At 41.5% G+C, this 57,671-nt stretch carries 39 protein-coding genes and 1 tRNA gene (2 of these 40 cut by a window edge); 26 read left to right on the top strand and 14 right to left on the bottom strand.

The window, feature by feature from the left end:
• Both CK503_RS00505 and CK503_RS00500 read left to right on the top strand, forming a co-directional pair.
• Positions 1-2,194 carry the 3' portion of an efflux RND transporter permease subunit gene (locus tag CK503_RS00505; RefSeq protein ID WP_095604827.1) on the top strand. The gene continues 959 nt to the left of window position 1, outside the view, so only the last 2,194 of its 3,153 coding nucleotides appear in the window; its start codon lies beyond the left edge, outside the window; it ends in the stop codon at positions 2,192-2,194.
• Between the two features lie 32 nt (positions 2,195-2,226).
• Positions 2,227-3,669 carry an efflux transporter outer membrane subunit gene (locus tag CK503_RS00500; RefSeq protein WP_141239841.1) on the top strand — a complete coding sequence of 481 codons (1,443 nt, stop codon included), beginning with the start codon at positions 2,227-2,229 and terminating at the stop codon, positions 3,667-3,669.
• 133 nt (positions 3,670-3,802) lie between these two features.
• Here the strand turns inward: CK503_RS00500 and CK503_RS00495 are convergent, their stop codons facing one another.
• Positions 3,803-4,720 (bottom strand): c-type cytochrome, encoded by a 918-nt coding sequence (locus CK503_RS00495; protein WP_095604825.1) that lies wholly within the window; start codon positions 4,718-4,720, stop codon positions 3,803-3,805.
• Positions 4,721-5,007: 287 nt separating this feature from the next.
• On the opposite strand from CK503_RS00495, the gene CK503_RS00490 reads away from it, so the two are divergent.
• From CK503_RS00490 to CK503_RS00470, 5 genes are all read left to right on the top strand, one after another.
• Positions 5,008-5,082: transfer RNA gene (locus CK503_RS00490), tRNA-Val, on the top strand.
• Positions 5,083-5,159: 77 nt separating this feature from the next.
• Positions 5,160-5,624, top strand: a complete 465-nt coding sequence (gene nusB / locus CK503_RS00485) for a transcription antitermination factor NusB (protein ID WP_095604824.1) — start codon at positions 5,160-5,162, stop codon at positions 5,622-5,624.
• An 11-nt stretch (positions 5,625-5,635) separates the two neighbouring features.
• Positions 5,636-6,301, top strand: coding sequence for a metallophosphoesterase family protein (locus tag CK503_RS00480; protein WP_217988281.1), 666 nt, complete (start codon positions 5,636-5,638; stop codon positions 6,299-6,301).
• A 45-nt stretch (positions 6,302-6,346) separates the two neighbouring features.
• Positions 6,347-7,441, top strand: coding sequence for a redox-regulated ATPase YchF (gene ychF, locus CK503_RS00475; protein WP_095604822.1), 1,095 nt, complete (start codon positions 6,347-6,349; stop codon positions 7,439-7,441).
• 141 nt (positions 7,442-7,582) lie between these two features.
• Positions 7,583-10,456, top strand: a complete 2,874-nt coding sequence (locus CK503_RS00470; RefSeq protein WP_217988280.1) for a tetratricopeptide repeat protein — start codon at positions 7,583-7,585, stop codon at positions 10,454-10,456.
• Positions 10,457-10,461: 5 nt separating this feature from the next.
• Here CK503_RS00470 and CK503_RS00465 read toward each other — a convergent pair whose 3' ends face one another.
• The 4 genes from CK503_RS00465 to deoC form a co-directional block, all read right to left on the bottom strand.
• Positions 10,462-11,067, bottom strand: coding sequence for an SPOR domain-containing protein (locus tag CK503_RS00465; protein ID WP_095604820.1), 606 nt, complete (start codon positions 11,065-11,067; stop codon positions 10,462-10,464).
• Between the two features lie 4 nt (positions 11,068-11,071).
• The gene (locus CK503_RS00460) at positions 11,072-11,941 is read right to left on the bottom strand and encodes an aldehyde dehydrogenase family protein (protein ID WP_095604819.1); all 870 of its coding nucleotides are present in this window, start codon (positions 11,939-11,941) and stop codon (positions 11,072-11,074) included.
• Positions 11,942-11,998: 57 nt separating this feature from the next.
• Positions 11,999-13,519 carry an aldehyde dehydrogenase family protein gene (locus CK503_RS00455; RefSeq protein WP_095604818.1) on the bottom strand — a complete coding sequence of 507 codons (1,521 nt, stop codon included), beginning with the start codon at positions 13,517-13,519 and terminating at the stop codon, positions 11,999-12,001.
• 78 nt (positions 13,520-13,597) lie between these two features.
• Positions 13,598-14,497, bottom strand: a complete 900-nt coding sequence (gene deoC, locus CK503_RS00450; protein WP_176466168.1) for a deoxyribose-phosphate aldolase — start codon at positions 14,495-14,497, stop codon at positions 13,598-13,600.
• Positions 14,498-14,724: 227 nt separating this feature from the next.
• Between deoC and CK503_RS00445 the strand changes: the two genes are divergently transcribed.
• From CK503_RS00445 to nfo, 13 genes are all read left to right on the top strand, one after another.
• Positions 14,725-15,480 (top strand): hypothetical protein, encoded by a 756-nt coding sequence (locus CK503_RS00445; RefSeq protein ID WP_141239840.1) that lies wholly within the window; start codon positions 14,725-14,727, stop codon positions 15,478-15,480.
• 572 nt (positions 15,481-16,052) lie between these two features.
• The gene (locus tag CK503_RS00440; protein WP_095604815.1) at positions 16,053-17,441 is read left to right on the top strand and encodes a PAS domain-containing sensor histidine kinase; all 1,389 of its coding nucleotides are present in this window, start codon (positions 16,053-16,055) and stop codon (positions 17,439-17,441) included.
• 17 nt (positions 17,442-17,458) lie between these two features.
• A complete protein-coding gene (locus CK503_RS00435; protein WP_095604814.1) occupies positions 17,459-18,130 on the top strand; it encodes a response regulator in 672 nt (223 codons plus the stop codon).
• 207 nt (positions 18,131-18,337) lie between these two features.
• Positions 18,338-18,790: an Hsp20/alpha crystallin family protein gene (locus tag CK503_RS00430; RefSeq protein ID WP_095604813.1), complete on the top strand. Its 453-nt coding sequence runs from the start codon at positions 18,338-18,340 to the stop codon at positions 18,788-18,790.
• A gap of 321 nt (positions 18,791-19,111) precedes the next feature.
• A complete protein-coding gene (locus CK503_RS00425) occupies positions 19,112-19,867 on the top strand; it encodes a sensor histidine kinase (RefSeq protein ID WP_095604812.1) in 756 nt (251 codons plus the stop codon).
• 282 nt (positions 19,868-20,149) lie between these two features.
• Positions 20,150-20,476, top strand: a complete 327-nt coding sequence (locus CK503_RS00420; protein ID WP_095604811.1) for a DUF5335 family protein — start codon at positions 20,150-20,152, stop codon at positions 20,474-20,476.
• 90 nt (positions 20,477-20,566) lie between these two features.
• The gene (locus CK503_RS00415; protein WP_095604810.1) at positions 20,567-29,179 is read left to right on the top strand and encodes a GH36-type glycosyl hydrolase domain-containing protein; all 8,613 of its coding nucleotides are present in this window, start codon (positions 20,567-20,569) and stop codon (positions 29,177-29,179) included.
• A gap of 134 nt (positions 29,180-29,313) precedes the next feature.
• On the top strand, positions 29,314-30,450 hold the full coding sequence (locus tag CK503_RS00410; RefSeq protein ID WP_095604809.1) for a chemotaxis protein CheB: 1,137 nt from the start codon (positions 29,314-29,316) through the stop codon (positions 30,448-30,450).
• A gap of 43 nt (positions 30,451-30,493) precedes the next feature.
• Positions 30,494-33,172, top strand: coding sequence for a cation-translocating P-type ATPase (locus CK503_RS00405; protein WP_095604808.1), 2,679 nt, complete (start codon positions 30,494-30,496; stop codon positions 33,170-33,172).
• Between the two features lie 686 nt (positions 33,173-33,858).
• The gene (locus CK503_RS00400; protein ID WP_095604807.1) at positions 33,859-35,619 is read left to right on the top strand and encodes a response regulator; all 1,761 of its coding nucleotides are present in this window, start codon (positions 33,859-33,861) and stop codon (positions 35,617-35,619) included.
• 198 nt (positions 35,620-35,817) lie between these two features.
• Positions 35,818-39,273 (top strand): two-component regulator propeller domain-containing protein, encoded by a 3,456-nt coding sequence (locus CK503_RS00395; RefSeq protein WP_095604806.1) that lies wholly within the window; start codon positions 35,818-35,820, stop codon positions 39,271-39,273.
• 174 nt (positions 39,274-39,447) lie between these two features.
• Entirely contained in the window at positions 39,448-40,893 is a 1,446-nt protein-coding gene (locus tag CK503_RS00390) for an ATP-binding protein (RefSeq protein WP_095604805.1), read from the top strand.
• Positions 40,894-41,106: 213 nt separating this feature from the next.
• Positions 41,107-41,949 (top strand): deoxyribonuclease IV, encoded by an 843-nt coding sequence (gene nfo / locus CK503_RS00385; RefSeq protein WP_095604804.1) that lies wholly within the window; start codon positions 41,107-41,109, stop codon positions 41,947-41,949.
• On the opposite strand, the gene CK503_RS00380 is transcribed toward nfo, so the two are convergent.
• The 4 genes from CK503_RS00380 to CK503_RS00365 form a co-directional block, all read right to left on the bottom strand.
• Positions 41,946-42,692, bottom strand: coding sequence for a class I SAM-dependent methyltransferase (locus tag CK503_RS00380; protein ID WP_095604803.1), 747 nt, complete (start codon positions 42,690-42,692; stop codon positions 41,946-41,948). The genes nfo and CK503_RS00380 overlap by 4 nt on opposite strands.
• A gap of 1 nt (position 42,693) precedes the next feature.
• The gene (locus CK503_RS00375; protein ID WP_095604802.1) at positions 42,694-43,623 is read right to left on the bottom strand and encodes a DUF1684 domain-containing protein; all 930 of its coding nucleotides are present in this window, start codon (positions 43,621-43,623) and stop codon (positions 42,694-42,696) included.
• A gap of 89 nt (positions 43,624-43,712) precedes the next feature.
• A complete protein-coding gene (locus CK503_RS00370) occupies positions 43,713-44,324 on the bottom strand; it encodes a hypothetical protein (protein ID WP_095604801.1) in 612 nt (203 codons plus the stop codon).
• The gene (locus tag CK503_RS00365) at positions 44,324-45,349 is read right to left on the bottom strand and encodes a glycosyltransferase family 2 protein (protein ID WP_095604800.1); all 1,026 of its coding nucleotides are present in this window, start codon (positions 45,347-45,349) and stop codon (positions 44,324-44,326) included. Before CK503_RS00365 ends, CK503_RS00370 begins: the two co-directional genes overlap by 1 nt.
• A gap of 107 nt (positions 45,350-45,456) precedes the next feature.
• Here CK503_RS00365 and CK503_RS00360 point away from each other — a divergent pair, with 107 nt between their 5' ends.
• Positions 45,457-45,963, top strand: a complete 507-nt coding sequence (locus tag CK503_RS00360) for a metallophosphoesterase family protein (RefSeq protein ID WP_095604799.1) — start codon at positions 45,457-45,459, stop codon at positions 45,961-45,963.
• A gap of 2 nt (positions 45,964-45,965) precedes the next feature.
• Here CK503_RS00360 and CK503_RS00355 read toward each other — a convergent pair whose 3' ends face one another.
• Positions 45,966-47,441, bottom strand: a complete 1,476-nt coding sequence (locus CK503_RS00355) for a phytoene desaturase family protein (RefSeq protein ID WP_095604798.1) — start codon at positions 47,439-47,441, stop codon at positions 45,966-45,968.
• A gap of 180 nt (positions 47,442-47,621) precedes the next feature.
• Here CK503_RS00355 and CK503_RS00350 point away from each other — a divergent pair, with 180 nt between their 5' ends.
• Entirely contained in the window at positions 47,622-49,130 is a 1,509-nt protein-coding gene (locus CK503_RS00350; protein ID WP_095604797.1) for a S10 family peptidase, read from the top strand.
• A gap of 118 nt (positions 49,131-49,248) precedes the next feature.
• Here CK503_RS00350 and rlmD read toward each other — a convergent pair whose 3' ends face one another.
• The 4 genes from rlmD to CK503_RS00330 all read right to left on the bottom strand — a co-directional run bounded on the left by rlmD (position 49,249) and on the right by CK503_RS00330 (position 54,081).
• Positions 49,249-50,658, bottom strand: a complete 1,410-nt coding sequence (rlmD, locus tag CK503_RS00345; RefSeq protein WP_095604796.1) for a 23S rRNA (uracil(1939)-C(5))-methyltransferase RlmD — start codon at positions 50,656-50,658, stop codon at positions 49,249-49,251.
• A gap of 33 nt (positions 50,659-50,691) precedes the next feature.
• The gene (locus tag CK503_RS00340; protein WP_255233294.1) at positions 50,692-51,207 is read right to left on the bottom strand and encodes a cyclic nucleotide-binding domain-containing protein; all 516 of its coding nucleotides are present in this window, start codon (positions 51,205-51,207) and stop codon (positions 50,692-50,694) included.
• A 101-nt stretch (positions 51,208-51,308) separates the two neighbouring features.
• Entirely contained in the window at positions 51,309-53,660 is a 2,352-nt protein-coding gene (locus CK503_RS00335) for a BamA/TamA family outer membrane protein (protein WP_095604794.1), read from the bottom strand.
• 166 nt (positions 53,661-53,826) lie between these two features.
• Positions 53,827-54,081, bottom strand: coding sequence for a DUF2795 domain-containing protein (locus tag CK503_RS00330; RefSeq protein WP_095604793.1), 255 nt, complete (start codon positions 54,079-54,081; stop codon positions 53,827-53,829).
• 194 nt (positions 54,082-54,275) lie between these two features.
• Here CK503_RS00330 and CK503_RS00325 point away from each other — a divergent pair, with 194 nt between their 5' ends.
• The 4 genes in view from CK503_RS00325 to CK503_RS00310 are tightly spaced (at most 20 nt apart) and all read left to right on the top strand, a layout consistent with a single transcriptional unit that may run on beyond the window.
• Positions 54,276-54,500 carry a Sec-independent protein translocase subunit TatA/TatB gene (locus CK503_RS00325; RefSeq protein ID WP_095604792.1) on the top strand — a complete coding sequence of 75 codons (225 nt, stop codon included), beginning with the start codon at positions 54,276-54,278 and terminating at the stop codon, positions 54,498-54,500.
• Positions 54,501-54,520: 20 nt separating this feature from the next.
• Positions 54,521-56,053 carry an amidase family protein gene (locus CK503_RS00320; protein WP_095604791.1) on the top strand — a complete coding sequence of 511 codons (1,533 nt, stop codon included), beginning with the start codon at positions 54,521-54,523 and terminating at the stop codon, positions 56,051-56,053.
• Between the two features lie 15 nt (positions 56,054-56,068).
• Positions 56,069-56,839 (top strand): SDR family oxidoreductase, encoded by a 771-nt coding sequence (locus CK503_RS00315; RefSeq protein WP_095604790.1) that lies wholly within the window; start codon positions 56,069-56,071, stop codon positions 56,837-56,839.
• Positions 56,832-57,671: the 5' portion of a M28 family peptidase gene (locus CK503_RS00310; RefSeq protein ID WP_095604789.1), read on the top strand. 147 nt of this gene lie beyond the right edge of the window; 840 of the gene's 987 nt are visible here — the first part of the coding sequence; it begins with the start codon at positions 56,832-56,834; its stop codon lies off the right edge, out of view. Before CK503_RS00315 ends, CK503_RS00310 begins: the two co-directional genes overlap by 8 nt.

The raw sequence follows: 57,671 nt of genomic DNA, 5'->3' as shown, positions 1-57,671 counted from the left end.
TGAATACACCACTGTTTTTGATGCCAATAGTTTTCTTACGGCTTCAATCGACAAGCTGTTTATAACCTTTTTAGAGGCCTTTATCCTGGTATTTATTGTCGTGTTTGTGTTTTTACAGGATTGGCGCTCAACCTTGATACCGGCCATAGCAGTTCCTGTATCAATTATTGGTACGTTCTTTTTCCTCAATCTATTTGGATATAGCGTAAACCTATTAACACTTTTTGCGCTGGTGTTGGCCATTGGGATTGTGGTGGACGATGCCATCATTGTGGTAGAAATTATTCACGCCAAACTCGAGGAGGGTGCCGAATCGGGAATGCAGGCCGCCATTGAGGGAATGGATGAGATTGCCGGCGCCATTGTTTCAATTACCTTGGTGATGGCAGCTATTTTTGTTCCCGTAACCTTTATTACGGGTTCTACGGGTGTTTTCTTTCAACAATTTGGAATTACCCTGGCCACGGCCATTATCATATCCGCTGTTAATGCACTGACCCTGAGTCCGGCTTTATGCGCCTTGGTTCTTAAGCCCGAACAAAAACAGATCGGAGAAGACAAGTCATATATTGATCGTTTTGCCATCGCTTTCAATAGCGTCTTTGATGTAGGGAAATATCGATATCGGCAGGTACTTGGCTTTTTTACCCGCAATGCCTGGGCGGCTGTAGCTGTGGTAGTAGCAGCAATTGGGATCTTTGGAGTCCTGTTTCAAACAACGCCAACTGGTTTTGTTCCGGATGAAGACCAGGGAACATTTTTTGCGAATGTAAGTCTGCCACCATCGGCATCACTGGAACGAACCAAAGAGGTTATGGCCGAGGTCGATCAGATTATGGCGGATACTGAGGTCATCGACTCGAGGTTGGCAATTTCCGGATTTGGAATTATCAGTGGTTCCGGGAGTCAGTACGGTTTTATTGTTGGCAAGCTTAAGCATTGGGATGATCGCGAAAAGGATGTTAACGATGCCATTGCATTACTCCGGGAAAAAACTTCAGGCATAAATGAGGCTGATATTGCCTTTTTTGCTCCGCCGGTGATTTCAGGCTTTGGGAACACCAGTGGATTTACCGTTAATATTCAGGATCGGGCAAGTGGTTCGCTGGAGCAGTTGGATCAGGTAAGCCAAAATGTCCAACAGAAACTATTTCAGCGTCCGGAAATACAATATGCCAATTCATATTTCCAAACTGATTATCCGCAGTATATGGTAAATGTGGATGTTGCAAAGGCGCAGCGAGCTGGTTTTTCAGTGCAATCGATTATGAGTGTGATGCAGGCTTACTACGGTGGATTATATGTATCAAACTTTACTCGTTTTGGTAAGTTGTATCGCGTTTATGTGCAGGCGGATGCCGAAGCTCGGGGCTCGGAAGAAAGTTTACAGCAGATTTCGGTCCGCAATAAAAATGGAAAGATGGCGCCGTTAAACTCATTTGTGGATCTTGAGCGCGTATACGGTCCGCAAAATGTATCTCGATTTAATCTCTTTAATTCCGTAGAAGTAACCGGAGCTACCAATCCGGGTTATAGTTCGGGGGATGCTATCCAGGCAATCGAAGAAATTTTTGAGGAAGATATATCTGATGATTACAGCTACGCCTATTCCGGCTTGACGCGAGAAGAAAGTCAGTCGAGTGGACAAGAAATCGTCGTTTTTGGACTCTGCCTGCTGTTTGTCTACTTCTTGTTGAGTGCCCAATACGAAAGTTACCTGATTCCCTGGGCGGTCATTTTACCGCTGCCGATTGGTTTAATGGGATCATTTATCTTTGCCAATATTTTTGGCGTGGCCAATAATATTTATTTACAGATATCGGCCATTATGTTAATGGGATTGTTGGCCAAGAACGCTATTCTGGTGGTAGAGTTTGGTTTGCAACGTCGTCGCGAAGAAGGGTTGAGTATTGTAAAAGCTGCCATTGACGGGGCTGAGGCACGACTTCGTCCCATTTTGATGACTTCTTTTGCCTTTATCGCCGGACTGCTTCCACTGGCATTAGCAACAGGAATTAATGCCAACGCTAATCAATCCATTGGTATTGGTACAGCGGGTGGAATGTTTATCGGAACCTTCATTGGCTTGCTGGTGATTCCAGTACTGTTCATCATCTTTCAGAAACTTCAGGAGAAAATTTCAGGTCCACCGGAAGTTGTTAAAGAGCGCAGAGAAAAAATTCTAAAGCCGTGATCAAAGCAATAAAAAATTATTTAACTGAATCTATGTTTTTTCGTCATTATTCAATAGTGATAGCTGCGCTGGCAATTACGGTTTCGCTGTCGTCGTGTATAGCCACAAAATCGTATGAGCAGCCCGAAATGCAAACCGAAGAACTGTATCCCTTTGAACAGGTAGAAATGGATAGTACTACGCTGGCTGATATGCCGTGGAAGGAAGTTTTTAAAGACCCTGAACTGCATAACCTCATAGAAGAAGCACTGGAAAATAACCTGCAACTTCAGAGTGCAATTCAGCAAATTCGTGTTGCAGAGGCCGACTTTTTTCAAGGCCGGATGAGCATGTTGCCTTCGTTGTCACTGGGAGCAGATGCCTCTTATAATGAGCAATCCGATAATGCCAGCAGCTTGGGTGGTATTGGTGGCGGATCTATTCCAGCCAGTGAGCGCTATTCGGTATCGATGAGTTCAAGCTGGGAGCTTGACGTTTGGGGAAAATTGACAAGTGCCAAACAGGCAAGTTTTGCAGCCTTATTGCAGGCAGAAGCGACTCGTAGGGCCGTACAAACGAGATTGATTGCCCAAGTGGCAAATTCCTATTACCGATTGCTGGCTCTTGATAAACAACTTGAAATTACCAAAGAAACGGTCCAAAATCGCCGGCAGGATGTGGAAGCTATTAGAAGTTTGAAAGAAAGTGGATTGGTAACAGGAGTATCACTACAGCAGAGTATTGCCAATCGGTATGCGGCCGAAGTGACCATCCCGGAATTGCGTCAACAGATTACTGAACAAGAACACGGCCTTAGTATTTTGCTTGGTCGGTCACCCGGGAGTATTGATCGAAGCAGCTTGGAAGAGCAGTCACCAATAGATTCACTTGCAACTGGAGTACCGGCGCAATTACTGAGAAACCGTCCCGATATTATTGCTGCCGAGCATTCGTTTCGTTCTGCTTTTGAACTGACAAATAATGCACGTGCACAATTTTATCCTTCGTTTCGACTCACGGCCGAAGGTGGATACCAGAGTCTGCAAACGGATGACCTTTTTCAACCGGGTTCGGTGTTTTACAATTTGATTGCGGGTGTTACGCAGCCAATTTTTAACAGGGGACAGAATAAAGCCCAACTAAAACGAAGTAAGGCACGACAAGAACAGGCAAAACTGGAACTTCGCAGCACAATCATAAATGCCAGCAGCGAAGTATCAAATGCGTTAAGCTCGTTTAATAACGCGGAAGAGAAGAGAGAGTTGAGTCGTAAACAACTTGAAGCACTACAAAATGCTGTAGAATATTCTCGGGAGCTATTGCAATACGGAGAAGCAAATTACACCGAAGTGTTGACGGCCCAACAGAACTATCTGTCGGCTCAGTTATCCGACATCAACAACAAGCTTCAGCAATTAACAGCCGGGGTAGATCTCTATCGTGCTCTGGGCGGTGGATGGAATAAATCCACCATCCAACAAAGTGAAGAAAATTAAACCCAAAGTGTTTTTTTTATCTTATAACCTAAAGCACAATAGTCTAACCAACTATTGTGAATCCCTAACGAGAGTCGCACTGTGAAAGGTGCGGCTTTCCTTTTTGAACCATTTAAATGAAATAAATTTTCAGCTATTCACCTAATAGTTCTTTGGGCTGCCATGGTGTATTGCGATTGCTGTAGGTATTAGCAATTTCAATAACATCATCCTGTGTAATTTTAGCGTTGTCGCCTTCACTTTTTTCTCTCAGATAATTTACAATAGCTGCTATTTCGGCAATACTCAAACGTGCTTTAAAAGCAGGCATATGTCCCTCATATCTTTTTCTATTAACTTCAATGGAACCTTGCAAGCCATCTCTGATAATTCGCACAGGGATCGATTTTTTACCGGTCACCCATTTTGTATTCACAAGGGGAGGAAAGGTATTGCCTATGCCTTGAGCATCTTGGCCGTGACATGAGGCACAATTTGTGGTATATAAATTAGCTCCATTTAATAAGTTGGGATCGGCTTCTTCGTTTTTTGGTTGATTATTTTCTCCATCAGATTCAGGAACCATTCCGGAAATTTCTTTGAACCGTTCTGCTAACTGTTTGTGTTTTTCGGCCAGGTCGCTGTGTCCCATATCTTGATGCATAAGACCAATCTGCTGATGCATTCCCATCATCTGATTGTACCATTCACCGCTCATTTTATTTTGTATCTGCATCCGCATTTTGCTCCCCATCATTCCTCTTTCATCATCTTGATGCATAGACTGCTGTTTTTGAATGTTCATCATGTGACGATGATTTTTCTCCATCTCCCGGTGCATTCTTCTCATTTGAGAATAGAGCGTATCCATCTCATTCGGCAGGGAGGCGGAATCCTGTTTATATGTTTTTAGCATTGTTTTATGGGATTCCTGTAATGAGTCAAAGGTAGATTGCATTTGTTGCTGGTGGGATTGACTCATATGTGAAGAATCGCCCATGTGGCAAGCAGAAGTAAAAAAGATCAACACAATTACAGTTGTTAAAAGGCCTAATTCATTCTTTACAGTCATATAAATGTATCTATGTTAAGCAGAAGATTGATTGTAACTATGTAACATACATTTTTTTATCTAAGAGTTTGAATCATTTACCATTGCCTCGAATTCAGTGAGATTAATTATGACCAACTTCTTTTTCAGGCTTGTATACTTGATAGTGATATTTTGAATTAGTTTTAATTCGAATGTATTCTGATGCAAAGAAAGCAGTGCATTTTATCAATAAATAAGGGTTGTCATGAAAGGTAAAAGATGCGTATATTTAGCGCTCTTGAATTGATGTAATGCCCATTAATTTTGGGTGCTTAGCTCAGTTGGTTTAGAGCGCTACCCCGACACGGTAGAGGTCACTGGTTCGAATCCAGTAGCACCCACATACAGCTAAAGCCTGTTGCCCAATAGGGTATGACAGGCTTTTTCATTTTGACGGATAAAACGGTGACAGCAAGAAATGGCACAACGCAGAGAAGGACGAGAAGTAGTTTTACAGGCCCTTTACGCCAATGAAATTGGCAAAGGAAAGTGGGAGGATATCATTAACTCGGTGATAAAGCCGAAGCTATCGAATGATTCCGATATTTTTAAATTTGCCGAGCGACTGTTTCTAAAAATTGTTAATAACCAAGATGAGATAGATGATATTATCCAAGCGCATTTGAATAATTGGCGATTGGGCCGGCTCAATGCAATCGATCGATTGTTGCTGCGTATAGCTATTGCTGAATTTCTATATTACGAGCAGATTCCCACTAAGGTATCTATTAACGAGGCTATTGAGATCGCTAAAAAGTACTCAACGAAGAAGTCAGGAAACTTTATCAACGGCATTTTAGATTCTGCTCGTGAACAACTCAATAATGATGACCGGATAAATAAAAAGGGACGTGGACTTATTGAATCCTCTTTTAAATCATAGGATCTATTATCTTGAGTGAGCAGAAATATATAGCGATTGGTGATATCCACGGCTGTTTCCAGTCTATGAAAGCACTCCTGGAAAAAATAAAGCCCTATTACGATCGAAAATTTATTTTTGTTGGGGATTATATCGATCGGGGACCCGGATCTAAACAAGTCGTAGATTACCTATTGGATTTTAAAGAAAAGGTTGATTGTGTTTTCTTGCGGGGCAATCATGAGCAGATGTTATTGGATGCTTTTCACAACCATAAAAAAGAAATGTGGTTAATGAATGGAGGCAGGACAACCATAGCATCGTATGGGTCTGAAGGGGAAGAGGTTAAATTACCTGACAGCCACAAAGAATTCTACGAAAATACGCGTCTGTACTACGATACGGAAGACTACTTTTTTGTCCATGCCGGATTGTCGCCTGCAAAGACAATTGCAGCGAGTATAGAAGATGAAAATGAAGTTCAGGAATTTTTGTGGGAGCGCTCCCATCTAAATGCTTTTGAAACTCCATGGGAAAAAACGGTGGTATTTGGACATACCCCCAGCTCCAAACCAATCCAGAAAGAGAATATGATTGGAATAGATACCGGCTGTGTTTTTGATAGAATGGGATATGGACAACTTACCGCGGTAAAGCTGCCCGAAGAAGAATTCATACAACAAACTGCTATCGACTAAGCAATTACTAACTAATTGATTAACATTTTTAATTTATTGTAATACATGAGTTTACGATGTGGAATTGTAGGACTTCCAAATGTAGGAAAGTCCACTTTGTTTAATGCGTTAAGTGATGCCGGTGCCGATGCTGCAAATTTTCCGTTTTGTACTATTGATCCCAATATTGGAGTCGTTCCCGTACCGGATGAACGACTGGATACGCTGTATGATATAGTGGGATCAGAAGAAAAAATACCAACCAGCGTTGAATTTGTAGATATCGCCGGATTGGTAAAAGGGGCATCGGAAGGCAAGGGTAAGGGAAATGCTTTTCTATCGCACATTCGAGAAGTTGATCTTATTGTGCATGTGGTTCGCTGTTTTGATGATGAGAATGTTGTCCATGTAGAGGGGGATGTAAACCCTAAACGCGATATTCACATTATCGAGGATGAACTCATCCTGAAGGATCTTGAAACGGTTGAAAAGCGATATGAGAAACTGAAGAAAGAGGCAAAGAGCGGTGAAAAAGAAACTCTTCAAAAGCTGGAAATTGTCGAACGGTTAAAGGAGCATCTTGAACTGGGGAATGCCGCTCGTGCATTCGACGCTGATGAAGAAGAGCGCAAAGCTTACCAAGAGTTATTTTTGCTTTCTGACAAGCCGGTACTTTACGCTTGTAACGTTTCTGAAGAAGACCTTGATGATGGCAACGAATGGGTGGAAGAGGTTAAAGAAATTGCTTCCCGTTTTGATGATGAGGTTGTTACTTTTTGTGCAAAAATTGAGGAAGAAATTGCCGAGCTCGATGAAGAGGAACGCGCAATGTTTCTTGAGGAACTTGGGGTAGAAAGTGCTGGGCTGGAGCGTTTAATTCGAGCCGCTTACAAAGAGTTGGGGCTGATTACATACTTCACGACAGGACCGAAAGAGACGCGAGCCTGGACCGTTCGCAAAGGAGCTAAAGCTCCGGAAGCAGCGGGCGTAATCCACAGTGATTTTGAGCGCGGATTTATTCGTGCCGAAACGGTAAGCTATGATAAATATAAAGAGCTGGGATCTGAAAAGGCTGTTAAAAATGCCGGAGAAATGCGTCAGGAGGGAAAAGACTATATCGTCCAGGATGGAGATGTAATGCTTTTCCGTTTTAATGTTTAAATAATATCCTAATCATTTACGCCCTTTTACAGCACATTATTTGCTTTCTGATGGTGTCTTTATTTTAATATTGTTCTATTAATATTTGAATGAAAGACATCAAAAATGGTACTGCAATATTTTCAGAAGCTGTTACTTTATGTGATAATAATCACATTTGTTATTGGATGTGCTGACAAGCCCAAACCATATGCCGATAATGTAGATGCCGCCCGTGAGTTATTGGGTCAGCAGCGAGATAAGGCGTTGGAGCAGGTAAAGCAAGAGGTTACTTCTCAAAACATTGAAAAGCTAATATCGCTTGGCCTATGGGATGAAGCTGATACATACCTCTCTGAAATAGATCAGCCCAAAGTTCCGTTACAGCTTGCGGAAGCTCGACTGCTGATCAAGAAGCACCAGTATGCTAAGGCCGAGCAGCTTGTATCATCCGTTCTACAAGACCAACCGGACAATAGGGAGGCAATGTTATTGCAGGCCAGACTTGATATTCAGGCATGGCGGCTGGATCAAGCAGAACAAAAAGCTGAAGATTTGTTGGATTCTGATACTGAGGATCCCAAAGCCGAATTAATCCTTGGAAGGATTGCACTGCTGAATCGCAATTATGACCAAGTGTTGGAACGGGCGCAAAAGATACAGCGATGGGATTCCAATTTTGCCGGTGGATATTGGCTTGAATCAGAGGCACATTTCTGGTCTCAAAATCCTGAGCAGGCAGAAGCACCCCTGCAGAAGGCATTATCTATTGCTCCTTTTGATGCCGATGCTCGCTTTAGCTATGGATACGCGATTTGGCGCAGGGTTGATGCGACCCAACTCGATGATATGGCTGCACAATGTAATTTGGCTTTGGAAGTCAATCCGCTGCATTACCTTACGCACTGGCATTTTGGCAATGGACATACGAATCTCACCTATGCCGATTATGCCCATCCTACCGACAGTACCGTTCAAAGTTTATTGGAGAAAAGTGAAGATCTTATCGCCGAAGATCAGATAGAAGAAGCAATAGAAGAAACTCGTTCTGTTGGAAACGAATATCCTGCATCCATTTTGCCGGCTATGGCACGCGGATCAATTTATTATATGGCTTATGATATGGACCGTGATGCTCGCTTGGATTCCGCTCAAGCTATATTTGAAACGGTTTTAGAAGAAAAACAAAATTATGGTCCGGCTCATAATGGTTTGGCGGCTGTAATTAAACAGCGACAATTTGAACAACTGGACGAATTTGAATCGTTAGAGGATTCCATAGCTCAAACGCCGGTCCCGACCTCAGGATCTGTTTTTTATGATGTGTTTCCGGATGCGCAATACTACCCCGGTGATCGGGTAACAAAAATGATTGCCCAGCAAATTGGACCGAGTAAAGCTTATCTGCCCATGATTAATAAGTTTGGGTCCGATTTTGCGATTCCACCATTACATATAGATTTGGCCGAGGCTATGGATAATAACTACTTCCGATATGGTACAACCTTTGATAATCGCCAGTGGATGGATATTCGCGGTGTTGGAAGTGGAGCTACAGGTATTGAGTATCTCGAGCGGGGTGCCCATCTGGAGCGCAATGTGCTGGCGCATGAGTATGCCCATTTGTATCACGGACGAATTCTAACGGATCACGAAGACCGACGCATTCGTTCCTTGTATCACGATGCGATGAAAAATAATCATACGCTCGACTATTATGCGGCAAACAATGAGAGCGAATATTTTGCGCAGGGATATGCGGGATTTCTATCCGAGGAGAAGGTACATCCCTTAAATCACAAATCGATGAATACCCGTGAATATATCCGATCTAAAGATCCTCATTTGTATGCGTTTTTAGATTCTCTGTTGAGTAAACAGAAAGCGTATCTGTCGGGTGATGAGAAGGTCTTCGATGATAACTGGGCGCAAACCCATTTGGCTCTGGCAAAAAATTCGTCAGATGTTGCTACCGCCAAGGCTCATCTCGATACTGCGCTTTCGTACAGTTCTGATTATATACCTGTAATTTTGGAATATGCTGAAGTTGAGGCTAATGAAAAGAACTATGAAGAAGCTGATCAACGAGTTTCTAAAGCCAAAAAACTCAATCCCAACTATGCACCCGTTTATGTAACGGAAGCCGAAGTTTTACATCACAAAAGCTTAAACGGAGAATTATCTTATAATAAGTCAATTGATCGGCAGGCTATATTATTTGATAAAGCGGAAAGGTTGGAAGGTGATTTGGCAGAACAAGCTCAATTAAATCGTATTCAGCGGAATCGCTTTCGTCAGTATGGACACATTGGTAAGGCGCTGGGGGTTGCAAAGCAATATGCTGAGGATGGGCCAACGATTTCAACCTATCTGCGTGATCGTGTAGAAGAAGCCGAAGCTGATTACTATGCAATGCGAAGCAATATTGGCTATTCTGCTGAGGCTGTTGATTTCTATGAGTCGCTGGTGGATCAGAACCCGCAAAATTTTGAGTATCGCCTGAGATATAGTGATGCCTTAATTATTGCTAAACAGCTGGATAAAGCGGTGTCTGTGATTGCAGAAGGGCAGCGTATTTTGGCTTCAGCAGATAATGAAAGGGATGATTATAAACTGAGAAGGGCTCAAATTTCTATTCTTAATGGAGCTGAAAATCAGGCCGAAGGAATATTGGATGAAGTAGAAATAAATAGTGTTGAAGTTGAAGATCAGTTGCTGAAAGCACAGCTTTTGGTTGAATTAGATAGGATGGAGGATGCGAAGGAGATTCTCAATTCCATTGAAACAACGTTACCTGCAGAACAGGCCTCATTGCACTTTACAAAGGCAATATTGGCGAAAGGAATGGGTAATGTTGACGAGGCCGAAGAAAGATTTAAAACTGCGTTGTCAAAAGATCCTTATCATCTGAAGGCAAGAATTGAATTGCTTTCTATATTAAATGAACAGGGGAAAGAGGCAGAGAAATCAGAATGGGTTGAGGATGCTGAGCAACTTGTTGTTCCACTGGGCCCTGATTTTAATCGAGAAATCTAAAAGGATCATTGGTCTGTTCCGTTGCTAAGCGTATCTTTCTTCAAAGGTTCAGGCTTTTTGATCTCAAAACTTGCGGTATCGGCAGGAACATCCGAAGGTTCTATTCGATCATGAACAACCCATGCATCCGGATAGCGCTTTTTAATTAGGCGGGAAAACTTATTGGCTTGTTCTCTGATTTGGAAGTCGCCTACATGTACTTTGAATTGGGGTTGTCGGAATGACACATATGCATCTGCTTTATAACCCTTTATGGTGGAATCGGCCCACATTCGGAATGAATTGGCAACTGAATCAGCCCGTTCAACATTACGGGTGGAGAGAATCTGCACGCGGAACCCATCATACGGATTTCTATTGATCTGCTCTCCCGCTGAATCAGCTTTCAGATAAATATCGGGGATATCCTGTTTTTGGGTAAGATATACATCGCTCAAGCTACTCCGGGTTTGATCAAGTAGCCTTATAAATTCAGATAACGGCTCATTACGGTCAGTAGTTGTAGGATCTTCTTGTTCCGAAGATGTTTGCTTGGTTGTTTTACAACCGATGATTCCTACCACCAGCAACCCAATAATAGTGAGTAAAATGTAGCGAAAAGAATTGTTCATAAGATTAAAGTCCAACCGGATGCCAGGTTGTTTTTGTTTCTTGAAAGTCAGTGATGTAATAGGGGGATTGCGCTTTTTCTGACAACCAATCCTCAACAGGTTTACGTCGTACCCGCTTAAGGTTTAAAGTAGCATTCTCATCAATTTGTTTCCTCTGCTCCTGATCAATGTCCGGATCGGTATAAAAGAAAGCATTTACATCTTTGTGTGTAGTCATGTGTTCTAAAAGTTCATCTCTGAACCCAGTCAAAATATTGACCACTCCATCAGGAACATCAGAAGAGTTGAGTACTTCCGCAAAACTGATAGCACTTAACGGATATTTTTCGGATGCCAGAATGATGCAGGTATTGCCGCCTACGATAACAGGGGCCATCACAGATACAAGCCCCAGCAGGGGTCGGTCTTCAGGCGCCCATATATTAACTACGCCCATCGGTTCGGGCATAGAAAAGTTAAAATGAGAGCTTGCAACAGGGTTTATCGTTCCAAAAACCTGCTGGTATTTATCCGACCAGCCGGCATAGTAGATAAGACGATCGATAGAGGCTTCAACTTCAGCCTTTGCTTTTTTTGTTTTATAACCGATCGTTTCGAGCTCTTCGATAAATTGGGCTTTGCGTGTTTCAAGCATTTCGGCAATGCGATATAAAATTTGTCCGCGGTTATATGCACTCCGGTTGTTCCAGTCTGGCTGGGCCTCCCGAGCTTCAACAACAGCATCTCTTACATCTTTACGAGAACATTGACAGGCATTGGCTAAAATATTTTCATTGGCGTCGTACACCTTGTAATAGCGTCCGGATTCTGTCCGTGGAAAATTGCCACCGACATATGTTTTATAGGTTTTCAAAACTTCAATTCTATCTGACATAGTATTCTATTTTAAAATCGTTGTCATTTCGAGCGTAATGCGAGAAAATCTGTTTGTTTATTGTAGTTTCACATATGGATACAACCCATGTAGTCCACCTTCACGACCTTCACCGCTTTCTTTGTAACCGCCGAACGGTGAGGTGGGATCAAATTTGTTATAGGTATTCGACCAAACCACACCATTACGAATCTTACTGCCTGTTTTAAATATCTTGGATCCTTTATCGGTCCATACACCACCGGCCAGGCCGTAAGGGGTGTTATTGGCCTTTTCGATTCCTTCCTCAGCCGTTCGGAATGTTTGAACTGTTAACACCGGACCAAAAATTTCTTCCTGCACAATGCGATTGGACTGTCCAACATTGGTAAAGATCGTAGGGCGGCAGAAATAGCCTGTTTCAGGAATTTGGCAGGAGCTTTGATACATATTGGCTCCTTCATTAACGCCAACTTCAAGATATTCATTAATTTTGTTGTACTGCTGCTCCGAATTAATAGCCCCTATATCCGTATTTTTATCCAGCGGATCACCAACGATTAGCGTTTCCATGCGATCTCGCAGTTTTTGGATAACCGTATCAGCAACACCTTCTTGCACAAAAAGGCGCGAACCGGCACAGCACACATGACCCTGATTAAAGAAAATGGCGTTTATGACGCCTTCAACGGCTTGATCCAGGGGAGCATCCTCAAAAATGATGTTCGGCCCCTTGCCGCCAAGCTCAAGCGTATAGCGTTTGTCTGTTCCGGCCAGCGATTTTTTAATAATTTTTCCAACCTCGGTAGATCCGGTAAAAGCAATTTTGTCGATATCGTCGTGATTGACAATTGCAGAACCTGTTTGTCCCGCACCTGTTACAATATTAACTACACCATCGGGCAGGCCGGCATCCTTACATAGCTCGGCGAATTTCAGGGCAGTCAGCGATGTTGTTTCTGCCGGCTTAAGGACAACCGTATTTCCGGTCGCCAGGGCAGGAGCAACTTTCCAGGCCAGCATCAGCAAAGGGAAATTCCAGGGGATAATCTGTCCCGCTACGCCGAGTGGTTCGGCTTTCTTGCCGGGAAAAGCATAATCAAGTTTGTCGGCCCATCCTGCGTAATAAAAGAAATGCGCTGCCGCCAGAGGTACATCCACATCACGGGACTCCCGAATCGGCTTACCACCGTCCATACTTTCGAGCACGGAAAATTCACGAGCTCGTTCCTGTATAAGGCGTGCTATTCGAAATATGTATTTACCGCGTTCTTTAGCCTCCAGGGTTGACCAGCTTTTATCGAAAGCTTTTCGCGCTGCTTTAACTGCTTTGTCGATATCCTGCTGAGTGGCCTCTGCAAAAGAAGTGAGTTTTTTTTCCGTTGCGGGATTTAGGGAATCAAAATAACGACCCTTTTCAGGAGCAATAAACTCCCCACCAATAAATAGATCGTACTGATCCTCATATTCCACATGATCGGCATTTTGAGGAGCATCATCATATTCCCAAAAACCGTCAAAATCCAGCTTTGAACTTGGTGATGAGGGTTTATACGGTTTTTCTTCAACGGTTTCAGCTTTTTTTGAATCTTCAGACATGGCGATAAAATCTATAAAAGGTTAATTGGTCATTTCGACTTTCAGCAATACAATAAAGCCTCGAGATGACAATCTTAATTAATCATTTGAAAAGTAATCAGCGCCTTGGTAAACACCTGTTTGCTGTTTTACAATTTGCATTAGCAGATCATTGGTCAGCGAGCTGGCACCAAAGCGAAAATATTCGGGGGACAGCCAGTCGGTGCCCAACGTTTCTTTAACAAGTACCAAATACTGAATGGCTTGTTTAGCTTTGCGTATGCCGCCTGCCGGCTTCATGCCCACCATTCGTCCGGTTTCATAAAAGTAATCGCGTATAGCCTCCAGCATCACTAATGTAACCGGCTGGGTAGCGGCAGGTTTTACCTTTCCGGTTGATGTTTTAATAAAGTCTGCACCCGCGTGCATAGCTAAGTCACTGGCCTTGCGGACGTTTTCATAGGTTTGCAGTTCACCGGTCTCTAATATCACCTTGAGGTGGGCATCGCCGCAGGCTTCTTTAACAGCTACAATTTCATCATATACATAGCTGTAATTCCCTTTTAAAAATTCGCCGCGCGATATTACCATATCCACCTCATCGGCGCCGTCTTCGACAACTTGTTTCGTTTCTTTGAGTTTAGCGTCGAGGGTACTCATTCCGCTGGGGAAAGCCGTGGCTACACTTGCAACATTGATATCAGTGCCACGCAGTGCTTTTTTTGCTACAGGTACCATATTGGGATAGACGCAAATGGCAGCCACAGTTGGCAGGTTTGGAAGTGCCACATGAGGTTCTTTAGCCTTTTGACAGAGCTGTATAACCTTTCCGGGCGTATCCATACCCTCGAGCGTGGTGAGATCGATCATGCTGAGCGCCAACTTAAGGGCTTGTACCTTTGATTCCTTTTTGATACTTCTGGAGTTGAGTCGTGCTACTCGTTCTTCAACACCTACTTCATCGATAGGCACCGTTTTTGTGATTTCAGAAATCTTCAAAATAAAATTGTTCTTTGTTAATACTTTAGAGCGTCAAACGTAGGATGTAAAAGTACTTTCATATCCTTTTGAAGGTAAGAATAGATTGCAATTCCCCCAAAATATAAGAACCAATTACTCGATAAAATGATTGGCTGCGGGTACGCAGATTGTAGTGTTTTCCCTTATACCATGAGGGGTCAGTATTTTGTATTTTATATGTCTTAAACCTATAAGAAGAGGGTTCCGTGGATAAGATAGAGAGCTATGAGAAAGTGTTAATCAATATTTCGCCCAGAAAATGGCCTTCATTTCTAATGAAGAATGCTTTTGTATCAGGCAATGAAATTAATATTGAACTTGCAGAAGAATTTGCTCGGGTTGGTACGGTGATGGATTTTAAGCGCTTTATTCGTATAGACTACACTGATGCACCAGAGGGATCAGAAAAGTCTTTTTTGACCTATTGTGGCATTTTGGGTTTAGGAAAGTATCTATCAAAATACTACGATAAAGGTTTACTTATTCAGCTGCGAGAACGGGCAAATGACCCAAGGCTACCTATTCGGCAGGCAGTAGTCAAAGCACTGCAATATATCGGACGTCAGAAGTCTCACCGACTGGTTGATTATATAGCCGATTGGAAGAACGGGACTCCTTTGGAACAACGTGCGTGTATAGCTGCAGTTTGTTCTCCGGAACTGCTTAAAGATCGGAAGTCTATTCTGGAAGCATTAGAACTGTTGGAATGGGTTACGGTTACATTTGTGGGAGATGTGGATTGGAATAAGGATTATGAGGTTTTGCAGGAAGAGGTCGCTCAATGCTGGGCCATTGTAGTTGTTGCAAACCCTGAGAAGGGGAAACAGGTGATGGAGCGCTGGATGAAAGAAGATCATCTATTAGTTGATGTTATGATGAAAAAAAGTCTCTTGAATAATTCCATGCAGGTTTTGGAGGGGGAATGGGTAAATAAATGGCTTCAGAATCTAACGACTCAATAGGGTGATATATATGCTGATAACAGCATATAAAAGGTTGATAACCATAATGTTAGAGGCTTAGGAAGAATTATTTGTTTAAAATGTAAGAGAGATGCTTTGAAGTATACGCCGAGAGGGAGATGGGATAATACTCATCTCCCTTTTTTGTAGTATTGCTTTTTTATAGCTGTCAGGGCTATGCACGGTATATTTTTTTGATCTATTAAAAGAGAACCAACACTTGTCATAATATTATTGGTATATAGTTGAGATAGGCTAACTCGTGAACATTCTCATATATTTCTACAAAACACCTTGTAGTGGTATACCGGAAAAAAATGCGCGAAATGTCCTGTAGGGGATTATAAACCGAAGTATCCAATTATTATGTAGGGCATTTACCTACACCATGTAGGGGAAGTTGAATGTTATTTCTTTTTGTGAATGATTTATAACTTAATTGACTAACTTTCGGTTTAGTCTGGGGCCATTTTAGGTTAGAATTTATCTATTTCCTGTTCTTGACCGAATAGTGACTTTTGACTTACTTAGATTAAGAGTATCAGTAGAAAGAGAGTAAAAAAAGGAAAAAAGTGAAGCATGATCAAAAAACAGAGGTTCCCAATTCCGGGGAAATACTCGAAGAGATAAATCAGTGTGTGATTAGTACCGATCTGAATGGAATCGTAGACTATTGGAATAGTGCGTGTGAGCAAATATTTGGCTATTCAAATGCAGAAATGATTAATAAGTCGCTGCAGAAGATATATCCCTCTGTAGCAACTGAACGTTATGATCAACATATCCGACAATTGAGAACGGGGCAAGAGGTGAAGGGACAGTGGAAAAGCATTACCAAGGGAGGAGATATTATCTGGATTGATGTACATGCTAAACCACTGATGGATGAAGGGGGGGACCCGCAGGCAATAATTGCATCAGCACATGATATTGGAGAATTGAAGCGAGTGGAAAGGGAGTTGGAAGAAAATAAAGCTCGGGCACAGGCCATCTTGGAAACAACAGTAGATGGAATTTTTACTACTGATATCGAAGGTCAGATATTGAATTTTAATCATTCTGCTTCTCGAATGTTTGGATACAGCGAAGATGAAATAACTGGCAAAAGTGTAAATATTCTCATTCCCAGGTTCCACGATAATGATGATTTCGTGAATTGGTATTCCGAAACAAGTGAGAAACGTGTTATCGGATACCGCAGAGAGTTGATAGGTCGGCACAAAAATGGTTCAACATTTCCTCTGGAACTGTCGGTAAGTGAAATTGAGTGGCAGGGAAACCGGATATTTACAGGGGTAGTAAATAATATTAGTGATCGGCGCCGTCTTGAGCGGGAAATATTACGTATTTCGGAGGAGGAACGTAGAAACTTGGGCCATGATCTACATGATGGGCTCGGACAAATGTTGACAGGTATTCACCTGATCAGTAAAAATTTAGCTCAGAAGTTAAAGTCCAATGGATTTCCCTGTTCCGATGAAGTGAAGGAAATATCCGACCTGATAAAGGAAGCCGATGAGTATGCAAAAGCGTTGGCCCATGGATTAGTGCAAGTTAACTTTGTAGAAGAGGGGCTTGATACCGTATTAAATCAGTTGGCCCGTCAGGTGGAAAAGCTTTTTAATATAAACTGCTCAGTAGATTTTAAGGACGATATAAAATTACATAATAATATGCAGGGCATGCATTTATACAGAATAGCTCAAGAATCTATTAGTAACGCAGTTAAGCATGGCAAAGCCAATAACATCAACATTGAGATAAAAACTGAGAATGGTTTTTTAAAACTTTTGATAAGAGATGATGGTATCGGGTTTTCTGAGTCTCAAAAACAAACAAAGAAAGCCGGAATGGGCATAAATATTATGGGATATCGAGCCAATATCTTATCGGGCCGTATAGAAATTTTTGAAACTGAAGAAGAAACAAAAGTCCTTTGCACCATTCCTTTTAATAAGTGACAAAAAGGTAAACTCTTATGTCAAGCAAATTTAAGAAAAGTATTGTTTTGGTTGATGATCATCCTTTGATGCGCAAGGGACTTGCACTAACCATTGATTCTGATCCGGCTTATGAGGTAATCGCGCAGCTTGACCGTGGCGAAGAACTTATACAACGGCTTGATGAACTCAGTCCCGATCTGATAATTGTAGATGTTTCGCTGCCGGGTATGGGGGGACTTGAATTAGTAAAGCATATTAAATCACAGAAAGATAACCAGAAGATATTGGTCGTCTCCCGACATGATGAATCGCTCTATGCCGAACGGGTTATCCGGGCTGGTGCAAATGGATATGTAATGAAGCTGGAAGCGAGTGAAGTTTTGCTTAAAGCTGTTAGAAAAGTGTTAAAGGGAGGTATCTACGTGAGCGAAGAAGTGAGTGAACGGTTATTATTGGGAATGGCGCGGGGTCAAAAAGAAGTGATGGAATCACCCATTGAAAAACTGAGTGATCGTGAACTCGAGGTTTTTGAATTAACCGGTAAAGGAAATAGCACCCGAGATATCGCCGAAAAACTTCATCTCTCCGTTAAGACGGTAGAATCATATCGTGCCCGTATTAAGACCAAACTGAACCTGGAGAATGCCACTGAATTGATGGTTCATGCTGTTAAATGGGTAGAAAATGAGCATTCTGGCACTCGTTAGAATGTGGTTGGAGGGGGTAATTAATTGTTCACCAAATAGCTAAATTTGATCAGTTGTTGCGTAGGGATTATACCTATCACAAGATTTCTTTTATGCTTACAACTCTACTATAGAACCTATTGCACATCTATTATCTTGCATGTTTTATATTCAATTTCACTGGGCTTTTTATTCCCAAATAAAACAATATTAAAGAAAAGAGTTATTATGAAACAATTAACCAGATATCAGCCAACGACTGTTCCGGTAAGCAATCTGCGTAGAGAAATGGATCGTATTTTTAATGAGCTTATTCCCTATAGCTGGCGGCTTGATGAAACTGAAACAGGAATGACAGCATGGACTCCCACTACCGATATGTTTGAAACGGATGGAGAATATATCGTTGAAGTTGAATTGCCGGGACTTAGCAAAAAGAACCTAAATATCAGCTGTCAGGATAATGTGTTATCTATTGAAGGAGAGCGAAAGCAAGAGCATAAAGAAGAACGCCCCGGCTATTTACGGAGTGAGCGTTCATTTGGGGCTTTTAAGCGATCAATAATTTTGCCAACCTCAATTTTAGAAGATAAAGTTAAAGCGGTGTTTAAAGAGGGGATTTTGAGAGTGACCGTTCCAAAAGCTGAAAAAAGCAAGCGAAAATCAGTACCCATTGAATAATCATATACTGTAAATGGATTTATTTCAGGGGCTGCGTTAAAGCGTAGCCCCTGTTTTATATTTATATAGTTGCCGGAACATATTCTGTTTAGAGGTGATTTATATAATGAACAGTGACTATAATTTCTCTATTATCTTAAAAATATCATCACATGTTTTTTTTGAAGTTCTATGGCCAGGTTTAACTTAAAGCTTATCAAACATTTCAATCCCCTTATTGGTATTGTAAGATAAATTATTACATTACTTAGCTATTCTAACCTAATAGAAGGGTACTATTATGGTTGTATTAAATATGATTGCATCAAAAAGGGAGTAGTTATGGTTATATCAAAAGAGAGCAATAATGAATATAATGATCTTGATAAGCTAAAAGAGAAGAATAAAAAGCTAAAGGAAAAGCTAAAAATACAAGAAGAGAAAAATAGAAAATATAAAAAAGCACTGGCAAATAAGAGTCTTATAGAACGCTGGAAGATCGGGACCTATCTTCATGATGATCTGGCTCAGCAGTTGGCCTCTGCAAAAATTTCTGTTTGTATTCTCAGGGATGAGCTCTCAAAAGAAAACTTATCAGAAATCTGCAATGAAATAATCAATATAATTGATGAGAGTCTCCGAGAGGTTCGGGATTTATCGCATGATATCATTCCCTTGGATGTAGAAAAGGAAGGCGTCGAAAAGGCTTTAAACCATTTAAAAAGACAGGTTGAAAATCAGCATAATATCAAGTGTAGATTACAGACTGATGAAATCCTTCACAAGATAAATAGCAGAAAAGTAGCAACCAATCTTTACCATATTACCCAAGAAGCAATTAAAAATGCCATTAATCATGGAAAGGCTAATAATATTAAAATTGTTCTTATTGAACATGAGCAACAGTTATATTTACACGTAAAAGATGACGGCAGTGGATTAGATTCGAAGAATGGCAGTGGTGGTATGGGAATAACGATTATGAAGCATCGGGCAGAAGTAATAGGTGGTTCCCTGCGGATCAAAGATGCTAAAGAAGATGGTTACAGCACTTGCGTAACTTGTACCCTCCCTTTGGAATCTCTTGAAGATCAATAATATCAAGAAGAGAGGTTGATATTTACTTTGGAAGAACTTCGATTTTATTATTGACAAGCATTTTATCTGGCTTTTCGAATTTGGCTTATGCATTTCTTAAAACACAAGTTCAACCCTTTTGCTAATCCAACCGTAACAGAGATTAAATTATAAGCAAGCGACCAGTCCTTTGTAGTGAAAAAACTGACAGTGAAGTGGGGTATTACCTGTAGGTAATAATCGTCGTTTTTTTATACCTATCTATAATTCAATTCTTTGAACACATTAGTACAGAGGGGCGTTATGGAATCCAAGAAAATAAGCAAGCAAGAGTGGCAAAAGTATTTCGACTCTTTTTCTATTAGATATCTGAAAGATGAACAGCCGGAGTATATTGAGATTCAAGTGCTTTCAGAGGATATAGGAGTACAAAATGAAATTACATGGACGCCTTTAAAGGGCATCGCTTATGACCCCAAAAGTGATATTCTTGAAATACAGATTGATAAATTGGATCACCTTATCTCGCATCCCCAAGAGATATACGTAAATGAAGAGGATAACGGCTGGCTTACCGGAATGATGGTGATTCGCCGTGACGGGGAGAAAAGTATCATCGATATTCGTTAACGGAGAATTGCAACCGGGAACAGTTATTAAAAGTGTGAACAAGACCACATGTATTTTAGTATAGACTGTCTGTATTAATTACCCCCGCCTATGGCTACAGAAACACAGGTCCATTTTAATAAGCAATATCTGAAAGAAGAGATACGTCAACTCGCTGAATTGCAACAGATTACGCGTGATACTGGCCCCATACAATCTATTGGTGAAACATTACTGACGGCCAAAAAGACCCTCACTAAAACCTATAAAGTATTGGCGCGGGCGGCAAAGCTCAATCAGGAATTGAGTTCGGCAGGGGAATGGTTGATTGACAACTTTTATATTATCCAGGAGCAGATTGTACAGCTGCAGGCGGATTTACCTAAGTCGTATTACGAAAAATTGCCTCGATTGACTCAAGGCGAATTTAAAGGGTATCCAAGAACATATGAGATTATACAGCTGCTGGCATCAATTAGTGATAATATCATTGATCAGAAGAATACCACCATTGCTATTCGGGCTTACCAGGAAGTAGATATTCTAAATCTGGCCGAGATGTGGTCGGTACCGCTTATGAATAGGTTAACTTTGATAGTGCGGTTGGCCGAGCGAAGTAAAAAGCTTCTCCGAGATCGCAAAATTCAGGATGACATTGATGCAGTGTTAAGCGATCAAATATCGGATAATATCGAGGAACCTGGATTTTTGTTACGTAAATTATCCGAAATTGTTGATGAGCAGCCTGACTCCATACGCTATTTAGTGATTTTAGCCCAGCGTCTGCAGTCGCGCGGTATGTTTACCGAAAATGAACGCCGCTGGTTCGATTATAAACTTTCACGCTGGGAAACTAATCTTGAGGAGCAGCTCCGGGGCCGAATCCAGCAGACCTCTCGGCTGCACTTAAGTATTCAAAATGCCATATCATCTTTACGCGAAGTTTCAGAAACCGACTGGTCCGTTTTTGTAGAGAGCTGTTCTATTGTCGAACGTATCCTACGACTTGATCCCGCCGACATATATCCTCGCATGGATTTTAGCACGCGCGATCGGTACCGTAAAATAGTAGAAAAGATCAGCTCCCACTCAACTTTCAGCGAACAGAAGGTGGCTGAACGAGCGCTGATGATGGCTGAAAGTGCTGCCCAGAACGGTACGAAACAGCGAAGTAAAAAAATGCATATCGGCTACTATCTTATTGATGATGGTTATGCCGATTTGTGTCAAAAACTCTCCTATCAAAAACCTATTGATGAACGCTTGCGCCAGCTGGCAGAAGAGTATCCCGCAATTTATTACTCCTTCATCGGGATCCATTTTATTGTTTTACTTGGCACTATTGGACTTGTCACCAATTTGTTGGCTCGCGAAATCTGGATGATTATTCTCACGTTGGTTATATCCTGGCTGCCAGCTTTCGATTTATCCATTGTTTCTGCCAATCGATTGTTGTCTTTTCTAATTCCGCCCCGCATTTTGCCAAAACTTGAATTCAAAGAAGATATTCCCGATCAGTATCGAACTGTAGTAATTGTGCCAACCATGTTTTCATCACCTGCTGATGTGGAAGCGCAGTTTGAGCTACTCGAAATTCGTGCCTTGGCTAATGCCAACGAATCACTCCAGTTTGCTATTATTTCGGATTTTCTTGATGCCAAATCTGAGACAAGAGAGAAGGATGAAGCCATTTTAAAAACCGCACGTCAGCAGATTAATCGATTGAACCTGCAGTATCATAGTAAATATGGTCATAAGTTCCTGTTTTTCCACCGAAAGCGTTTATGGAATGATTCAGAGCAGAAGTGGATGGGCTGGGAACGTAAGCGCGGTAAAATCGAAGAATTTAATCGACTTATAAAAAATAAGGATGCCCAAACGAGCTTCATCGAAAAACCGAAAGACTTTTTAATATCAACACAAAAATTCCCGGTTAAATATGTAATTACGCTCGATGCCGATACGAAGCTGCCTCCGGGTAGTGCTCAAATGCTGATTGGTACTGCTGCCCACCCACTTAATCGAGCAGAAATAGATCCCGATAAAAAGATTGTAACTAAGGGATACGGAATATTTCAGCCTCGTATTTCCATCCCGCCCAAATCGGCCAACAAAACCATGTTTACTAAAATATACTCTGGCAATGTTGGCCTTGATCCCTATACCACTGCTGTCTCTGATATCTATCAAGATGTTTTTGGTGAAGGGGTTTTTACCGGCAAGGGGCTTTACGATCTGGATGTTTTTGAAGAGGTACTTGGCGATCGTTTTCCGGAGAATCGCATCTTATCGCATGACTTGTTGGAGAGTACATATCTGCGAGCGGCTTTATTGACTGATATTGAACTTTTTGATGACTATCCCACAACCTATTTAAGTTTTTCAAAGCGGCTACACCGGTGGATCCGGGGCGATTGGCAAATTTTATTTTGGTTGTTTGGAAGGGTGCCCAAAGGGGATAATAAAAAGGAACACAACCCGATAAACAGTATATCAAGATGGAAAATATTTGATAATCTGCGCCGATCCCTAAATCCTGTGGCATTGTTACTTTTTTTATTAGCCGGATGGATTTTTCTGCCCGGTTCTGCGTTGATATGGACCGCCGCCGTTTTTGGCATTGTGGCCTTTCCTATTTACTCCAGTTTCTCAACCGATATTTTTCGCCGTCCACAACGGGTAGGATGGCGCCTGTATCTGGATACCGTTCGTGTTGATATTAAGGTAAATACCATTCAGGCGGTAACAAGCTTTTTAAACCTCCCACATCAGGCTTTTATTTCGCTGGATGCCATTTTAAGAACACTTTATCGTCTGTTTAAAACTCAAAACCATTTATTGGAATGGACTACCGCCACACAGGTTGAGAAAGAACATGCTGATGGATCACAATGGGATTATTGGCTAAAGATGACCCCGAATATTATATGGGGAGGGCTTTGTTTAGCATTGGTAAGTATATTCAGCACCTCCGTTTTATTTATTGCCGTTCCTATATGTTTGGGTTGGTTTTTGGCGCCCTATGTGACGTACTTTTTGAGTCGTCCCCTTAAAACTGAAAAGCGAGTATTATCATCCAAACAGTACCAAGAGTTACGGCAATATGCTCGCAGAACATGGCATTTCTTTGAGCAATATGTTAATGAAGAACACTCTTGGCTGCCTCCCGATAACGTGCAGGAAGAACCCTACATCGGGGCGGTTGGACGTACATCCCCGACAAATATGGGGCTTGCACTTACAGCGGTCTATTCGGCTTTTGAGATGGGTTATCTAACACTAACCGAAATGGTTAACCTTCTTGATAAAATGCTTACCTCAATGGGGGAGCTCGATCGGTATCGCGGACATTTCTATAACTGGTACAGTACGAGATTAGGAGACGTATTGAATCCCAAATATGTATCCACCGTTGATTCGGGAAATTTGGCGGCAGCACTGTTGGTCGTTGAACAGGCATTGCATCAACTTGATAAACGGACTTGGCCAAATCCAGCGTTTTGGGTCGGTTTACACGATACTATACAGGTTTTGCAGGATCTGTTTTCTGAGCTTAAGCAAAGTGGCAATTACAAAGGAGTTGCAGATGAAGTGATTGCTATTACAAAGAGAATGAACGACGAAATTCCCGATAGTGCTCCCGAATCCATCGAAACTTGGAAGGAGAGCTTGATAGCGTTACGTGAGGATGCTAAAAAGCTTGATCAACTTTCAGCCGGCATCTTAGAATATTCATTGGAAGATCTGCTTAATCATGAATGGAGCGATTGGCTTCAACGTCCGTTGATTCAGATCGAGGGCCAACTGGATGAAATCGAGAAGTTCGGGGCCGTAAATAGCAAAGCATCAATTAACAAAGACACGCTTAATACCAGTGTGTATGCTAATCTCCTTTTAAGGGCTTCCAAATTGAGCCGTACTTGTCGGGAGATGGTGGAAGAGATGGACTTTTCGCTGGTGTATGATTCCGACCGTGAGTTATTTAGTATTGGTTATAATGTAGATCGGGCCCATCAGGATAATAGTTATTATGATCTGTTGGCCAGTGAGGCCCGTCTGGCATCGTTTATTGCGATAGCAAAGGGCGAAGTACCACCCAAACACTGGTTTCGGCTAAGTCGAAGACTGACAAGTATTGAACGCAACGAAATTCTGCTTTCCTGGGGCGGTACCATGTTTGAATATTTGATGCCGCTGCTGTTTATGTCCCAATTTGAAAATACGCTGCTCAGTAACACCTACGAAAATGTGGTTCTTTGGCAGCGGAATTATGGTTCTTTGCGGAATAAGCCCTGGGGATTTTCGGAAAGCGGATATAACGTGCGTAACTTGGAATTGCATTACCAATACCGCGCATTTGGTGTGCCGGGGCTTGGGTTACGCCGGGGATTGGCTGAGGATTATGTGGTGGCACCTTACGCTGGCATGCTCGCGCTGATGGTGGATCCTAAACAAGCGCTTAAAAACCTTCGAAAATTGCGAGATGAGGGCGTTTATGGGGCAAATGGTTTTTATGAAGCTTTGGACTATACGCCTCGTCACCTTTCTGGGGATGATAACAATGCCGTAGTGAAAATGTATATGGCTCATCACCAGGGTATGAGTCTATTGGCTCTCTTAAATGTATTGGATAATAACCGCGTGCAACAATTATTCCATGATCACCCCTTGGTTCGTTCCTGTGAGCTGCTTTTACAAGAACGAATTCCACGAGGAATTCCCATTAAGGAGCCACGTCCTATTGATGTGGAGCTTGAACCGGCCGAAGAGGAGCGCGCTAAAAATGTAGTGGATCATGCCAGTATAGAGGATCTGGATAATACTCCGCCCCGAACACATGTTCTTTCCAATGGAGGTTATTCGACGTTGATAACCCATTCGGGAACGGGCTACTCTTATACCAATGATGTCATGCTTACCCGATGGCAACCGGATGTAGTAACCGATCACTATGGCATGTTTTTCTATATTCGAGATTTGGAAAGTGGTAATTACTGGTCGGCCGGGCATCAACCGGTTAAACGCCAGGCTGACCGATATGATACATGGTTTCATGCAGGGAAAGTGCAGATTGCTCGTGTAGATGACTGGATTGAAACATTTTTGGAGGTCTGTGTTTCGCCCGAAGACAACATAGAGCTGCGAAAAATAACGTTGACAAACTATTCGGAACGTAAACGCCAGATTGAAATTACCAGTTACGCTGAAGTCGTTTTAAATACCCAACAGGCCGACCGGGCCCATCCAGCATTTTCAAATTTATTTGTTCAAACAGAATACCTGCAAGAACATCATTCAATATTGGCAAAACGACGTCCGCGAGCAGAAGATGAGGATCCCATTTGGCTGGTACATACTATCGCCAGTGAAGATGCGGACAGTTTTTCCGAGGAGCTTCAGATTGAAACAGATCGTGGTCAATTTATTGGGCGAAACCGCTCCATGCAGAATCCTCGGGTTTTGGATAAAGGAGAAAGACTCAGCGGCTCGGTTGGTAATGTGAAAGATCCTATTGTGAGTATTCGAAGGGTAATAACACTTGATCCAGGGGAGAAAAAGAATATTACCTTTGGATTAGGAAGGGTTGCCAACCGTGATGAAGCGGTGGCTATGGGGGATCAATATGATAATATCTACGCTACGGATCGTGTTTTTGAACTTGCTTCTATCTATGGCAATGTAGAGTTGGAACATGTAGGACTAAGCGGTGAACAAGCCCAGTATATTCAGCATCTCACGGGGTATCTTGTGTATAATTGCGAAGCCTTGCGAGCTAAGGAAAATACATTAACGCAAAACAGAAAAACACAGTCGGGTCTTTGGGCTCATGGAATTTCCGGTGATGCACCCATTTTAGTATATCATATTGATGATAAAAAGTTTATGCGGGAGGTAACACTACTACTAAAAGCTCATCATTTTTGGCGTCAACGTGGCTTGAAAGTTGATTTATTTTTTATGAACGATCATCCGCCATCGTATGTCAATGAACTCCAGGAATTAATCCAACAGCAGTTACAGCAAACCACTGAACGTCATACGCAGCAAGAAAAAGGTGGAGTTTTTATCCTCCGAAGTGATGAGTTGAGCCGAGAAGATAACATCCTTATTAATACCGTAGCTCATGTAGTCCTTACAGGAAAACTGCCCGATCTTACGCAGTTGAAAGAGCAGAATCAGATAGAAATAACTGAAAAATTTAAATCAATATACAAACCGGTTGAACATGTTGGGGCTGGGAATGAGTCCAGTGATATTGGTGATGGTTTATTGTTTTATAACAGTTACGGTGGTTTTTCTACCAACGGCCGTGAGTATATTATCACCCTCCGGACCGATCCGGATACCAAAGAGTTGCTCTTTCCACCGGCGCCGTGGATCAATGTTATAGCCAATCCGCATTTTGGTTTTTTGACAACCGAAAAGGGATCTGCATACACCTGGAGTAAAAATAGTCGAGAGAATAAGCTTACTCCTTGGTCTAATGATGCGGTGTTGGATCCATCCGGGGAGGCTATTTATATACGGGATGAAGACGAAAAACTATTTTGGTCGCCTATGCCACAGCCGGTACCGGGTAGTACTAATTATGAAGTCAGGCATGGGCACGGATATTCAACCTATCGAAGTACAACCATGAATATAGAGCAGGAGGTAAGTACGTGGGTGGACAAAGACGACCCAATTAAGTTTGTAAAACTTAGGCTATCAAATGAAGGGTTGATGGATAAAAAGTTGACGTTGTTAGAGTATAAAGATTTGGTTCTGGGGGTATTCAGAGAGCATGCGACCCGTGAGATTATAACCTCCATTGATGAAAAGATGCAAACCATCTTTGCGCGCAACCATTACAACAATGAATTTGCGGGACGAGTAGCATTCTCCGGCTTTACAACGGAGCATGATATCTACTCGGTTTCTTATTCCTCCGATCGACAAGCATTTATTGGACGTAATCGAAATTTACAAAATCCAAAAGCGGTTAGAAGGGATATGGCCTTAAATGGACGTTTTGGGATGAGGTTTGAATCATGTGCGGCCCATCAGTTTTCTCTGGAACTAAAATCGGGCGAAACTGCCGATATTTATTTTTATTTGGGAGAAGTACAGCATCATGAGGAGGGGGTAACGCTGATCAGCAAATATCAGGATATTGAAACTATAGAACAATCACTTAGGGAGGTCAAGACTTTTTGGCGCGAGAAACTCGGTGGCATCCAAGTTAAGACTCCGGAACCGGAATTAAACGTGTTAATGAATGGCTGGCTGCAATATCAGAATATAGCCTGCCGAATGTGGGGACGTACCGGTTTTTATCAAGCAGGTGGGGCATTTGGATTTCGGGATCAGCTGCAGGATGCTACGGCCGCTTGCTATTTGGATCCCAAGCTAACCCGCAAACAAATTCTATTGCATGCTGCTCATCAGTTTGAGGAGGGAGATGTACTGCATTGGTGGCATCCACCGACCGATCGGGGTATTCGATCAATCATTACCGATGATCTGCTTTGGCTGCCCTATACAACGGCTTTTTATATTAAAAATTCAGGCGACAATGCTATTTTGGATGAACAGGTTGCTTTTTTAAAGGCGCGTCAATTGTATGAAGGAGAGCATGAGGTTTACTTGCAGCCGGAGGTATCAGATCAACAGGGATCCTTATACGAGCACTGCTGTCGGGCTATTGACCGCTCGTTAACAAAGGGAGCACATGGGTTGCCTTTAATTGGTGGCGGGGACTGGAATGACGGCATGAATAAAGTAGGTGTTGATGGTAAGGGCGAAAGCATCTGGCTGGGATTTTTCCTTTACACTATCTTGAACGATTTTATTCCGATTGTTAAGACTTACAATGACAAGGAGAGACTGGATAGATACAGCACCTATAAAGAAGATCTGGAAAAACATCTCAATGAGGAGGGATGGGACGGAGAATGGTACCGGCGGGCTTATTATGATGACGGCACCCCACTGGGGTCATCCCAAAATGATGAGTGTCGCATAGATGCAATTGCCCAGGCATGGTCGGTTATTTCCGGAGCCGGAACACCTGCTAAAACAGAAAAAGCACTATTTGCTGCCGAACAGCATTTGGTATCGAAGCAGGATGGTATAATAAAATTACTGACACCGGCTTTTGACCAAACCGAGAAAAATCCCGGTTACATCAAAGGGTATATCCCGGGCATTCGCGAAAATGGAGGTCAATATACTCATGCCGCGTTGTGGTTGGTCAAAGCATTTGCAGAAGCAGGACAAGTCGAAAAGGCTATCTCATATATGAAGATGCTTTTGCCTGTCAATCATGCTTTAAATAATATAGATGTAGAGTGTTATCAAGTTGAGCCTTATGCTGTTGCGGCTGATATCTATGGAGAACATCCGTTAGTGGGAATGGGAGGTTGGACCTGGTATACCGGCTCGGCGGGATGGATGTATCGCGTGATACTGGAATCCATTTTAGGTATAACTTTTGTTGATGGAATTAACATTGAGATTAAGCCCACTGTTATTTCCTCGTGGAAAAAGTACGAGTGTTGGATTAGTAATAAAGGACATGATGTTGAGTTGCATATCGAAATATTGAATCCCAATAAATTATCCAAGGGAACAATTACTGCCTTGTTGAATGGGTCGCCGGTTTCTTCAAAAAATGACGTCGTGACATGTTCAATTCCGAATACTTCAGGAGATTATCATTTAAGCATCATTATAGAGGAATAGATATTTTTTTGGATTGTTTATATGGTGGAAATTCTTACAACTATTATATAGTAGTACGTACATCTATCCGCTAAACAATTTCATACATTTATTTCAAGGTATTTTAAAATGATTACCCCAGAAATAAAATTATTATGGATATCGTAAATGTATTAATCATCGATAAAAATATTCTTGTCAGAAGAGCAATAACAACCATTCTTGAACAGCGTGAAGAGTACCGTATGTTTTGGTTGAATGACGCGTTTGATACGGTAGAAACAGTTATTCGTAACGTAGCACCCGATATTGTTCTGTTGAGCATCGATGATATTGAGGGCGAAGGGTTAGATATATTGCAGAAAGTACAGACTTCATTCAGCAACTTGCCGGTAATTGTCATAAGTCCCCGCAACGAAGGTGGAGCAAAAGCGGCAATAACAGCGCTACGACTGGGGGCCATTGACTTTGTAACCAAACCGGAATCAAATAATCTGATTCTATTTGCAGAACGGCATCTTAAAAAACGATTGGAGCCTTTACTTAAGGCCGTTTACAAAATGAAAAAGCATCAGAATATAGATGATATGATGCTCGAGTCGTTAACCCAGCCGCAGAAAAGTTTTGGGGATTTTAGTGCCGAAGTTAAAGAGCCACAGCCAATTGAAGTTGCCGTAATAGGTGGATGTACCGGAGGAGTGCTGACACTATTTTCAATATTGAGTAAATTGCCCAAAGATTTGGCAATACCTTTGGTTATTGTTCAACATCTTCCACGGACGTATACTGAGTATTTGGCTACTTCTTTAGATTCAGTTTGCAAAATATCTGTCAAAGAAGTAGAGAACGGCGAACCCTTGGAGGCCGGTACTGCATATATTGCAACCGGTGGATATCAGTGTGAAATTTCCAAGTCTGCTTCAACTATTGAGGCTTCGATATGTCGCGGTCCCCGAGAAAATAATATGCGTCCATCTATTGATGTATTATTTCGTTCTGCAGCTAAAGTAAGTGGCAATAAGGTTCTTGGAGTATTGCTAAGCGGTTGTGGGAGTGATGGATTAAGTGGGGCTGAAGAAATTAAAAATCACTCCGGACAAGTTATCGTTCAGGATCCCCGGTCTTCTATTATTCCTGATCTTCCTTTGTCAACTATTTCAAAAGGAATAACAAAAACATATTGCACTCCGCAAGATATTACGAATCAATTAATTAAATATTCCAAGCTTGGTAGTGATATCGAATATATTAGCCGCGAAAAAGATGCAATAAATACCAAATATTTATTTTAGATTGTCCATAGATGCTTCATGCAAAATATGATTTTATTCATCTATGGACAGGCCGGTAGAAACCAATCCTTTCTTTGATAAACAACCTTGGGCGCTTGATATTGCAGATGTTCTTGGCGTCTTAGAGGTTGATTCGAAACACGGACTGTCATCAAAACAAGTTAGGCAGCGCCAACAAAAATTTGGCCCAAACCAGCTTCGCAAGCATAAGAAGCGGGGTATCGTAGAGATCCTCATCAATCAGCTTAAAAGTATCATCATTGTACTTTTGGCTACTGCAGCACTCTTTGCATTTTGGTTGGGAGAATATGTGGACGGCTGGGCTATTGTGGCCGTAATTGTAATTAATACCGTCATCGGATTTTTTACCGAACTGCGCGCCGTTCGTTCAATGGAAGCTCTTTTTAAACTGGGAAAAGTGAGCACAAGAGTCCGTCGTGCAGGCAAAATCATTGAAATTGATGCCGAAGAATTGGTGCCCGGAGACGTGGTTATAATCGAAGGCGGTGATATTATTACTGCTGATTTACGCATCATTAAACAATCCAAGCTGCAATCTGATGAGTCAGCGTTGACGGGAGAAAGTTTACCGGTCTCCAAACAGGGAGATGCGGTTGCAGAAGATACGGTATTGGCTGGACGGGATAATATGCTTTATAAAGGAACTGCCGTGACGCGCGGATCGGGAGAGGCCGTGGTTGTTTCAACGGGATTAGATACCGAACTGGGAGCGATTTCATCGCTGGTAGAAGAAGCGGACCAAGAGCAGACACCGCTCGAAGAACGACTCGATAAACTTGGCTATCGCTTAATTACAATAACGCTAATAATAGCTCTATTTGTGGTAGGATCAGGGATCTGGGCAGGGAAAGAGTTATTTCTGATGGTCGAAACAGGCATTGCGCTGGCGGTAGCGGCAATACCGGAAGGGTTGCCTATTGTAGCCACTATTGCCCTGGCGAAAGGGATTCGGTTAATGGCCAGAAAAAATGCACTGGTCAACCGACTCTCATCCGTTGAAACATTAGGGGCTACCGGTATTATTTGCACGGATAAAACCGGAACGTTGACAGAAAACAAAATGACAGTCACCGGCTTTTATTTGTCAGGGGATCGAGACATTTCTTTGTCTGAGCATAAGATGTCAGATAACAGTGATCTTAGATTGGCTCTGGAAGTCGGCGTTCTCTGTAATAACGCATCGCTGTATCATCAAGAAAAAGGCGGAACAGGCGATCCATTGGAAATTGCCTTATTAGAAGCGGCTAAAAAGGCTGGATTAGTTATTGACGAGCTCCCATCTAAATATCCGGAAATTCGAGAGGAAGCCTTTGACGCAGATGTAAAGATGATGGCTACCTGGAATAAAAAGAAGGACGGTGAGTATCGGGTTAGCGTTAAAGGGGCACCGGGGGCAGTATTGGATGTCTGCAGTTCAGTAATGGTAGATGGAGAAGTTCAACCGTTGCAAAAAAAGGACCGCGAACAATGGGAGGAACTGAACCTGGAGCTGGGACGAGAGGGGTTACGCATGCTGGCGTTTGCTGTTAAAACAGTGGATACGATCGAAGGGAATCCCTACGAAGAGTTAACACTGATAGGGCTTGTGGCACTGAGCGATCCACCCCGTAGTGACGTGAAACCTGCAATTTTTCGATGTCAGCAAGCAGGTATTCGAGTGGTTATGATAACAGGCGACCAAAAGGCAACTGCTGAATCAATTGCTGAATCCGTGGGTATTGATCTGAACAATCGGGAAGCCATACATGGTCGGGATTTACCGGATATTGCAGGATTGGAAATGGACAGCCCGGAGACAAATGAGATCTATCACACCTCGGTCTTTTCACGTGTAAGTCCCAGTCAAAAACTGGATCTTATCGAGCTCTTTCAAAAGAAAGGTCAGATTGTAGCGATGACGGGCGATGGGGTGAATGATGCTCCGGCTCTTAAAAAGGCTGATATTGGTATTGCTATGGGGCAGCGGGGAACTCAAGTAGCACAAGAGGCCTCGGATATGGTGCTATTGGATGATGCTTTTTCTACCATTGTGAGTGCAATAGAGCAGGGACGCGTAATTTTCAATAATATCCGGCGGTTCATTTACTACCTGATGTCGTGCAATGTAAGCGAGGTTATGGTGGTGGCTATGGCGACTATTATTGGCACTGCGTTACCCATCTTACCGCTGCAGATTCTCTTTTTGAATTTAGTTACCGATGTTTTTCCGGCCTTGGCACTGGGCGTTGGTGAAGGGGAAGCGGGAATTATGCAAAAGTCGCCACGCAGTCCCGAACAGCCTATCTTGGGCCGTAGCGAATGGATAGGAATAGCTGGTTATGCGTTTATTATTACGCTATCGGTTCTCGGCTCACTTTTTATTGGGATGGAGTACCTGCTTCTATCGGCTGATAAGGCCGTTACGTTGTCATTTTTAACACTTGCTTTTGCCCAGTTGTGGCATGTATTTAATATGCGAAGCAGTGATTCTGGGTTTTGGAATAACACCATAACAACAAATAACTATATCTGGGCCGCGCTGCTGCTATGTACCGGCTTACTGTTTGTAGCTGTTTATGTGCCGGTGATAAGTGATGTGTTAAAAGTTACGCCACCTACGGTAACCGGTTGGGGGGTGGTTTTTATCATGAGTGTAATTCCACTTCTGGTGGGACAACTGTGGAAGGGGTATGGACCGGATCTGGAAGTTCTGCAAAAATAAAAAAGCCAACAGTTTCCTTATTTCGTATTACCGAAGTAAGTATTGGGGTGTAATCTCAGCCTCGATTTCTCAAAGCACCCTCAACTGCTGGCTTCACCACCGGTATTGATATACCGATGAATATTAGACCGCCGCACACAACTTTGAAATACCAATTAAGGCCAATTTTCAAGAAGAAGTCCACGGTCATTATTTTAGACTTACCCTAATATTATGCCGAAGCATTCATAAGGTTGTGCAGTTTCAGAATGTCAAACTCTCTCACAGTTTTTCATCTATGAATAACATAATAGTTTATGGAATTTTTGTCTGTAGGAGAAAAGAGGAATAGCATGTAGCATTTTGTAGTACAGGATGAAACTATTCTCAGAAGCGTAGCATCAAAAGAGAGAAATGTATTAAAAAGTACTTGGTAGGTTTTTATGACGGTTCGTATTAGCTGTTAATTTTCATCTGATAACATAACTAATGTATTATGATTGGATGTTATCAGGCAGATCTGAGGAGGGTTTAATCATATCATGATCAAATAAACACTGATAATAACATTGGGTTTCTCTATCTAAACATATTTATTAAAAATTTTTAATAAATATTAATAGGCATATATTATATCAGTACGGAATAATCCAAAGCAGAGCGGCTAAATTTAGGTTAATATTACAGTAACAACGGGATGAGGTTTCATGGGATACAATCATATTTTACTTGTAGATGACAATGAATCTATCCATGAGGATATAGAATCAATTTTATCTAACTCTGTCAGTAAAGAAGATGAAGAACTAAAAGGGATAGAAGACGAGCTTTTCGGTAGTTCTCCAAATGAGCAGGAAAAAACTGACAATTTGGTTGATTACGAAATTGATCATGCCTATCAGGGGAAGGAAGCTGTTGAAATGGTGTCTGAAGCTTATGAGTTAGGAGATCCCTACGCTCTTATATTTATGGATGTTAGGATGCCTCCGGGTATAGACGGTATTCAAACGATAAAACAGATATGGGAAGATTATCCTTATACAGAGATAGTTATATGTACTGCTTATTCTGATTACTCGTGGGATAAAATCGTTTCCAATTTAGGCAATACCGATAAGCTATTGTTTATGAAGAAGCCTTTTGATGCTACGGCTTTGAAACAGATAGCATTAACGCTTACTACAAAATGGAAGTTACAGCAGGAAGCTATTTCTTATACCGAAAAGCTTGAGGAAGAGGTGGATGAGCGTACAAGTGAGTTGAATGAGTTAGTAGAAAAGTATAAGGAAATGAAAGATAAGGCTGAGAAAGCTTCAGCTGCTAAAAGTGTTTTTCTTGCTAATATGAGTCATGAAATACGCACCCCGATGAACGGCGTAATAGGGATGACTGATCTTTTGCTGGAAACTGATTTAAGTGAAGAGCAGAAAGAGCTGTCCCGAATGGCAAAAAGGAGTGGAGAGTCCTTATTAAGAGTTATTAACGATATCCTGAACTTCTCAAAGGTAGAAGCCGGAAAGATGGAAATCGAATATATTCCTTTTAATATTCGGAATCTTGTCAAAGAAGTTGTAGAAATGATCTCATTATCCTCTGATGAGAAAGGCTTGTCAATAAAATATTCCATTGATGATAATATTCCCAATAGGATGTCAGGAGATCCAACACGGTTGCGACAAGTACTCCTAAATTATGGTAGTAATGCCGTGAAATTTACTGAGGAGGGATATGTTTCATTTGAGGTGGATCTTTTAGAGTCAGATGGAGACAAACAACTTATCAAATTTACTGTAAGCGATACGGGAATCGGGATTCCTGAAGAAAAACAATCTCAAATATTCAGCTCTTTTTCTCAAGGGGATTCCTCAACAACCAGAAAATTTGGAGGAACTGGATTAGGATTGGCTATTTGCCGGCAGCTGGCAGACTTGATGGATGCGGAGGTCGGTTTAGAGAGTGAGGAAGGAAAGGGATCAAGTTTTTATTTTACGGTACCCTTAGAGAAAGTCGCCGCTGATAAAAGAACTGATTCTGATAGCCAAAGTGAGGAGAACCAGGTAGAGTCTATTGGGAAATCGCTAAGGATTCTTGTAGCCGAGGATAATAAAGTAAATCAAATGGTCACTACCAAGATGTTGGAAAAGGAAGGCTTTGTTATAGATATCGTTGAGACAGGAACTGAAGCCATAGAATACCTGGAGCAGAATGAGTACGATCTTATCCTAATGGATGTTCAGATGCCCGAAATGGATGGGTATGAGGCGACTAAAAAAATTAGAACAATGGAAAAGAGGACGAACAAGCATATTCCAGTTATAGCACTGACGGCCTCGGCGATGGAAAAAGATCGGGAACTATGTTTACAGGCGGGGATGGATGACTATATTGCAAAGCCAGTAGATAAACAGGATTTGATAAAAACAATAAAAAAAGTAATAGAAATGGATTTTAGTTTATTAAGTAAATAAAACGTTAATATCACAGATACATTTGTCACTTTTTAAGTGTGGAGTCATCCGTAAAAGTAACATTTGATTTATTTATGACAGATTCACTATACAGATTTCTTGCGATTTCATTGCATATACAAACAGGTACAGTAACCACTGGAAACAATGGTTTTTATCAATGAAATTATGTTCTACTACTAAATTTATAGCATATATATGAAGCGATTGAAGAAATATGTTTTGGTACTATTCTTAAAGGGAGTTCTTTTTTTTATAGCAGCACTGCCTGCTTTTTCTCAAGTTGATTCTTATCAGTTTGCCCATCTGGGACTCGAGGACGGATTATCCCAAGCAACTGTTAATTCGATTGTCCAGGATGATAAAGGTTTTTTGTGGTTTGGCACCGTCGGTGGATTGAATCGCTATGACGGCCGGCAGATGATTGTCTACCGAAGTGATTTGATTGATAATAATAGCCTTAGTGATAAACAGGTTACCGACATTTGTATAGATACAAATAGTGATCTTTGGATTAGCACGGTAAATGGGCTTTCCTTTTTCAATATAAGAACCGAGCAGTTCAGGCTTTTTTATGAAAAAGATGGACCGCAAAGTATTAGTGATAATTCTGTAAATGGCGTTCATTGTGATTCGGATGGCACGGTATGGCTTGCAACTGATCAGGGCCTAAATAAGTTGACAAACAAGCAAAAAGGAACATTTAAAAGTTTGGAAATTAGAGGTGAGCAACAAAATTTTCGGGAACTTTACAGGGACAAAAAAGGCATTTTGTGGGTCGGATCCTTTGGGGCTGGTCTGTATTATTTAGATCCGGAAGAAGAACAATTTGTCAGTAGCGAACTACCAATGTTGGATGAGAAAATAGTTACCTCAATTCATGAAGGTCACGGATACCTATGGGTTGGTACCGAAGCCGGTTTGTTTCGTATAAATGAAAACCGCACCAAGGTTATAATCTATCAAAATACGGTTGATGATCATGCTTCTCTTAGTAATGATTACGTAAATGATATTTATCAGGATAGTCAATCCAATTTATGGATAGGCACCCAAAATGGCCTGAATTTATACCAACCCGACCGGGATGAGTTTATCCGGCTGAAGGCGGATCCCAAAGACGATCAAAGCTTAAAGTCCAATCGCATTAATAGTATTTACGAAGACAGGCATAATACCTTATGGATAGGTACCCAGTCTAATGGAATAAGCAAATTTAGCTATCATCAGAAAGGTATTAAGCACTATTCTGCATATCCTGATGATGAAAACAGTATTAGTGACAACAATATTTGGGATTTCGTTGAGGATGAGAATGATAATATCTGGATAGGTACGGATGAGGGCTTAAATAGATTTGATCCGGATAATGAACAGTTTGATCATTTTTATCATGATCCCGATAACCCCAATTCGCTTAGCAACAATCGTATTTACAATATCGAAATTGATCGTCACAGAAATTTATGGATAAGCACCGCAGACGGACTTAACAAGTTTGATCCGCAAACAGAGCGCACAGAGCGTTATTTGTATGATCCTGATGATAAAAATTCTATCAGTTATAATATATTATGGGGAGTTGATATTGACTCCTCAGGCAATATCTGGATAGGGACCAGAGGACGTGGTCTTAATGTGCTTAATCCGGAAACCGAAACCTTTGTGCATTATAACCACGATCCTAATGATACGGAAAGTTTAGGAGCATCATACGTTTCTGATGTTTTCATCGACAGCAGGGGACAGATATGGGTGGGGACACAGAATGGACTAAACTTATATGAACCGGAGACAAAAACCTTCAAAAAATTTCCTCATACTTCTGAAAATCCTCACAGTCTTGACACAGGTATTGTTATAGATATTCAAGAGGATGCGAATGGAAGGCTTTGGGTTGGTACCATTATGGGTGCAAATGTATTGGATATAGAAAGTCATGAAGTATTGAAACATATATCCTTAAAAGATGGCCTTCCAGATGATATCATTTGGGGGATTACCGAAGATGAAAGGGGGAATATCTATATGGGTACTACCCTGGGTCTCGCAGTTTGGGATTCGGAAACGAAGACCTTTAATAATTTTGATAAAAGAGATGGATTGCAGGGCAATGAGTTTAACGCGGGGGCTGCTTTTACTTCTTCATCAGGAGAAATTTATATGGGCGGTACAAACGGATTTAATAAATTTTCGCCTTCAGATCTCACGGGTAATCCCAACCCACCACCGGTGGTAATAACTGATTTTCAGTTATATAATGAATCAGTTCCTATCAAGGATAGTATTGAAGAAGATGGAGAGCGTCGGAAACTTTTGGATAAATCCATTACTTATACCGATACCCTTACACTTTCTTATGCTGATAATGTGATTTCTTTTGAATTTGCAGCACTGAACTTTACCATCCCCGAAAAAAATCAATATGCATATAAACTGGAGGGGTTTGATGAAAAGTGGAACTATATCGGGAATCGGAATTTTGTTACGTATACCGAGTTGCCTCCTGGGGCTTACACCTTTCGTGTCAAAGCCTCAAACAACGATGGGGTTTGGAATGAAGAGGGAACTTCGTTGGCCCTTGTGATTACTCCGCCTTTTTGGCAAACAACATGGTTTTATCTGATCTCAGCATTATTTATCGTGGGATTAGTATTTACAGGCTACCGCTTGCGGGTACGAAGTATTAAAGAATATAGCAGAAGACTTGAAAAAGAGGTGGCCGATCGCACTGATGAGCTAAACAAGAAAAATAGGGATCTAAAAAGCACCTTGAAGGAGCTCGAAGAGACTAAAGACGAGCTTGTTGAAAAGGCGCATAAAGCTGGTATGGCCGATATAGCCTCTGGAGTGTTGCATAATGTCGGGAATATATTAAATAGTGTTAATACATCTGCTACAGTGATTAAGGATACCGTGAGGCAATCCAAAGTGGAAAGGCTCTCACAGGCTAATGAGTTATTAAGGGAGCATATTGATCGGGTTGAAGAGTTTATTGCGGAGAACCCAAAAGGCAAGCAGTTGCTTAATTATTATTTGAAGCTGGAAGAGCCGATTCAGAAGGAACAGCAAAAAATGCTTAAACAATCACAACGTCTTTCAGAAAAGGTTGATTTGATTAGTGAGGTTATAGCAGCTCAACAGAGTTATGCCGGGGCCAGTATTGAAGCGGATCAGGCATCTCTTGATGAAATGGTCAATGATGCATTGACTTTACAGTCCGGTTCTATCGAGCGCCATGGATTAACAATTAAGAAAGATTTGCAACCAATTGAAGCCATAACCGCTCATCGGACACAGCTGATTCATATTCTGGTTAATATTTTTAAAAATGCAAAAGAAGCTATGGTAGAAAATGAACCGGAGGAGAAAGTCATCCGTATTAAAACATGGCAGGAAGATAATAAAGTGCATTTGTCTATTTCCGATAATGGTCATGGGATAAAAAAGGAAAATATTGATAAAATTTTTACCCAGGGCTTTACGACTAAGAATGAGGGACATGGCTTCGGTCTTCACAGTTGTGCCAATTATATGCAAAGTATGGGTGGAAAAATAAAAGTAGAGAGCAATGGGAAAGGGAGGGGGGCTACATTTATATTAGTTTTCCCAAGTAGTACAAATGGTAATAATTCCTATAATGAAAAATCCTGAAGGGCATTTAAGTAAGTACAAAACAATTACAGTTAGGTAGAAATCTTTGAAACACTGTCACTAATCTATATGCTTGGCATAGAGGATTATTTTTTTTGCCTGTGTAGGAGTTAGATCTTTTGAGTAGATACCCAACGGACCATAGCACTCTCCTTTAATCTTTTATTTTATGGTATGCTATTTAGTTTCAAAGAAATAAAATTAGGCAAAGCTCATCGATTGGCCCGTTCCAACTATGTGCCCCGCATAATCGGTTTTATATTTTCTTTCCTGGTTATTTTATTGCTCGTTTTTGAACGAGGATGGTCGTATTGGTACTTCGCTTTCATGATTCCGTATTTTTTGGTTTATCCCCATTTCGTTTTACTGGCATCAAAATTAGCCCCAGATAAAAAAAGCATCGAAATTGGGGCAATGATGTTTGATGTATTTATCCTTGGGGTCTGGATGGCTAATATTCATTTTTTTATGTGGATGGCATTCGCCTTTTTGGCTTCTACAGTTCTGAATCACACTATGGTGGGAGGGTATCGACAACTGTTAAAAGCCTTGCCGTTATTTATTGCTGGTGCGGTAATTGGTGGTTTTATGACAAATTTCAGGTTAGAGTTGGAAGCTCCCCATTATATAGAGTTCATGGCAATGGCAGCTCTGGTAATATATATTGTCGGTGCTGCAGGAATTTTCTACAAGCAGGCTCGTCGATTGGCAGAAATAAGGGTGGAATTGGAAGATAAAAACCAAGAGCTAAACGATACGATCCAAAAACTTCATCACACCCAAGATGAGTTAGTTGAGAAGGCCCATAAGGCAGGAATGGCAGAGTTGGCAACAGGAATATTGCATAATGTAGGTAATGTCTTGAATAGCGTAAATATATCCACGGATATTCTTAGGGAGACCGTTTTGAATTCCAAGCTGGAAAAGTTTAAAAGTGCAAATAAACTGCTAAAAGAACATGAAGACAACCTTGAGGAATTCATCTTAAATAATCCAAAGGGTAAAAGTCTGCTCAAATATTATTTAAAGCTGGAAGAATCTTTGGACAAGGAGTATAACACGTTGAAAGAACAGACATCACGATTGGTAGATAAAGTGCAGCTGATTAAAGAAGTGATTGATTCACAGCAAAGCTATGCCAAAGTGGGATTGATTAATGAAGAGATGCGTCTTGAAGACATTGTCAATGATACCTTAAAGATGCAGTCAGGAAGTATAGAACGTCACGGTCTCCATATAGAAAAAGATTTTAATGATACGGAAAGTGTAAGCGTTCAGAAGAGTAAAGTCATCCATATTTTGATAAATCTGTTCAAGAATGCTAAAGAATCCATGGAGGAATTCCCATCCGAAAAGAAAAAAATTACTATTAGCACGTGGCAGGATACAGAAAAAGTTTTTCTTTCTGTGTCGGATACGGGAGAAGGTATACCTGATAATGAGATAAATAAAGTATTTAACCACGGATTTACGACCAAAGAAAAGGGGCATGGATACGGATTGCATACATGCGCTAACTATATGACTGAAATGGGAGGTAACATAAGCGTAGTAAGTGAGGGTAAGGGAGAAGGTGCTACTTTTATATTAGCTTTTCCGAAAGGGATAGAAGATAGTTAATGCATGTATGAGCAAAATTTCTGGAACTACATTTTTATCAACGGCGGCTATTGAACGAAATCTTTTATGGTTATGGGATTGATATTAGCAATAAAGCAGTAGTTTATTATCAAATTCACAGTACTTTTAAAGTCTGAGGGTTGCTCTTTAAGGAATCTTTCTTTTCCTTCGCCTATTCTGTAATAACAAACTCAAGCAACAATTCAATTGGTTATGAAATTTGTAGGAGCCCATGTAAGTGCTGCGGGAGGCGTTGAAAATACCCCAAAACGAGCTCATGAAATAGGTGCTAAGGCCTTTGCCTTATTTACCAAGAATCAACGTCGATGGGAGGGGACGCCGCTTACAGGAGAAAATATTGAGGGTTTTAAAGCCGAATGTGAAAAGTATGGGTATTCCATGGACCAAGTGATACCCCATGACAGTTATTTGATTAACCTCGGTCACCCGGAACAAAAGAAGCTTGAGAAATCGCGCAAAGCATTTCTGGATGAAATGCAGCGCTGCGAGCAATTAGGAATCAAGCTTCTCAATTTTCATCCTGGGAATCACCTTAACAAAATTAATGTAGAAGAATGCCTGGATCGGAATGCCGAATCATTGAATTGGGCTTTGAATAAAACCGAAGGCGTAACGGCCGTTATTGAAAATACGGCGGGACAGGGCACCAGCGTGGGATATAAGTTTGAGTACCTGGCTCGAATTATTGATGGGGTTGAAGACAAAAGCAGGATTGGTGTTTGTATCGATACCTGTCATGCATTTGCGGCCGGATATGATCTATCCACAGAAGACGGATTTAAGGCTATGTGTGAAGCGTTTGAAAAAACGGTTGGATTCGAATATTTGAAAGGCATACACCTTAATGATTCCCAAAAAGAACTCGGCAGCCGCGTAGATCGCCACGATAATATTGGAGAAGGTAAAATTGGACTTAAGGGTTTTGAGCTGCTGATGAATGATGAACGCTTTGATGATATCCCGATGATACTTGAAACGCCCAATACCGAACGCTGGCCACAGGAGATTGAACTGCTGTATAGCTTGGTTGATTAATCTATCTTTCCCAATCGCATAAAAATCGGGAAAGTGGCTTCAAATTTTTTGGGGTTCGAAAGTGCTTTTTCGAGTTCATTGATCGTTTCATCAGCCGGATTGTACCCCTCTTCGGCTTTGATACGCTGAATGGCCGACCACGAATTGAAGTACCCTTCCAGCTGATCTAATGACCAAGTGTAATGTTTTTCAAAAGAGGGTGTGGGAATCTCATCAAAGGGAAAAGGGATGTTCTGATAGCGATTGTCTAAATACCTGCGATTTTCGTTAAAATATTTGCTGAATGCTGTTTCATACATTTCATCAATAATAGGATTAACCCTTTCGGATATGCGAACCATACCGTATCCGATAACAGCAAGAAGACCATTTTGGGCAGCAGTTCTGCGTACTTCATTATAAAACTGATCGAAGTTGAGCCAGTGAATGGCTTGTGCTATGGTGATGAGGTCGAAGGTATCATCGGGCAAACCGGAATGTTCAGCAGGTGTATTCAGGTAGGTGATATTTGCTTTCTCCGGGGCATAGCTGAGTTGCTCTTTGCTGATATCGTTGGCAAAAACCTGATCAAAATGATTAGACAAATAACCGGCTACCTGTCCCGATCCTGTAGCGCAGTCCCAAGCTATTCTTTGTTGATTGAGATGCTTAAAAATAAACTCATACATCTTATCTGGATAATCAGGGCGAAATTTCGCATATAGATCTGCTTGTTTGGAAAATCGTTTTTCTGATTTTGACATATTAATATGTTTGGGCGTCTTTAAACATTTTTTCTCCGGCCGGAATGGCTATGTCCAGTTTGTTTTGGGCTGGAGGTAATGGGCATGTTGCATATTCGGTAAACACGCAGGGTGGATTGTATGATTTGTTGAAGTCGATATAGGTAATGTTATCCTCATTGGGCGTTGGTATATAGATATAGCGCCCACCTCCGTACGTCGACTCCCCGTTGGTTTTATCCCCAAAAATGATGAAAAACTTATCGTCTTTATCGGGATGGTTAAGTGGGGCCAGACTGTACTTTTCACCGTTAATAGAAAATTGCAGCATACCGTAAAGGGTATCCTGCATGCCTTCGTTTAAGATATCGGGCACTGTTATTGGCTTTGGTTTTTTGAATGGTTTAAACTCGGCTTCGACTTTCCACTTCTTGTCAATTGAGAAGCGATCAATACCGTCAAAGGCTGCAAGATTCGGGTGTTGCTCATCAACCAGGCGGATGTAGTAATCCCCTCTGCGGTCAAGGAGATACCAAACGAATGAACCGTGTTTTAGTACGGTGCCGGATCTGGCATTGCCGGGTATCATGGTGATTTCTGAGATAGTATCCTGTTCATGGGTAACTACGACATCATCATCTACCTGCACGGTAATTGTCGTATCTTTTTTGATAATGGTTCCGATTGAAGGAGTAGCTTTTGGAGGAAATACAAAATCGTTGGTGGAATCGGAACCAAAACTGTGAGTACCATTTTCCAGTTCATAAAGCCCCGCCAGCTTTAGCCAGTCCTCGGGACCTAACAGGTTGTCTATTCGGACTTGATGCCACTTATTTACTTCTTTGGCATGTTCGGCCTCGGTTTGTTCCTGGTCAGAGTTACAACCGATGATTGCAATAGATAAAACTAAAATAGCAATGAAAGTTGCCAGTAAATGATGCCAATTAATCATAATTTTAAAATATAGTTTGCAAATAGAACTCAAATATAAAACAGAAAAAGGAGCATTAGCGTTTTATGGATACGGAATATTTGAGGCATTTAATTCAATGACAGGTCGAGATCTACCTGCTCATGTCTTTGATAAATCAGGGGTATGGCAAGTGCCATCAGGTAGCACAAAATACCAATCACAACAAAGGATATTCCGATAGTAAAATCGTATTCCAATACATTCATCCGGACTAACAAATTGTACCAGTCGTGCGATTCTTTTCCCAGTCCGCCGATAAGGGGCAGTTGCCGAGCACTTCCATCGGCAACGTAAGTGGCTACATCTAACCAGCTAAAACCAACCAGCAGATAAGAAAATTGCAGCCCAATGTATTTTCTATTGATCCAGCAGTAGCCGAGAATTACCAGTGGCAACAGAATTTGAAAAAGAGAGCCTCCCAGAATGGTGAGAAAGCGAAAGCCAAGCAGCCCAAAGAATGTGTGTCCTGCCTCGTGGACGATTAGCAGAAAAGTATCGACAAACAGGTAAACAATATCGAGGGGAAAAGGGTAGTTATAGTTTACTGCAAAGAAAATGTTGTAATTAATGGCCCAGTAAACCTGATGCAGAGAGTAGAATATGAGTGGGAGCATTAAGAGGGAAGCCCACCACTTTTTCAAAAAAGTAATCGTTTGTTCTTTGATCTGTTTGGACTTCATTACCGGCTAAAAATTTCGCTGAATTTCTTTTTACCCCTTATAAAATATTCCCAAACGATTGATTTGTTAAGCATTACGGGCGGATTGTCTTGAACCTTGCGTTGCTGTTGCAAATAATAACGCTTTTGGTAGGTGTTGTGAAATCCTTTCCAAAAGTCGAGGTGAGCCCTGAAAATAGCTTTGAAAGATTGGGTGTCTCCATCTTTAAGTGTTTTAAAAGCTGCCGCAATATCGAGGAGGTACCGCCCAAGAAATTGCCAGGCAATGGAATGGATGCTGCTGTTTTTCCAGATCATCCTGAGATTATTGCGATAATTGTAGTAGAGCTTTCGAGGTGAGTCCATGGGTAGTGATCCGCCGCCGAGGTGATAAACGGTACTTTCAGGACAGTAACGAACGCGATATCCCATATTCCAAAGGCGCCAGCAGAGATCGATTTCCTCCATGTGAAACACAAAGTCTTCATCGAAAGGACCAAACTCCTCAAATAGCTCCTTGCGTATAGCCAAAGCAGCACCGCTGGCCCAGAAGATATCAGATTCATAATTGTATTGCCCCTGATCTTTTTCCAGCGTATCGAAAATACGTCCCCGGCAAAATGGATATCCGAACCGATCTGAAAATCCGCCCGCCGCCCCGGCGTACTCGAAATATTCGGGGTCCTTGTCCCAAAGCATTTTGGGCTGTACTGCGGCAATACTATCATCTTCTTGGAAAGATGTAGCGAGTCCATCAAGCCAATCCGGCTCTACCCGCACATCGTTATTCAGGAAAATGAGGATGTCTCCCTCGGCATGAGATACAGCCCTGTTATTCCCACCGCAGTATCCATAATTTCGGTCGAATTCGGCAATTTTTACGTCGGGATAATTCTCTCTTATCCATTGCTTTGATCCATCGGTAGAGGCGTTATCGGCCAGAATAATTTCGTAATGGGGATAGTCGGTAGCAGTTACACTCGGGAAATAGGTTTTAAGATGATGTAGTGCATTCCATGAGACAATTATAATGCTAAAATAGGGCATATTTGATTTTTAATGACCAAGAAATTGTTTTTCTTAATGTTTTCCTGCAATCATAAAAAGGCAAGAAAAAACGTTATCACGGAGCTGAAGATGATAAAGAATCGACTATGATCAAAGTTGGATTAATTTCGGACACCCATTCGTATCTCGATCCACAGGTGTTGGAGTATTTTGAGGATCGGGATGAAATTTGGCATGCGGGTGATTTTGGTACTATTGAAATCGCTGATACTCTGAGTGATATTGCTCCGCTAATTGGTGTTTACGGCAATATCGATGGGCAGAATATTCGTCAGGAGTACCCACTACATCAGCGATTTTCCCGCGACGGTATTGATTTTTGGATGACCCATATCGGCGGTACATTGGGACGGTACTGTATTCCGATTCGAGAAGAGATGGAAAAAAATCCCCCGGATGTTTTTATTTGCGGACACTCACATATCCTTAAAATAGGTCGCGACCAGGAAAAGGATAAGATGCTTTTTATTAACCCCGGTGCTGCCGGACGTTATGGATTCCAGGTGTATCGAACCTGCGTTCGTTTTGCTATTGATAAGGGGAAGATCCAGGATGTGGAAGTGATTAATCTGGGTCAAAAGGGAGAAGGGTAGCTCTACTCTTCAAAACGACTGATCAATTCTACGGCATGAAAAGCCGAAAGGGTTACCAGTGGTATCCCACCGCCGGGATGTGTACTTCCCCCCACCAGGTATAAGCCCTTTATCGACCGACTTTTATTCTTGGGACGCATAAAAGCGGCCAGCTTGCTGTTTGACGAGGTGCCGTAAATACTGCCCTTGTTGCTGCGATATTTTTGATAGAAGTCTTTGGGCGTAATCATATTCGAATATTGGATATGATTACGCAGGTCGGTTAATCCGTGTTCCTGTAACTTTCGAATGATCTGTTCTTTGCACCAGTTTTTTTCGTTTGCCCAATCAACATTATCATTCAGATAAGGTGCATTTACCAAAATAAAGAGGTTCGAACCACCTTCAGGAGCGTGCTCGGGATTTGTATGCGAGGTATTCGCTACATAGATAGTGGGGTCTTCGGGCATTACTTTATCCTCAAAAATTTGTCTAAACTCATGTTCATAATCCTCAGAGAAGAAAATATTATGATGCGATAGCGTATTATAGGTTTTGTCAATACCCAGCATAAGCACGAAGCCAGAGCAAGAAGGCTCTACATTGGTAACTTTTTTTCGTTTCAGTATGGAAATATCTTTTCTGCCTACCAGGTCGAGATAGGTCGCGGAGGCATCCGAATTAGATACCACGATATCAGCTGTGTAGAAGTTGCCAGAAATATCAGTGGTTCCAGTAATTCGATTATCTGTAGTATTGATTTTTGTTATCTCTGTATCATATTGAATGTTTACACCTTTACTTTCTGCAAGTGAAGTGAGGGCTTTAATAAGCGAGTACATGCCTCCATCGAGGTAATATCCGCCAAGGGAAAGCTCAACGTAAGGGATAATATTAAGGGTAGCCGGGGCTTGATAAGGGGAAGAACCGTTGTAAGTTGCAAATCGTTTAAAAAATTGCTGTAATTCTTCCGATTCAAATTGTTTGTCAATACGTTCGGCTACCGTTCGAAAAGCATCGATTTTAAAAAAGTCTGTAAAATTGATGTTGCTCAGATCTGATAGGCCATACAGGGGATTATAGAGAAAAGCATCTTTGGTACGTTCGAAAAGCTGTTCTGCGTACGTGATGAATTGTTTATACGCTTGAACATCATCCGGTGCAAATTCTTGAATTTGGGCGGTATTAAGTCCTGAATCCTGATAGCAATCAAACTGTATACCGTTGGGATAAAAGTACCGGCAAATGGGATCCACCGGCTTGATATCCAGAAAGTTATTTACTTTTGCATCACAAAACTCAAATAGTTTTTCGAGGATAAATGGCATTGTAAGTAGGGAGGGGCCGGTATCAAAGCGAAAGCCCTGAGCTGATATCTCGTTTATTTTTCCGCCGGGGGTACTGTTCTTTTCTAAGATTGTTACATCATGACCTTTTTGGGCCAACAAGCAAGAGGTCGCAAGTCCACCGAGACCGGCACCTATAATTTTAATATCCATATCGCTTGATTATAAGAATTCTAAGTGCAATTGTAACTATAGATTCTTTTAATTCATTACAGCCCGGCAGGCGTTTTAACAAATTTTCACGTTTTTAGGGCGATAGATGTTTGTAACTGAACTATTGAAAACTATTTTATGGACTGATGAATATTTAATCTCTACTAAAAATATTTGGGTATGCAACGCATCAACAATATAGACACCTATTGTTCAATACTAATACTTGTTTTTTTATTTATGGGGATGGCCAATTCTGTAGTCGGGCAGTCTGTGGAAGCGCCTGTCGATACAACCATTACCACCCAGCATAAACAAACGATAAATGGGCAAGATGTTCGTTACACAGCTACGGTGGGAAATCAGCCGGTTTGGGACGATGACGGAAAGCCGATTGCCACGCTTTTTTATACCTATTATAAACGAACGAATGTCGATGAGGAAAAGCGTCGGCCTCTTGTTATTTCTTTTAACGGTGGTCCGGGTTCAGCATCAGTTTGGATGCATATTGGATATACCGGTCCCAAGAAGGTGAAAATAAGTGATGAGGGTTTTCCTGTACAACCTTATGGGGTAGAGGATAATCCGCATTCTATACTGGATGTAGCCGATATTTTATATGTGAACCCTGTAAATACGGGTTTTTCACGTATTTTGGATGAAGAAGTGGATCGGGAAAAGTTTTTTGGTGTTAATACGGATGTTGAATATTTGGCCGACTGGATTGACACTTTTATTTCACGAAATGACCGATGGAAATCCCCCAAGTTTTTAATTGGCGAAAGTTATGGGACTACACGTGTTTCAGGATTGGCTAATGAGCTGCAATCCTCCCAGTGGATGTTCTTAAATGGGGTTATCCTGGTATCTCCAACCGGACTTGGAATCGATCGTGATGGCCCGGTAGAGGATGCGTTAACACTCCCATATTTTACGGCTACGGCATGGTATCATAATGCCTTACCGGATGAACTGCAGCAACAGGACCTGGATGAAATATTGCCAGAGGTCGAGAACTATACCGTTGAAACGTATATCCCGGCACTCACCCGTGGGGGCGTGTTGGATGATGCCACTAAAAAAGAAGTTGCTGAGAAAGTATCCTATTATTCCGGCATTGATGAGGAGAAGATTTTGGATCGCAACTTGCGCATGTCTACTTCTTTTTTCTGGAAGGAGTTATTGCGGGATGAAAAAGAACTTACTGTGGGGCGTTTAGATTCCCGATACCGGGGGCAAGATCGCAGTAATGCAGGTGAACGCTATGATCATGATCCGGCGCTTACTGCATGGAATCACGCTTTTACACCCGCAATTAATGAATATTTGCGTGCTGACTTAGGATATGATACCGACCTGCAATACTGGATGTTTGGTCCGGTACATCCTTGGGATCGTGACAGAAATAATACGGGAGAGAACCTGCGTTCAGCCATGGCCGAAAACCCCTATCTTAATGTATTGGTACAATCAGGTTATTATGATGGCGGTACTCCTTATTTTGATGCAAAATATACGATATGGAATATGGATCCCAGTGGTAAGCTGCAAGACCGGATTTCGTTTGAAGGATACCGCAGCGGACACATGATGTATCTACGAAAAGAAGATTTAAGTACTTCTAACGAGGATATCCGGAAGTTTATTCGCGAATCTATCCCAGAGGAGGGAACTCCTGCAAAGTATTAGATAAGTACTTAACAAAAGTCCTATTATTTCAAACGATTTTTTGTTGTCGTTAAAACAAAGCATTAGAGACATTAGCCCACAGATTAATCTGTGGGCTAACTAATTTTTGGCTATATCATTAATTTTTTAAACGAAGCTTAGCTACCGTTTCTATATGATAAGTCTGGGGAAACATGTCGACCGGTTGAACTTCTTGAATATCATAAACCTCATTGAGCTCTTTTAAGTCCCGGGCCATTGTTGAGCTGTTACAGCTTACGTATACCAATTTGGGGACTTTTAACTTCTTGAGTCGCTCAACCACATCAGGATGCATGCCGGCCCGAGGGGGATCGGTGACCAGACAATCCGGTTCACCGTATTCGTCCGTAATATCCTCGGTGAACACATCCTTCATATCACCTTCAATAAAAGAGACATTCGAAACCTCGTTCTCTTCTGCATTTTTCTTGGCATTATTTATAGTAACTTCTTCTAACTCTATGCCAATAACATGTTTGCAGTATCTACTTAGAAAAAGGCTAAGTGTTCCAACACCGCAGTAAAGGTCATATAAAATGTCATCCTCCTTGAGATCGGTAAACGATTTGGCAACTTCATAAAGTCGCTCGGCTTGGGCTGTATTTGTTTGAAAAAAAGCATTGGCATCAATAGTGAAATGATAGGGGCCAATGTGGTCAGTTATATATCCCGGGCCGTGGAGTACTTTTTCATAGCGTCCCTCAGCTGTAGGAGAACGGGTGTCATTCACATTATTGATAATTGTAGTAATTTCGGGGAACTCCTCGAGGAGTGCATGGGTAAGAGCTTCAACGACATCTTCATCATCTTTGTATGTTACTACATTAACCATAAGATCGTCGGTATAGTGAGCTTTGCGAACAACTAAATTCCGCATAAATCCTTCATGGTCATTACGATTATACGGCTCTATATCATATTCAATGCACCAAGAACGTACGAAATCTAAAATTTTGTACGATATAGGATCTTGTAGATGACACTCATTGAGGTTCAGAATCTTGTCAAAACGCCCGGGGGCATGTAATCCGGCCGCAAAGCAGCGGTCGCTTACAAACTCATCGCGATTAATTTCTTCTTGGCTTAACCAGCGTTTGTGACCCATGGAATATTCCATCTTGTTGCGATAGTAAAACTCTTGCTCACAACCAATCGTTGGACTTACCTCAATATCAGTCAGTCCACCAATACGGTGCATATGGTCTTCAACCTGGTCGCGTTTAAATCTTAGCTGTTTTTCGTAGGAGACATGCTGCCAGTTGCATCCGCCGCAATTTTCAGCGTGTTGACATTTTGGCTCAATACGATCGGGACCCGGTTCAATAACCTCAAGGAGTTTGGCCTCGCGGTAACTTTTTTTCTTTTTTATAATACGAGCCTTAACACGATCACCGGGAGCGGTATTGGGTACAAAAATTGCTAATCCATCAATTTTACCTATTCCTTTGCCTTTATAAGCCGCTGAGTCAATGGTTAGCTCTACGTCGTCACCTTTGTTTATAGCCATGTTTGTAATACTAAAGTAATACTAAAAATAATTTTATTCTTGTTCTGGTTCCATATAAGTCTTGAATTGCAGGGAAAAAGCACGTTCCGTTGAACTTGCTTTTTTGAGTTCCTTAGTCGTTATCTCAAGCTGTTTCATTGCAATCATTGCAAGTGTTTCCATGAACTTAACGGCAATGGTGGGATGTCGCTTTTTGAGTGTTTCGAAATCCGGCTTAAAGAATCCAAGCAGTGTACAATCGGTCAGACATTTGGCATTTGAAATGCGACGCAGCTCATAACCGATCGAGAGGGCTCCAAAACTTTCCGGCGACTCAATGACATAGCTATGCGTTTCTTCATCTTCAGCTTCTGGTTCCGGTTGAACAATAAGCTCTACTTTTCCATCCTCAACAAAGTACATGCCCGTACCAGGATCACCCTGGTAGTAAATATATTCGTTTTCTTTGTATTGCCTCCGGTGACAATATTGGAAAAACTCAGATCGCTCAAGCATCGTCAGGTTTTTTAGAAAACGAGACTTGAAGATAAGATCACTCTTGTTTTTCATATTGTTAAATTTATTGGAACCAAACATACGCTAAGAATTTGTTTATTGTTTTACCCGATCCATAATCTACTAAGCTGTAAGGATGGTAACAATTGATATTGCTAAAAAGAATGACCGATCCCAAAGGTAAAATAGGGCGTTTTATCTTCTAACCATCCTTGTTGTAAATCGTGGATTCGAAATGCAAAATCAAATCGGATGACCACATATTCCCAGTCCATTCGCAGTCCTAATCCTGACCCTACTGCGATTTGGTTATAAAAATTATCAAAACGGAATTTACCTAATTCCAATAGCTGTTCTCGGTCATTTTTAGATATTTGTTCCTGTTGTCCTCCATTTGATCGAGCACCGGAAAATAACTTTGTCCGCGGACCATACCATACGTTGCCGGCATCAGCGAACCAAGCTGCGATCCAATTAGCAGATAAAAAGTTTCCTACAATTTGTTGCCGTATTTCCATCTGTGATAGTAACTTTATTTGCCCTCCGTTGATGGTTACATCATCCAAGGGAATGCTACCGGGGCCAAGGCTGTAAATATCCCATCCTCTTATATCGTTAGAACCACCGGCATAAAAGCGCTGATTCAATGGGATGGTATTACTTTGACCATAGGGAAGGGCTAATCCAAAAAATCCACGGTATCCTAAAACCGTATTATTAGATAATGGAATATACCTTCGGTAGTCGGCTGTTCCTTTTACGAACCTGCTGTACGCCAAGCTGTTTTGGCTGCCGGGAAAAATAGCAGGTAAATTACCTTCGAGGGAATCTGGAGTCACAACCAAACGATCTGTCAGGTAGGGTATATTACCCCCCGAAGCTATGGAATATTCACTAAAATAGCCGTGATCTCTTTTAATTAAATCAGTTCTTTGACTGCGAAATGTATATCTAATAATAGATGAGACCTGGGGTCGGAAATCTTCTTCAATTTGTTGAAGTTGAAAAGAATTTTCCCCGAAACGATTGCGTAGTGCTTCACTGAATTCCGGTGAAGGATCGGTATCAAGCAGATCAAGTTCGATGAGATCTAAGAAGCTTGAATAGCGCTGGTTGTGTTGTACTTCGTAACGAAGATTAAACCTAATATCAGAGTTAATATCGAAAAGCAGCTGATTGGAGCGTGAAAAGGAAAGCGAATACCTGGTACGTCCATTTGAGAAGAATACATTATCATCAAGTGAAGAAAAAGGGAAGATCAATCGAGGCAGGGAATATTCCGCATGGGTTTCAAAACTTTGAAAAAACCGCCCATCAAATTTTTGCGAGCTTGTATCGACATCAGAGGCAATGTCGCGCATAGTCTCAGATCGTACATATTCAAAACTACCGTTGACACCAATTTGAAAGTTCTCAGCTTTCCCAAAAAGATTGTTGTTAGTATAAGTAACACCGGCTCCTGACCCAAATCCATATCGTTTCATCCCAAATAGGTTTACATTCACCGAATGCTTGGGCCGGGTTTGAAGTGAAAACATAACAGGAATTTCATCCTTGGAATAATCGGGGAGAGAACCGTCTTCACTCAATCCAAACTGACGTATATCGAGCATCCCCAGGTTTTGAAACTCATTAACCGTTCGTATATAAAGCGAATGATTAAAAACATCACCCGGTTTAAATAATACCTGGTTTGTTAACAGCTTAAATTTTGTTTGGGCAGATTCTCCTTTTTTAAGAAAAATAGATTTATTATTGATCGTAAAAGGAGAATGTCGAAGGGTATCGTGCTGGTTATAACGCAAGCTATCACCCGGGCCACTGAGGTTAATATGAAGATCACCAAACCGGTATTCCTTTCCGGGATTTATCGTAAAGAGAGCATCAAGTTGATGGGGATTGGTCGTATCCCTTTTGACGAGCAAATTTACCGAATCGCGTTGAACGGCAGCATAACCATTGTTTTTGAGAAAGTTGATAAGCCTATTACGCTCTACAGTAAGCTTATTTTGGGAATACTGTTCGTTAACGGTAAATGTAGAGTCGTTCAATTGTTCATCGGTAAGTGGGCTGTCATGCAAAAACTGATTTACCTTTTCAGGCTCATCGAATTCAGGAAGACCGGTATATCCTAATGTTTTAATGGTAAAAGCTGGTCCTTCTTCAATCAAAAAAGAAACTTCGACCCTATCTTCCTTAAACTCAACGATATTTGTATCCACAGAGGCCTCTAAAAAACCTACCGTTTTATAATATTGTTTGATGCGCTCAATATCGTTAGCTACCGTTGCCCGATTTAGATACGACGGTGATTCTCCCCAACTCTTTGTGAGTTGCCAGATGAAATACCATGGGGTAAAACGTGGTATCCCTAAAAACTCCCTGTTTGTTTGAGTCCGGATTAATGTTTCAAGGGTATTGTCTTTCACATTATTGTTGCCGACAAAACGAACAATACGAACAACGTTATCGGTTGTATCGCTCTCGATGGCCAAATTTTGTGACATACCTTTCTCTACACAGACCAGTAATAAACCGCTGAACAGTAGTGAGCCTATGAGAGCACGTGAAAAAAAAGCTTTCAAAAAATTTTGGGGCTTATATCATTCAAAAAAAACGGTTGCATGAAAGAGATCATGCAACCGCAAAAATACGTTCTTTACAGATCAACTTTTAAACATCATCGTAATCGAAGCCTTCATCATCTTCATTGTGGAAGAAATCCTCCTTCCCAATATAATCTGGCCAGATATCTTCTATGCCTTCATACACCACGTCTTCACCTTGTTCAATTTCTTCGAGTTCATATAAATTATCGAGTACCTGCTGAGGACTCCCATTACGTTCGGCCCACTCAATGAGCTCATCTCGCGTTGCGGGGAAGGGTGCCTCATCTAAAACGGCTGCTAATTCAACAGTCCAAATCATAAAATATCTTTCAGTTTTGTTTTTTAAAGTTCAAATAGAATCTTACCTATCTATAAAAAGGTTCGACACATTAAATTCAAGTCAATTTTTAAGGAAAATGCAATTATTTTTTTCCTTTTTATGACTCAAAGGTCTAATAAATTATTGTTATCTTTCTGAGTAACAATTGTAAACTTTTAAAATAGAAAATTATTATGGGAAGTTTCGGTGGAATGGAGGTTTTAATTATTGGCTTGGCTATTCTTCTTTTCTTTGGTGCCAAGCGGATTCCAGAATTGGCCCGGGGACTCGGACAGGGTATGAAGGAATTCAAAAAAGCATCGAATGAAATAAAAAAGGAGCTGGAAGAGGGCCAAAAAGAAGGTATGGATTCCACATCCAACTCTGAAGAAAATACACAAAAAAAGCAGCAAGATTAACCAAATCCATTTCTAATCCATTGAGTTTTACAAATTTTAGCCAGATACAACAGTCAATTCAGTCTGGTGATGTTTCACTTTCTGATATTGTACAATCCTATATCAATAATATTGAACAGAAAAATGACGAAATTAATGCGGTAATCAGTTTTGACAGGGAGGGAGCCCTTGAACGAGCTGATGAGATACAGCAACGTATTGAAGATGGCTCAGCCGGTAAATTGGCCGGTATGATTATCGGTATTAAAGACCTCATTTGTGAGAAGGATAAACAAGTAACATGTGCATCAAACATTCTTTCCAATTTTGAAAGTGTGTATGATGCAACAGTAATCGAACGATTACGCAATGAAGACGCTATTCTGTTGGGACGCTTGAATATGGATGAGTTTGCCATGGGGTCTTCTACCGAAAACTCTGTTTATGGTCCCACTAAAAATCCTGTCGATACTTCCAAGGTTCCCGGCGGCTCTTCAGGTGGAAGTGCAGCAGCAGTGGCGGCTGAGTTTTGTACAGCTTCACTCGGTTCTGATACGGGAGGTTCTATCCGCCAGCCGGCTTCGTATTGTGGAGTCGTGGGGTTGAAACCTACTTATGGACGGGTTTCTCGCCATGGGTTAGTGGCTTTTGCTTCTTCGTTTGACTGCATCGGGCCGCTTACAAATTCTGTCGACGATGCCGCGCGCATTCTTGAAACTATTGCCGGTCCTGATCCCAATGACAATACCTCTTCAAGCCGCACAGTACCTAACTATACAAAGTTTACTGAAAATCTGGACTCCAATATCAAAATTGGGGTGCCTGAAGAATATTTTGGTGAGGGACTTGACGAAGAGATCCATAAAGGGATCAAAAATAAGCTCAATGAGCTCGAAGAGTCCGGAGCAGAGCTTGTTCCCATTCACCTGCCGCATATGAAATACAGCATTGCCACCTACTATATCTTGGCTACGGCCGAAGCATCGAGCAACTTGGCTCGCTACGACGGCATACGTTATGGTCACCGAGCTGATATTGAAGATGTGGAGAAAGACCTCAAAGAGGAAAAGGAAGCTTTAGAAGAACAGATTAAGCAGGCTAAGGGTGATACAAAGCAGGAGTTGGTTGACCAGCTTAATGAGATGGATTCGTCACTCATCGGGCTATACAAGAAAAGTCGTACCGAGGGATTCGGTCCCGAAGTTAAGCGTAGAATTATGTTGGGCACCTATGTACTCAGTGCCGGTTATTATGATGAATATTATGCAAAGGCACAGAAAGTTCGCCGCCTGATTAAGCAGGATTTTACCGAGGCTTTTGAAGAGGTCGATGTTATCGTATCCCCGACGGCGCCAACTACAGCATTTGATTTGGATTCCAACCAAGATAATCCGGTGCAGATGTATTTGAATGATATTTACACTACCTCGGCCAACTTGGCTGGTATTTGTGGTATTAACGTCCCGGCAGGCACGCATTCCAATGGCCTGCCATACGGTATGCAACTGATGGCCGATGCGTTTGAAGAGGGTAAGTTATTCAATGCAGCAAAACTTGTTGAACAGCTGAATTAATTCATAAATATTTATATGAAAAATCGGATTGAGGGAAAATGGACGCTAATTACAGGGGCTACGGCTGGAATCGGCAAAGCTATAGCAAAAATATTTGCCGAATCGGGTAGTAACCTTGTGATAAATGGACGCCGAGAGAATCGTCTTCAAGAGTTAAAGCGGCAGTTAGAGAAGCATCATGATATTAAAGTTGCTTTGGCTCCATTTGATGTACGAGATCGTGAAGCCGCAAAACAGTTTTTGGATAGTTTTTCTGAGCCTATTGATATTTTGGTTAATAATGCCGGCCTTGCCAAAGGGGTTGATGCTGTTTTTGATGCAGAATATGATGATTGGGATACGATGGTTGATACCAATATTAAAGGGGTTCTGAATATGACCCGCTTGATATCACCGCAGATGAAAGAGCGCAATAGGGGACATATTATCAATGTCGGATCTATTGCCGGACATGAAAGCTATCCGGGTGGATCGGTATACTGTGCTAGCAAACATGCTGTAAAGGGATTTACAGAAGCCACTAAAAAAGACCTGCATGGCACCGATGTTCGGGTAAGTATGGTATCTCCGGGACTCGTGGAAACAGAATTTAGCGAAGTGCGTTTCAAGGGAGATAAAGATCGGGCGGAAGAAGTTTATGAGGATATAAAACCGTTGGTAGCTGAAGATATCGCTGAAATTGTCCATTTCATGGCAAACCGGCCATCCCATGTAAATATTATGGATACGGTCGTTTTCCCCGTTGCTCAATCATCCTCAACGATGGTTCATCGAGATAATGACTAATTTTCGTTTTTTATTACTTCTTCTTGGTACTGTTTTTATTCTTTTATCGTGCGATGGAGGAGAAGAGGATCGATTAAATTTTGAAGATCAGGGACGCGAAGTCCCGGAATTCAATGCCGATAGCGCCTATCACTTTATAGAACGTCAGTTAGATTTTGGTCCGAGAAATCCCAATTCAAAAGGACATCAACAAGCCAAGAATTTTTTTCTGAATACATTACAACAATATGCGGGGACCCGATATGTGTATTCCCAGGACTTTACCGCCGAAGGATATGACGGGGATACACTTGCACTCTCAAATATTATCGCTTCGTTCAATCCTCAGAGCAGTGATCGAATTATGCTTTGCGCCCACTGGGATACACGTCCCCGTGCAGATCAAGACTCTGTTAACAAAGATAAGCCCATTCTCGGGGCTGATGATGGCGCCAGTGGAGTAGGAGTATTATTAGAATTTGCTCGTCTGTTTGAAGGAAATCCACCGCCCATTGGCGTTGATATTGTGCTATTTGATGGAGAGGATTATGGGCATGAGGGAGATCTCAGTAAATATTTTCTGGGCTCACGTCATTGGGCTGAAAATCCACCGGTAGACGGTTATTCCCCCCGTTTTAGTATCTTACTCGATATGGTCGGCGGCGAAAACGCCCGGTTTCCCAAGGAAGGTTATTCGATGCAGTTCGCCCCGGCGCTGGTAAATGAGGTTTGGGCAATTGCTGATGAAAAGGGCTTTGATGAGTTATTTATATCTCAAAAAGGGAATAAAATTTCTGATGACCATGTGGTTGTTAACAGAATTTTGGGTATCCCAACGATCGATATTATTCGT

The sequence above is a fragment of the Fodinibius salipaludis genome (assembly GCF_002287075.1).
GTDB lineage: Bacteria > Bacteroidota > Rhodothermia > Balneolales > Balneolaceae > Fodinibius > Fodinibius salipaludis.
This window is presented reverse-complemented; position numbering and strand designations above follow the sequence as displayed.

What these genes read in the sequence shown, in the direction of transcription:
- CK503_RS00380 (WP_095604803.1), bottom strand. Translation starts at nt 42,692, where the DNA reads ATGTCAAAATCAGAAAAACGATTTTCCAAACAAGCAGATCTATATGCG.
- CK503_RS00500 (WP_141239841.1), top strand. Translation starts at nt 2,227, where the DNA reads ATGTTTTTTCGTCATTATTCAATAGTGATAGCTGCGCTGGCAATTACG.
- CK503_RS00425 (WP_095604812.1), top strand. Translation starts at nt 19,112, where the DNA reads ATGGTTATATCAAAAGAGAGCAATAATGAATATAATGATCTTGATAAG.
- ychF (WP_095604822.1), top strand. Translation starts at nt 6,347, where the DNA reads ATGAGTTTACGATGTGGAATTGTAGGACTTCCAAATGTAGGAAAGTCC.
- CK503_RS00420 (WP_095604811.1), top strand. Translation starts at nt 20,150, where the DNA reads ATGGAATCCAAGAAAATAAGCAAGCAAGAGTGGCAAAAGTATTTCGAC.
- CK503_RS00355 (WP_095604798.1), bottom strand. Translation starts at nt 47,441, where the DNA reads ATGGATATTAAAATTATAGGTGCCGGTCTCGGTGGACTTGCGACCTCT.
- CK503_RS00360 (WP_095604799.1), top strand. Translation starts at nt 45,457, where the DNA reads ATGATCAAAGTTGGATTAATTTCGGACACCCATTCGTATCTCGATCCA.
- CK503_RS00430 (WP_095604813.1), top strand. Translation starts at nt 18,338, where the DNA reads ATGAAACAATTAACCAGATATCAGCCAACGACTGTTCCGGTAAGCAAT.
- CK503_RS00350 (WP_095604797.1), top strand. Translation starts at nt 47,622, where the DNA reads ATGCAACGCATCAACAATATAGACACCTATTGTTCAATACTAATACTT.
- CK503_RS00325 (WP_095604792.1), top strand. Translation starts at nt 54,276, where the DNA reads ATGGGAAGTTTCGGTGGAATGGAGGTTTTAATTATTGGCTTGGCTATT.
- CK503_RS00315 (WP_095604790.1), top strand. Translation starts at nt 56,069, where the DNA reads ATGAAAAATCGGATTGAGGGAAAATGGACGCTAATTACAGGGGCTACG.
- nusB (WP_095604824.1), top strand. Translation starts at nt 5,160, where the DNA reads ATGGCACAACGCAGAGAAGGACGAGAAGTAGTTTTACAGGCCCTTTAC.
- CK503_RS00415 (WP_095604810.1), top strand. Translation starts at nt 20,567, where the DNA reads ATGGCTACAGAAACACAGGTCCATTTTAATAAGCAATATCTGAAAGAA.
- CK503_RS00390 (WP_095604805.1), top strand. Translation starts at nt 39,448, where the DNA reads ATGCTATTTAGTTTCAAAGAAATAAAATTAGGCAAAGCTCATCGATTG.
- CK503_RS00435 (WP_095604814.1), top strand. Translation starts at nt 17,459, where the DNA reads ATGTCAAGCAAATTTAAGAAAAGTATTGTTTTGGTTGATGATCATCCT.
- rlmD (WP_095604796.1), bottom strand. Translation starts at nt 50,658, where the DNA reads ATGGCTATAAACAAAGGTGACGACGTAGAGCTAACCATTGACTCAGCG.
- CK503_RS00405 (WP_095604808.1), top strand. Translation starts at nt 30,494, where the DNA reads ATGGACAGGCCGGTAGAAACCAATCCTTTCTTTGATAAACAACCTTGG.
- CK503_RS00370 (WP_095604801.1), bottom strand. Translation starts at nt 44,324, where the DNA reads ATGAAGTCCAAACAGATCAAAGAACAAACGATTACTTTTTTGAAAAAG.
- nfo (WP_095604804.1), top strand. Translation starts at nt 41,107, where the DNA reads ATGAAATTTGTAGGAGCCCATGTAAGTGCTGCGGGAGGCGTTGAAAAT.
- CK503_RS00460 (WP_095604819.1), bottom strand. Translation starts at nt 11,941, where the DNA reads ATGTCAGATAGAATTGAAGTTTTGAAAACCTATAAAACATATGTCGGT.
- CK503_RS00375 (WP_095604802.1), bottom strand. Translation starts at nt 43,623, where the DNA reads ATGATTAATTGGCATCATTTACTGGCAACTTTCATTGCTATTTTAGTT.
- CK503_RS00455 (WP_095604818.1), bottom strand. Translation starts at nt 13,519, where the DNA reads ATGTCTGAAGATTCAAAAAAAGCTGAAACCGTTGAAGAAAAACCGTAT.
- CK503_RS00335 (WP_095604794.1), bottom strand. Translation starts at nt 53,660, where the DNA reads ATGTCACAAAATTTGGCCATCGAGAGCGATACAACCGATAACGTTGTT.
- CK503_RS00340 (WP_255233294.1), bottom strand. Translation starts at nt 51,207, where the DNA reads ATGAAAAACAAGAGTGATCTTATCTTCAAGTCTCGTTTTCTAAAAAAC.
- CK503_RS00465 (WP_095604820.1), bottom strand. Translation starts at nt 11,067, where the DNA reads ATGAACAATTCTTTTCGCTACATTTTACTCACTATTATTGGGTTGCTG.
- CK503_RS00410 (WP_095604809.1), top strand. Translation starts at nt 29,314, where the DNA reads ATGGATATCGTAAATGTATTAATCATCGATAAAAATATTCTTGTCAGA.
- CK503_RS00365 (WP_095604800.1), bottom strand. Translation starts at nt 45,349, where the DNA reads ATGCCCTATTTTAGCATTATAATTGTCTCATGGAATGCACTACATCAT.
- CK503_RS00495 (WP_095604825.1), bottom strand. Translation starts at nt 4,720, where the DNA reads ATGACTGTAAAGAATGAATTAGGCCTTTTAACAACTGTAATTGTGTTG.
- CK503_RS00395 (WP_095604806.1), top strand. Translation starts at nt 35,818, where the DNA reads ATGAAGCGATTGAAGAAATATGTTTTGGTACTATTCTTAAAGGGAGTT.
- CK503_RS00330 (WP_095604793.1), bottom strand. Translation starts at nt 54,081, where the DNA reads ATGATTTGGACTGTTGAATTAGCAGCCGTTTTAGATGAGGCACCCTTC.
- CK503_RS00400 (WP_095604807.1), top strand. Translation starts at nt 33,859, where the DNA reads ATGGGATACAATCATATTTTACTTGTAGATGACAATGAATCTATCCAT.